The organism is Streptomyces jeddahensis (genome assembly GCF_001642995.1).
Taxonomy (GTDB): Bacteria; Actinomycetota; Actinomycetes; order Streptomycetales; family Streptomycetaceae; genus Streptomyces; species Streptomyces jeddahensis.
This window is the reverse complement of the sequence record NZ_LOHS01000113.1, coordinates 1-57,671: the sequence shown is the minus strand read 5'-3', so window position 1 is coordinate 57,671 and position 57,671 is coordinate 1. Positions and strand designations below refer to the sequence as shown.

At 69.8% G+C, this 57,671-nt stretch carries 44 protein-coding genes and 2 pseudogenes (1 of these 46 running past the window's edge); 15 read left to right on the top strand and 31 right to left on the bottom strand.

Features of this window, described 5'->3' with window-relative positions:
• Together STSP_RS26855 and STSP_RS26850 are read right to left on the bottom strand one after the other, a co-directional pair.
• Positions 1–1,588: the 5' portion of an ATP-binding protein gene (locus tag STSP_RS26855; protein WP_078067539.1), read on the bottom strand. 38 nt of this gene lie to the left of the window's left edge; the window shows 1,588 of its 1,626 coding nt (coding positions 1–1,588); its start codon is at positions 1,586–1,588; the stop codon falls past the left edge of the window.
• Positions 1,589–1,960: 372 nt separating this feature from the next.
• Positions 1,961–2,593 (bottom strand): TetR/AcrR family transcriptional regulator, encoded by a 633-nt coding sequence (locus STSP_RS26850; protein ID WP_067283216.1) that lies wholly within the window; start codon positions 2,591–2,593, stop codon positions 1,961–1,963.
• A gap of 162 nt (positions 2,594–2,755) precedes the next feature.
• Here STSP_RS26850 and STSP_RS26845 point away from each other — a divergent pair, with 162 nt between their 5' ends.
• The 4 genes from STSP_RS26845 (at position 2,756) to atzF (ending at position 9,569) form a co-directional block, all read left to right on the top strand.
• Positions 2,756–3,580 (top strand): urea amidolyase associated protein UAAP1, encoded by an 825-nt coding sequence (locus STSP_RS26845; RefSeq protein ID WP_067283214.1) that lies wholly within the window; start codon positions 2,756–2,758, stop codon positions 3,578–3,580.
• On the top strand, positions 3,577–4,233 hold the full coding sequence (locus STSP_RS26840; protein ID WP_067283212.1) for an urea amidolyase associated protein UAAP2: 657 nt from the start codon (positions 3,577–3,579) through the stop codon (positions 4,231–4,233). Before STSP_RS26845 ends, STSP_RS26840 begins: the two co-directional genes overlap by 4 nt.
• Positions 4,230–7,796: an urea carboxylase gene (uca, locus tag STSP_RS26835; RefSeq protein ID WP_067283211.1), complete on the top strand. Its 3,567-nt coding sequence runs from the start codon at positions 4,230–4,232 to the stop codon at positions 7,794–7,796. The genes STSP_RS26840 and uca overlap by 4 nt, the downstream gene beginning before the upstream one ends.
• A 102-nt stretch (positions 7,797–7,898) precedes the next feature.
• A complete protein-coding gene (gene atzF / locus STSP_RS26830; protein WP_067283209.1) occupies positions 7,899–9,569 on the top strand; it encodes an allophanate hydrolase in 1,671 nt (556 codons plus the stop codon).
• A 29-nt stretch (positions 9,570–9,598) separates the two neighbouring features.
• Here the strand turns inward: atzF and STSP_RS26825 are convergent, their stop codons facing one another.
• The 12 genes and pseudogenes from STSP_RS26825 to STSP_RS26770 form a co-directional block, all read right to left on the bottom strand.
• The gene (locus STSP_RS26825) at positions 9,599–12,412 is read right to left on the bottom strand and encodes a DEAD/DEAH box helicase (protein ID WP_067283207.1); all 2,814 of its coding nucleotides are present in this window, start codon (positions 12,410–12,412) and stop codon (positions 9,599–9,601) included.
• Positions 12,413–12,505: 93 nt separating this feature from the next.
• Positions 12,506–13,396 (bottom strand): diacylglycerol kinase, encoded by an 891-nt coding sequence (locus STSP_RS26820; RefSeq protein ID WP_067283206.1) that lies wholly within the window; start codon positions 13,394–13,396, stop codon positions 12,506–12,508.
• A 33-nt stretch (positions 13,397–13,429) separates the two neighbouring features.
• Entirely contained in the window at positions 13,430–14,386 is a 957-nt protein-coding gene (gene tatC, locus STSP_RS26815; RefSeq protein WP_067283205.1) for a twin-arginine translocase subunit TatC, read from the bottom strand.
• Positions 14,387–14,433: 47 nt separating this feature from the next.
• Entirely contained in the window at positions 14,434–14,715 is a 282-nt protein-coding gene (gene tatA / locus STSP_RS26810) for a Sec-independent protein translocase subunit TatA (RefSeq protein WP_067283203.1), read from the bottom strand.
• A gap of 236 nt (positions 14,716–14,951) precedes the next feature.
• On the bottom strand, positions 14,952–15,149 hold the full coding sequence (locus STSP_RS26805) for a hypothetical protein (protein ID WP_067283201.1): 198 nt from the start codon (positions 15,147–15,149) through the stop codon (positions 14,952–14,954).
• A gap of 10 nt (positions 15,150–15,159) precedes the next feature.
• Positions 15,160–15,444, bottom strand: coding sequence for a CpXC domain-containing protein (locus tag STSP_RS26800; RefSeq protein ID WP_067283199.1), 285 nt, complete (start codon positions 15,442–15,444; stop codon positions 15,160–15,162).
• Between the two features lie 602 nt (positions 15,445–16,046).
• Positions 16,047–17,024: pseudogene (locus STSP_RS26795) on the bottom strand (helix-turn-helix transcriptional regulator); the annotation flags it as partial.
• A gap of 15 nt (positions 17,025–17,039) precedes the next feature.
• A complete protein-coding gene (locus STSP_RS26790) occupies positions 17,040–17,993 on the bottom strand; it encodes a helix-turn-helix transcriptional regulator (RefSeq protein WP_067283198.1) in 954 nt (317 codons plus the stop codon).
• A gap of 231 nt (positions 17,994–18,224) precedes the next feature.
• Positions 18,225–18,599, bottom strand: a complete 375-nt coding sequence (locus STSP_RS26785) for an FKBP-type peptidyl-prolyl cis-trans isomerase (RefSeq protein ID WP_067283196.1) — start codon at positions 18,597–18,599, stop codon at positions 18,225–18,227.
• A gap of 43 nt (positions 18,600–18,642) precedes the next feature.
• Positions 18,643–19,629, bottom strand: coding sequence for an FKBP-type peptidyl-prolyl cis-trans isomerase (locus STSP_RS26780; protein ID WP_067283194.1), 987 nt, complete (start codon positions 19,627–19,629; stop codon positions 18,643–18,645).
• A gap of 154 nt (positions 19,630–19,783) precedes the next feature.
• The gene (gene pafA / locus STSP_RS26775; RefSeq protein WP_067283192.1) at positions 19,784–21,145 is read right to left on the bottom strand and encodes a Pup--protein ligase; all 1,362 of its coding nucleotides are present in this window, start codon (positions 21,143–21,145) and stop codon (positions 19,784–19,786) included.
• Positions 21,146–21,154: 9 nt separating this feature from the next.
• Positions 21,155–22,414 carry an MFS transporter gene (locus STSP_RS26770; RefSeq protein WP_067283190.1) on the bottom strand — a complete coding sequence of 420 codons (1,260 nt, stop codon included), beginning with the start codon at positions 22,412–22,414 and terminating at the stop codon, positions 21,155–21,157.
• Positions 22,415–22,601: 187 nt separating this feature from the next.
• Here STSP_RS26770 and STSP_RS26765 point away from each other — a divergent pair, with 187 nt between their 5' ends.
• Positions 22,602–23,609 (top strand): LacI family DNA-binding transcriptional regulator, encoded by a 1,008-nt coding sequence (locus tag STSP_RS26765; protein WP_067283189.1) that lies wholly within the window; start codon positions 22,602–22,604, stop codon positions 23,607–23,609.
• Between the two features lie 96 nt (positions 23,610–23,705).
• Here STSP_RS26765 and prcA read toward each other — a convergent pair whose 3' ends face one another.
• From prcA to arc, 6 genes are all read right to left on the bottom strand, one after another.
• On the bottom strand, positions 23,706–24,464 hold the full coding sequence (gene prcA, locus STSP_RS26760) for a proteasome subunit alpha (protein ID WP_067283187.1): 759 nt from the start codon (positions 24,462–24,464) through the stop codon (positions 23,706–23,708).
• A 75-nt stretch (positions 24,465–24,539) separates the two neighbouring features.
• Positions 24,540–25,385, bottom strand: a complete 846-nt coding sequence (gene prcB / locus STSP_RS26755; protein ID WP_067283185.1) for a proteasome subunit beta — start codon at positions 25,383–25,385, stop codon at positions 24,540–24,542.
• A complete protein-coding gene (locus STSP_RS37540; protein ID WP_332835394.1) occupies positions 25,337–25,849 on the bottom strand; it encodes an endonuclease VII domain-containing protein in 513 nt (170 codons plus the stop codon). The genes prcB and STSP_RS37540 overlap by 49 nt, the downstream gene beginning before the upstream one ends.
• A 128-nt stretch (positions 25,850–25,977) precedes the next feature.
• Positions 25,978–26,196 carry a ubiquitin-like protein Pup gene (locus STSP_RS26750; protein ID WP_016325855.1) on the bottom strand — a complete coding sequence of 73 codons (219 nt, stop codon included), beginning with the start codon at positions 26,194–26,196 and terminating at the stop codon, positions 25,978–25,980.
• A 182-nt stretch (positions 26,197–26,378) separates the two neighbouring features.
• Complete coding sequence (gene dop, locus STSP_RS26745; RefSeq protein WP_408646363.1) at positions 26,379–27,890, bottom strand: depupylase/deamidase Dop; 1,512 nt, start codon at positions 27,888–27,890, stop codon at positions 26,379–26,381.
• A 268-nt stretch (positions 27,891–28,158) separates the two neighbouring features.
• The gene (arc, locus tag STSP_RS26740; RefSeq protein WP_067283182.1) at positions 28,159–29,925 is read right to left on the bottom strand and encodes a proteasome ATPase; all 1,767 of its coding nucleotides are present in this window, start codon (positions 29,923–29,925) and stop codon (positions 28,159–28,161) included.
• A 257-nt stretch (positions 29,926–30,182) separates the two neighbouring features.
• Here arc and STSP_RS26735 point away from each other — a divergent pair, with 257 nt between their 5' ends.
• On the top strand, positions 30,183–30,488 hold the full coding sequence (locus STSP_RS26735; protein WP_067283180.1) for a ferredoxin: 306 nt from the start codon (positions 30,183–30,185) through the stop codon (positions 30,486–30,488).
• Between the two features lie 219 nt (positions 30,489–30,707).
• Here the strand turns inward: STSP_RS26735 and STSP_RS26730 are convergent, their stop codons facing one another.
• The 3 genes from STSP_RS26730 to STSP_RS26720 form a co-directional block, all read right to left on the bottom strand.
• Entirely contained in the window at positions 30,708–31,277 is a 570-nt protein-coding gene (locus STSP_RS26730; RefSeq protein ID WP_067283179.1) for a hypothetical protein, read from the bottom strand.
• A gap of 476 nt (positions 31,278–31,753) precedes the next feature.
• Entirely contained in the window at positions 31,754–32,656 is a 903-nt protein-coding gene (locus STSP_RS26725) for a tRNA (adenine-N1)-methyltransferase (protein ID WP_067283177.1), read from the bottom strand.
• Between the two features lie 185 nt (positions 32,657–32,841).
• On the bottom strand, positions 32,842–34,683 hold the full coding sequence (locus tag STSP_RS26720; protein ID WP_408646362.1) for a site-2 protease family protein: 1,842 nt from the start codon (positions 34,681–34,683) through the stop codon (positions 32,842–32,844).
• Positions 34,684–34,850: 167 nt separating this feature from the next.
• Between STSP_RS26720 and STSP_RS26715 the strand changes: the two are divergent.
• Positions 34,851–35,732, top strand: a pseudogene (locus tag STSP_RS26715) (RecB family exonuclease); the annotation flags it as partial.
• Positions 35,733–36,082: 350 nt separating this feature from the next.
• Positions 36,083–36,754, top strand: a complete 672-nt coding sequence (locus STSP_RS26710) for a response regulator (protein WP_067283174.1) — start codon at positions 36,083–36,085, stop codon at positions 36,752–36,754.
• A 128-nt stretch (positions 36,755–36,882) separates the two neighbouring features.
• Here STSP_RS26710 and STSP_RS26705 read toward each other — a convergent pair whose 3' ends face one another.
• The 4 genes from STSP_RS26705 to metH all read right to left on the bottom strand — a co-directional run bounded on the left by STSP_RS26705 (position 36,883) and on the right by metH (position 45,014).
• On the bottom strand, positions 36,883–38,472 hold the full coding sequence (locus STSP_RS26705) for an ABC transporter substrate-binding protein (RefSeq protein ID WP_067283172.1): 1,590 nt from the start codon (positions 38,470–38,472) through the stop codon (positions 36,883–36,885).
• Positions 38,473–38,530: 58 nt separating this feature from the next.
• Positions 38,531–40,138, bottom strand: coding sequence for an ABC transporter substrate-binding protein (locus tag STSP_RS26700; protein WP_067283171.1), 1,608 nt, complete (start codon positions 40,136–40,138; stop codon positions 38,531–38,533).
• 410 nt (positions 40,139–40,548) lie between these two features.
• Positions 40,549–41,247 (bottom strand): HAD family hydrolase, encoded by a 699-nt coding sequence (locus tag STSP_RS26695; protein ID WP_067283169.1) that lies wholly within the window; start codon positions 41,245–41,247, stop codon positions 40,549–40,551.
• A 248-nt stretch (positions 41,248–41,495) separates the two neighbouring features.
• A complete protein-coding gene (gene metH / locus STSP_RS26690) occupies positions 41,496–45,014 on the bottom strand; it encodes a methionine synthase (protein WP_067283167.1) in 3,519 nt (1,172 codons plus the stop codon).
• Positions 45,015–45,274: 260 nt separating this feature from the next.
• Here metH and STSP_RS26685 point away from each other — a divergent pair, with 260 nt between their 5' ends.
• The 6 genes from STSP_RS26685 to STSP_RS26660 all read left to right on the top strand — a co-directional run bounded on the left by STSP_RS26685 (position 45,275) and on the right by STSP_RS26660 (position 52,738).
• Entirely contained in the window at positions 45,275–46,039 is a 765-nt protein-coding gene (locus tag STSP_RS26685) for an IclR family transcriptional regulator (RefSeq protein ID WP_067283166.1), read from the top strand.
• A gap of 466 nt (positions 46,040–46,505) precedes the next feature.
• The gene (locus STSP_RS26680) at positions 46,506–47,294 is read left to right on the top strand and encodes an MIP/aquaporin family protein (RefSeq protein WP_067283165.1); all 789 of its coding nucleotides are present in this window, start codon (positions 46,506–46,508) and stop codon (positions 47,292–47,294) included.
• Positions 47,295–47,400: 106 nt separating this feature from the next.
• Complete coding sequence (glpK, locus tag STSP_RS26675; RefSeq protein ID WP_067283163.1) at positions 47,401–48,954, top strand: glycerol kinase GlpK; 1,554 nt, start codon at positions 47,401–47,403, stop codon at positions 48,952–48,954.
• A gap of 18 nt (positions 48,955–48,972) precedes the next feature.
• Positions 48,973–50,598: a glycerol-3-phosphate dehydrogenase/oxidase gene (locus STSP_RS26670; protein ID WP_067283161.1), complete on the top strand. Its 1,626-nt coding sequence runs from the start codon at positions 48,973–48,975 to the stop codon at positions 50,596–50,598.
• A 160-nt stretch (positions 50,599–50,758) separates the two neighbouring features.
• Positions 50,759–51,430 (top strand): FadR/GntR family transcriptional regulator, encoded by a 672-nt coding sequence (locus STSP_RS26665; protein ID WP_067283159.1) that lies wholly within the window; start codon positions 50,759–50,761, stop codon positions 51,428–51,430.
• A gap of 306 nt (positions 51,431–51,736) precedes the next feature.
• On the top strand, positions 51,737–52,738 hold the full coding sequence (locus STSP_RS26660) for a PAC2 family protein (RefSeq protein ID WP_067283157.1): 1,002 nt from the start codon (positions 51,737–51,739) through the stop codon (positions 52,736–52,738).
• Between the two features lie 92 nt (positions 52,739–52,830).
• Here the strand turns inward: STSP_RS26660 and mshC are convergent, their stop codons facing one another.
• The 4 genes from mshC to STSP_RS26640 all read right to left on the bottom strand — a co-directional run bounded on the left by mshC (position 52,831) and on the right by STSP_RS26640 (position 56,317).
• Positions 52,831–54,060: a cysteine--1-D-myo-inosityl 2-amino-2-deoxy-alpha-D-glucopyranoside ligase gene (gene mshC / locus STSP_RS26655; protein WP_067283154.1), complete on the bottom strand. Its 1,230-nt coding sequence runs from the start codon at positions 54,058–54,060 to the stop codon at positions 52,831–52,833.
• A gap of 120 nt (positions 54,061–54,180) precedes the next feature.
• Positions 54,181–55,008, bottom strand: a complete 828-nt coding sequence (locus tag STSP_RS26650) for an SCO1664 family protein (RefSeq protein ID WP_107441406.1) — start codon at positions 55,006–55,008, stop codon at positions 54,181–54,183.
• Positions 54,969–55,562: a DUF3090 domain-containing protein gene (locus tag STSP_RS26645; RefSeq protein WP_067283150.1), complete on the bottom strand. Its 594-nt coding sequence runs from the start codon at positions 55,560–55,562 to the stop codon at positions 54,969–54,971. The genes STSP_RS26650 and STSP_RS26645 overlap by 40 nt, the downstream gene beginning before the upstream one ends.
• 65 nt (positions 55,563–55,627) lie before the next feature.
• Positions 55,628–56,317, bottom strand: coding sequence for a histidine phosphatase family protein (locus STSP_RS26640; protein ID WP_067283147.1), 690 nt, complete (start codon positions 56,315–56,317; stop codon positions 55,628–55,630).
• A gap of 140 nt (positions 56,318–56,457) precedes the next feature.
• On the opposite strand from STSP_RS26640, the gene corA reads away from it, so the two are divergent.
• Positions 56,458–57,462, top strand: coding sequence for a magnesium/cobalt transporter CorA (gene corA, locus STSP_RS26635; protein WP_067283146.1), 1,005 nt, complete (start codon positions 56,458–56,460; stop codon positions 57,460–57,462).
• Positions 57,463–57,671 lie beyond the last annotated feature (209 nt).

Sequence of the window (57,671 nt, the reverse complement as noted above, 5' to 3'; positions counted from 1 at the left end):
CTGCCCGGGGCTTCGACTCGACTGCGCCGGGCGTGCCCTGCTGGTCTCCGCCGCCCTTGAGGCCGTTCATGAACGCCTCGACCCACAGACCGGGCGCGGGCTCCTCCTTCTCCGGCTCGCGCGGCGGCGGTGCCTGGCGCTGGCCGGGGATGGCGGCCCTGGCCTCGGCGGCCCGTGCTTCGGCTGCCTCCCGTTCCTTGGCGGCACGTGCCTCGGCGTACCGCTCGGCCAGCGGGGTCTTGTTCCGGCTGCGGCGCTGCGGCAGGCCGGTGGCCGTCCACTCGGTGACGACGGGGATGTCGTCCTCCAGGGCGGAGAGAGGAGTCGGCGGACCCGAGGTCGGGCGGCGCTTCTTCGGCGCGCGCTCAAGCTCCTGGATGGGATTGCCGTCGTTGTCCACGCGGGGCACGGCGGATGCGCCGATGCCGTGCGCGAGGGCCGGTGCGGGCGCGCCGGTCAGCATGTCGCGCGGGACGATCAGCACCGCACGGACGCCGCCGTACGCGGACTGCCGCAGGGAGACCTGCATGTTGTACATCGCCGAGAGGCGGCCGACGACGGCCAGGCCGAGCCTCGGGGTCTCGCTGAGGCTTTGGAGGTCCATGCCCTCCTGTGCCTCGGCGAGCATGGTCTCGGCCCGCTTCCTGCCCTCCTCGCTGAGACTGACGCCGCCGTCCTCGATCTCGATGGCGATGCCGGTCTGCACTTCGACGGCGGTGACGTGGACCCTGGTCTGCGGTGGCGAGTAACGCGTGGCGTTGTCGAGCAGCTCGGCGCAGGCGTGGATGACCGGTTCGACGGAGATGCCGTTGACGGCGACCTTGGCGATGGACTCGAGGTCGACGCGGTGGTAGTCGAGGATGCGGGACATGGCGCCCCGCAGCACGCTGTAGAGCGGGACGGGCTTGGGCCACTGGCGGCCGGGGCGGGAACCGCCGAGCACCGCGACGCTGTCGGCGAGCCGGCCGATCAGCGCGGTGCCGTGGTCGAGGCGCAGCAAGTCGTCGAAGACCTCGGGGGTGCGCCCGTGGTCCTCCTCCATCTCGCGGAGTTCTACGGACTGCTGGTGGACGATCGCCTGCACGCGGCGTGCGATGTGGACGAAGGCGCTCGCCGTCGCGTCACGCATGGCTTCGCCGCGCTCCAGGATGTCCAGCACGGTGCGCAGCAGCTTGCGCTGGGGGTCGGGGAGGTCGCGGTAGTCGGGGTTCTGGTCGATGACGACGCGCATGGCCTCCGCGGGGGACTCGCCCTGCTGCACCCGGTAGAGCGTGTCCGGCAGGAGCTGCTTGCCGATGTGTTCGGTCTGCGCGTCGTACAGGGCGACGCGCCGCTCGAGGTACGCGAGCCGGTCCGCGTACTGCCGGTGCAGCCGCTTGACGGTGCGGCCGCGGCGCACTGCCTCGACGGCGACACCGAGCACCATGAGGGCCCCGATACCGCCGCACAGGCCGACGGCCATCCGGGCCGGTTCCGGCACGGTGGCGACGGCGGCCCCGGTCGCGGCGGCCATGAGTATGGCCGGTAGCAACAGCACGCGCGCGTAGGGGACTTCTCGGCCACCGGGAGGCGATTGAACACTCACCATGTATGCCCTCTAAAAACGGTTGACTCGGGGTGATCTGGACGGACTTGCCATGAGTTGCGGCGGATGACGGAGACATGCAGGGGGAAATATTCGAACTACCGGGATTCTTTGGGAACAAGCGCACGATTTAGCCGCAACTCGGTGCGCTGTGGGCGAGCTTAGTCCGAGCGGATCATCGCGATGTCATATTCCGCAAGCACCTGAAATGCCCTGCGGCGCGGGAATACACTCGGGCCCATTTGCACGCTCGGCATTCAATCGAACACGTGCGGTAATCGTGGTCGGGTATGCGAAGTACGCACCGTCGCACGCTGAAGGCGGACCGTTTCTGCAGGCCACGGAGCAGATCGGGCGCTCCGGCCTGGCCGGCGGTCAGATTCCGGCGATGCGCAGCGCCGCGTCCGCAGTCGCCTCGGCGAAGGCCGACACAGGCCGTTCGGGATCGGAACGGTGGATCAGGATGACACCTTCGATCAACCCGAAGAGCAGATCGGTACGGAGTGCGAGCTCACTCTTTCCGAGGGTTTTCCCGACGTCCGTCGCGGCCAGCAACTGCCGGTAGGCGTCCTTGAGTTCGGCTCGTACGGCATGGAATCCGGCGAACCGTTCGGAGCGCACCTCGGGCAGGAGGTAGAGCCCGCCGAGATTGTGCGGACCGCCGCACAGCAGCTCCACGTCGGAGCGGCACAGCTGCCACAGCCGGCGCTCGGCGGGGGACACATCGTCCGCGAGCAGCCGGCGGGCGAGGGTCAGCGAGGGCGTGACGGTGGACTCCAGCAGCTCGGCGAGGAGATCCTCCTTGCCGGAGACGTAGTGGTACATGGTCGCCTGGCGCATGCCCGCACGCTCGGCAAGCGCGCGCGTGGTCGTGGCGGCGTATCCCCGGGTGGTGAACAACTCGGCCGCAGCGGCGAGGAGTTCGTCGCGCGGAGACAGCCCGCTGTCCGGCCGCTGAGCGGCGCGCGGCCTGCCGACCCGTCCCCGTGGTCCTCCCGTGGTGCCCATGGCGTCGATCGTCGCACACCGCTGCACAACCCAGGACGGGCTGTCCGGGTGAGGGATCGGTAACCGTGGCGCAACAGCCGGGCAATCGCCGTGACGCCTTCCGCCCCTAATTTCTGTCGAGCGACAGAAACACTCTTCGAACGCCGAGCCGGAGGTCCCGCGATGGCGACAGCGACCACGTACGGAGCCCGCGACCATGCCCGCGCCCAGGAGGGCACCCATGCCGACGCCATGCCGGTCGTGCCCGCGAGCTCCTGGCCCGCGCCGCCCTGCGAGGCGGGCCATCTGGTGTGGGCGGAGACGGTGGCGGGCGGCAACTACACCCACCGGGTACTGGCCCGCGGCACCGAGCTGCGCCTGACGGACCTGGCGGGCGACGCCTGCGCCCACCTGCTGCTGTTCGCGGCGGACCGGCCGTGGGAACGGCTGAACGTGGCCGACACGGTCAAGGTCCAGTGGAACGCCTACCTCGCCGAGGGCCAGCTGCTCCTGTCCGACCAGGGCCGTGTCCTCGCCTCGATCATCGCGGACACCTCCCGGCGGCACGACGCGCTGTGCGGCACCTCCACGCTCGTACGGAACACGGAGCGGTACGGCGACGGGACGCCGCAGTCGGCGTCGCCCGCGGGCCGCGAGCTGTTCAAGCTGGCAGCCGCGAAGAACGGCCTGTCCGCGCGGGACCTGCCGCCGTCGCTGTCCTTCTTCCAGGGCGTGGAGGTCCGCGAGGACGGCGCCCTCGACTTCACGGGGTCCGTCGGCCCCGGCGCGAGCGTCACACTGCGGGCCGAGCAGGGCGTCACCGTGCTGATCGCGAACGTGCCGCACCCGGCCGACCCGCGCGAGGCGTACACCAGCACCCCGCTGGAGGTGCTCGCCTGGCGAGCAGGCCCGACGGGGCCGGACGACCCGCTGTGGGACGCGACCCCCGAGGGCCGCCGCGCTTTTCTGAACACTGCCGAATTCCTCGCCGCGAGGGGGCTCGCATGACCCACAGCGCCGTCACCGCCAGCACCGTCACCCGCAGCACCGTCGTTCCGGCCCGGGCCGCCTGGTCGGCCGTGCTCGCCGCGGGCGAGACGCTCACCATCACCGATCTGCACGGCAACCAGGCCGTGGACTTCCTCGTCTACGACGCGAAGGACACGTCCGTCCGCTACAGCGCCCCCGACACCATCCACGCGCAGGGCAACATCTTCCTGACCACGGGCAGCGTGCTGATGTCGAACGAGCACACACCGCTGATGACGGTGGTGGAGGACGAGGTCGGCCGCCACGACACGGTCGGCGGCGCCTGCTCCAAGGAGTCCAACACCCTGCGGTACGGGCACCACACGTGGTCGCAGCACGCGTGCGTGGAGAACTTCCTGGCCGAGGGCCACAAGTACGGCCTCGGCAAACGCGATCTGGTCTCCAACGTGAACTGGTACATGAACGTGCCGGTGGAGAAGGACGGCACGCTCGGCATCGTCGACGGCATCTCCGCGCCGGGCCTGAAGCTGACGCTGCGCGCCGAGCGCGAGGTCATCGTGCTCGTCTCCAACTGCCCGCAGATCAACAACCCCTGCAACGGCTTCGAGCCGACCGCCATCGAGATGACCATCGGTGCCGCGGAGGCCACCGGCGGGACGGGCGCCGCATGAGCTTCGACACCCTGCTGGTCGCCAACCGCGGCGAGATCGCGGTCCGCATCATCCGCACGGCCAGGGAGCTGGGGCTGCGTACCGTCGCGGTGTACTCCGACCCGGACCGCGCCGCGCCCCACGTCCGGCTCGCCGACCGGGCCGTACGACTGGGTCCCGCGCCCGCCAAGGAGTCGTACCTCGACGCGGACCTCGTGCTGAAGGCGGCCAAGGACTCGGGCGCGGGCGCCATCCATCCCGGATACGGATTCCTCTCCGAGGACGCGGAGTTCGCTCGGCGCTGCGAGGATGCCGGGATCGCCTTCGTCGGGCCGACGCCCGCGCAGCTGGAGCTGTTCGGAGCCAAGCACACCGCGCGGGCGGCGGCCGAGGCGGCGGGCGTGCCGCTGGCGCCCGGCACGGGCCTGCTCGCCGATCTCGCGGAGGCTCTGGAGGCGGCCGAGCGCATCGGCTACCCGGTCATGCTGAAGGCGACCGGCGGCGGTGGCGGCATCGGCATGTCGGCCTGCCGCTCGGCCGCCGAGCTGACCGGCGCGTGGGAGCGGGTACAGCGGGTCGCAGCGGCCTCGTTCTCGTCCGCGGGAGTGTTCGTGGAGCGGCTCGTGGAGCACGCCCGCCATGTCGAGGTGCAGGTCTTCGGCGACGGCGAGGGCCGCGTGGTCACCTTCGGCGACCGGGACTGCTCGCTGCAGCGCCGCAACCAGAAGGTCCTGGAGGAGGCCCCGGCGCCGGGCCTGCCGGACCGGGTACGCGAACAACTGGCCGCATCCGCACGCGACTTGTGCGCGAGCGTCGGCTATCGCTCGGCCGGAACCGTGGAGTTCGTCTACGACGCGGCGCGTGAGGAGGCGTACTTCCTCGAGGTCAACACACGCCTCCAGGTCGAGCACCCGGTCACCGAGGAGATCTACGGCGTCGATCTGGTCGCCTGGATGCTGCGCCTCGCACAGGGCGAGACGGGCGTCGTCCAGGACCCGGGCCAGCCGCGCGGCCACGCTGTCGAGGCCCGCGTCTACGCCGAGGACCCCTCCCGCGACCACCGACCGAGCTCCGGCCTGCTCACGCGCGTGTCGTTCCCCGAGGACGTGCGCGTGGACGGCTGGGTCGAGACGGGCACGGAGGTCACGACCTCGTACGACCCGATGCTCGCCAAGGTCATCGCGTGCGGGGACGACCGCGCCGACGCGCTCGCGAAGCTGGACGCCGCGCTCGCCGCGACGCGAGTCGACGGCATCGAGACCAATCTCGGACTGGTAAGGGCGGCACTGGCCGACGACTCGTTCCGGTCGGCGACGCATTCGACGGCGACGCTTGCGGGGGTGAGCGACCCGACGCCGCGGATCGAGGTGGTGTCCGGCGGCACGCTGACCACGGTCCAGGACTGGCCGGGCCGGACGGGGTACTGGCAGGTCGGCGTGCCCCCGTGCGGCCCGATGGACGAGCTGTCCTTCCGGCTGGGCAACCGGGCGCTGGGCAACGAGGAGGGTGCACCGGGCCTGGAGTGCACGCTCCAGGGGCCAGCCCTGCGGTTCACGCACCCGACCACGGTGTGCGTCACGGGCGCGCCGGCACCGGTGACCGTGGACGGCGAGCCGGTCCCCCAGTGGGAGCCGGTGACCGTGCCGGGCGGGGCCCTGCTGGAGATCGGCGCGCCTGCGGAGCACGGCCTGCGGACGTATGTCCTCTTCGCGGGCGGCGGCCTGGACGTCCCGGCCTTCCTGGGCAGCGCCTCCACGTTCACACTGGGCCGCTTCGGCGGGCACGGCGGCCGGGCGCTGCGCACGGGCGATGTGCTGCACGGCGGTACGGTCACGGACTCGGGCGACCCAGTGGCGGTGGCCGACCGTCCGGTGTTCGGCTCGGAGTGGCACATCGGCGCCGTCGAGGGCCCGCACGCCGCGCCCGAGTTCTTCACCGAGGACGACATCCACGACTTCTACGCCGCCGACTGGAAGGTCCACTTCAACTCGGCCCGCACCGGCGTACGGCTGGTCGGCCCGAAGCCGCGCTGGGCGCGCACGGACGGCGGCGAGGCGGGCCTGCACCCGTCCAACATCCACGACACGCCCTACTCGGTCGGAGCCGTCGACTACACCGGCGACATGCCGGTCCTGCTCGGCCCCGACGGCCCCTCGCTCGGCGGATTCGTCTGCCCGGCGACCGTGGCGAAGGGCCAGCGCTGGAAGCTGGGCCAGCTCCGGCCGGGAGACGTGGTGCGCTTCGTCCCGGTGACGGTGAAGACGGCGGCGCGCCTCCGCCGGACGCCCGCACTCGCCCCGGTCGCGGACCGCGCGGGGATCACCGACGGTGGCATCCTGGCCCGGCACGGCGACGTGACGTACCGCCGCAGCGGCGACGACAACCTGCTCGTCGAGTTCGGCCCGATGCAGTTGGACCTGGCGCTGCGGATGCGGGTGCACGCGCTGATGGAGGCCGTGGCGGCGGCCGGTCTGCCCGGCATCACGGACATCACGCCGGGCATCCGCTCCCTCCAGATCCAGACGGACCCGGATGTGCTGCCGCAGCACGAACTCCTCGACGCTGTACGCGAGATCGAGTCCGGCCTCCCACCCGCCGACGAGCTGGTCGTCCCGTCCCGGACCGTCCACCTCCCGCTCTCCTGGGACGACCCGGCGACCCGGGAGGCCATCGCCCGCTACATGGCGGGCGTCCGCGACGACGCCCCGTGGTGCCCCTGGAACATCGAGTTCATCCGCCGCGTCAACGGCCTGGACTCGGTCGACGACGTCTACCGGACCGTCTTCGACGCCGAGTATCTGGTGCTGGGCCTGGGTGACGTGTACCTGGGCGCGCCGGTCGCGACCCCGCTCGACCCGCGCCACCGCCTGGTCACGACGAAGTACAACCCAGCCCGCACCTGGACGGCGGAGAACTCCGTCGGCATCGGCGGCGCGTACCTGTGCATCTACGGCATGGAGGGCCCCGGCGGCTACCAGTTCGTCGGCCGTACGACCCAGGTCTGGTCGGGCTGGCAGCAGCGCGGCGCCTTCGAGCCCGGCTCACCGTGGCTGCTGCGGTTCTTCGACCGCATCAAGTGGTATCCGGTCGAGGCGGACGAGCTGCTGGAGCTCCGCGCGGACATCGCCTCGGGCCGCTTCGTACCGAAGATCGAGGAAGGCGTCTTCTCCCTCGCGGAGTACGAGAGGTTCCTGGCCGACAACGCCGACTCCATCGCCGAGTTCCGCGCCCGCCAGGGCGCCGCCTTCGCCGCCGAGCGGGACGCGTGGGAGGCGGCGGGCGAGTTCACCCGCGCCGAGACGGCAGCGGCCCCGGCCGCGGCACCTGCGGAGGTGACAGTCCCGGAGGGCGGTCGCCTGGTGGAGGCCGAGTTCGCCGCGTCGGTGTGGCAGGTGAACGTACAGCCGGGCGACACGGTGACGTCGGGGCAGCCCTTGCTCGCTTTGGAGGCGATGAAGATGGAGTCCCGAGTGCACTCCCCCATGGACGGCGTGATCCTGGAAATCCTGGCGAGGCCTGGAGACCAGGTGGAGGCCGGAACGGCCTTGGTAGTCGTAGGCCCAGCGAGTTCAACGGGACGCTGAACGTTCCTCGGTTTGTGGGCAGGCGTTCCGCAGGGCGGAACGGGTGGGCACAAACCGCCCATGGCCCGCACCCGACAAACCACGCCCAGCCAAGGAGCACAGATGTCGTCCCCCACGGTGACCAGAGTCCGCGCAGCGTACGCCCGCATAGCGGCGGTGGACCGCCCGGAGGTCTGGATCGACCTACGCCCCCAGGCGGAGGTCGAACAGGAAGCCGCGGCACTGGACGCCCAAGCCGCCGCAGGCAACCCCCTCCCGCTCGCAGGAAAACTGCTCGCGGTGAAGGGCAACATAGACGTCGCGGGCCTCCCCACGACGGCAGGCTGCCCCTCATACGCGTACAACCCGACCGCCGACGCCCCGGCGGTCGCCCGCCTCCGCGCAGCAGGCGCGCTAGTTCTCGGCACAACCAACCTGGACCAGTTCGCCACCGGCCTGGTGGGCACCCGCTCCCCCTACGGAGCGGTACGGAACGCTCACGACCCGGCCAGGGTCAGCGGCGGCTCCAGCGCGGGCTCAGCCGTAGCCGTCGCGCTGGGCATCGCGGACTTCGCGCTGGGCACGGACACCGCCGGCTCCGGGAGAGTCCCCGCGGCCTTCAACGGCATCGTCGGCCTCAAGCCGACCCGCGGCCTGGTCCCGACGGACGGCGTCGTCCCGGCCTGCGCCTCGATCGACTGCGTCACCGTCTTCGCCCGTACGCTCCCGGAGGCCGAGCAGGCCCTGTCGTACATGGCGTCGCCGTCCGCCCGCGAGCTGCCTCCCCTCCCGCAACGTACGCCGGGCCCGTGGCGCATCGCCGTCCCCGACCGCGCCCAGCTCGGGGAGCTGGACCCGGGCTGGGCCGAGGCATACCAAGCCGCAGCCACCCAACTCGTCTCAGCCGGAGCCGAGCTACGGCCCGTCGACCTCGCCCCGTTCACCGACGCGGCCGCGATGCTCTACGAGGGCGCCTTCGTCTCCGAGCGCTACACGGCCGTGGGGAGCTTTATCGACAAGTCAATCGACGCGGGAGCGAGCGATCTGGACCCGACGGTCGCCGGGATCATCACCCGCGCCCGCGACATCCCCGCCCACCGCCTCTACGCGGACCAGGAGCGGCTGGCCGCGCTGCGTACGAAGGCCATGGCGTCCCTCGGTGACGCTGACGCCCTGCTTCTGCCCACGACTCCCGGCCACCCGACCATCGCCGAGGTGACCGCAGACCCCCTGGGGGCCAACGCCCGCCTCGGCCGGTTCACCAACTCCACAAACCTCTTCGACCTCACGGCCGTCGCGGTTCCGGCCGGCGAGGTGGACGGCCTGCCGTTCGGTGTCATGCTGATCGGTCCGGCGTTCACGGACGAACGCCTGGCACGGGTCGCTCGTCTCCTCACCCCGCCGGCGCGTGTCGCCGTGGTGGGCGCACACCTGTCGGGCCAGCCACTCAACCCCCAACTGCTCGCGCTCGGCGCCCAGTTGGAGCGTACGACCAAGACCGCGCCCGTCTACCGGCTGCACGCCCTGCGGACCACCCCGCCCAAGCCGGGCCTGGTCCACGTCGGCGAGGGCGGTGCCGCCATCGAGACGGAGGTGTGGCGCCTGCCCACCGAGGGCCTCGGACGACTGCTCGCCACCCTCCCCCGCCCGATGACCCTGGGCCGCGTCGAACTCGCCGACGGCACCTCCGTACCCGGGTTCCTCTGTGAACCGGGCGCGCTCGACGGGGCAGAGGACATCACGCGGTACGGAGGCTGGCGGAGCTACCTGGAGTCAGGCCCGGACGCTGGGTGAGCCGGGCGCTATCCAACCGAAAGGCCCGCTCACCCCACCGACGAGTACGCCACGACACCCCGCAGCAACGCGTCCACCGCCTTGCGGGCGTTCTTCGGCACCGTCGAGCCATCGACCGGTGCGGCGGCCGAGATCTGCCCCAGGACGTCGATGACCTGCTTGCACCAGCGCACGAAGTCGCCGGCGGGCATCTCCGCCTCGGTCAGCACCTCGTCGAGTCCCTTGCCGGAGGCCCACATGTACGCGGCCCAGGCGAAGCCGAGGTCGGGTTCGCGCTGGCCGACGCCCTCGGCCTGGTTGATCCGGAAGTCCTCCTCCAGGGCGTCGAGACGGCCCCAGATGCGGACCATCTCGCCGAGCGCCGCCTTGGCCTTCCCCGACGGCAGCTTGGGGGCGAGCGCGTCGTCCCCGACCCGTGCCTCGTACACCAACGCCGAGACACATGCGGCCAGTTCGGCGGGGTTCAGCCCCTCCCACACGCCTTCGCGCAGGCATTCGCTGGCCAGCAGGTCCAGCTCGCCGTAGAGCCTGGCGAGGCGCTTGCCGTGCTCGGTGACCTCGTTGCCCCGCAGGTAGTCGAGCTCGGTGAGCAGGGCGACGATGCGGTCGAAGGTCCGCGCGATCGTGTTCGTACGCCCCTCTATGCGCCGCTCGAGCTGCTTGGTGTCCCGCAGCAGCCGGTGATAGCGCTCGGCCCAGCGGGCGTGGTCCTCGCGCTCGTCGCAGCCGTGGCACGGGTGGGCGCGGAGTTCGGTGCGCAGACGGGCTATCTGCCGGTCGTCCGCGGCCGCCGACCGCTTCTTGCGGTGCCGGTCCGGCACGATGTGCCCGGCCTTGGTGCGCAGCGCGGACGCGAGGTCGCGGCGGGACTGGGGGCTGCGCGGGTTGAACGACTTGGGGATGCGCATCCGCTCCAGCGGCTCGACGGGCACCGGGAAGTCCATCGTGGCGAGCCGCTTGACCTGCCGCTCGGCCGTGAGCACGAGCGGGCGCGGCCCGTCGATGTGCTCCATGCCGCGGTGGCCGTTGGTGCGCCCGGCGGGCAGGCCGGGGTCCAGAACAAGCGCAAGGCCGGCGAACTTGCCGGTCGGGACGTGGATGACGTCGCCCGGCTTGAGCTTCTCCAGCGCGACCGCCGCCTCGGCCCGGCGCTGCGCGGCGCCCTGCCTGGCCAGCTCGGTCTCGCGGTCCTTCAGCTCCCGGCGCAGGCGCGCGTACTCCTCGAAGTCGCCCAGGTGGCAGGTCATCGAGGCCTTGTAGCCCTGCAGGCCCTCCTCGTTGCGCTGGACCTGCCGGGAGATGCCGACGACCGACTTGTCGGCCTGGAACTGCGCGAACGACGTCTCAAGCAGCTCGCGGGAGCGGTGCCTGCCGAACTGCTCGACGAGGTTGACCGCCATGTTGTACGACGGCTTGAAGCTGGACCGCAGCGGGTACGTGCGCGTGCCGGCGAGGCCCGCGACCTGCTCGGGGTTCATTCCGCGCTGCCACAGCACCACGGCGTGGCCCTCGACGTCGATGCCGCGGCGTCCCGCACGGCCCGTCAGCTGCGTGTACTCACCGGGCGTGATGTCGGCGTGCTGCTCGCCGTTCCACTTGACGAGCTTCTCCAACACGACCGAACGCGCTGGCATGTTGATGCCCAGGGCGAGGGTCTCGGTGGCGAACACGGCCTTCACGAGGCCGCGTACGAAGAGCTCCTCGACGACCTCCTTGAAGGTCGGCAGCATGCCCGCGTGGTGCGCCGCGATGCCGCGCTCGAGGCCCTCCAGCCACTCGTAGTAGCCCAGGACGTGCAGGTCCTCGCCCGGGATGGAGGCGGTGCGCTCCTCGACGATCTCGCGGACCTTCGCCCGCGCCTCCTCGTCGTTGAGCCGCAGGCCCGCGTACAGGCACTGCTGGACGGCCGCCTCGCACGCGGCGCGGCTGAAGATGAACGTGATGGCGGGCAGCAGCCCTTCGGCGTCGAGCCGCTCGATGACCTCGGGCCGGCCCGGCGTCCAGATCCGCGATCGCTGCCGCCGCTCCCGCTCGCGGTCGGCCTCGCGCAGGTTGTTCCTGCCGCGGCGCCGGTCGCGGCCGCCGAACGGGCGGCTGTCCTCCATGCGCGCCATGCGCGTCAGGTCGGGGTTGACGGCCTTCTTGTGGCCCTCGCCCTCCTCGAAGAGGTCGTACATCCGGCGCCCGGCCAGCACGTGCTGGAACAGCGGCACGGGCCGGTGCTCCGAGACGATCACCTCGGTGTCGCCGCGCACGGTGTCGAGCCAGTCGCCGAACTCCTCGGCGTTCGACACGGTGGCCGACAGGGACACCAGCGTCACCGACTCGGGGAGGTGGATGATCACTTCCTCCCAGACGGCGCCGCGGAAGCGGTCGGAGAGGTAGTGCACCTCATCCATCACGACATAGCCGAGGCCGAGGAGGGACTGCGAGCCCGAGTAGAGCATGTTGCGCAGCACCTCGGTGGTCATGACCACGATCGGCGCTTCGGAGTTGATGCTGTTGTCGCCGGTCAGCAGGCCGACCTTGCCGGGGCCGTAGCGCTTGGTCAGGTCGGTGTACTTCTGGTTGGAGAGCGCCTTGATCGGCGTCGTGTAGAAGCACTTCTTGCCCTGCCGGAGGGCGAGGTGGACGGCGAACTCGCCGACGACCGTCTTGCCGGAGCCGGTCGGCGCGGCCACCAGCACGCCCTTGCCCGCCTCCAGCGCCTGGCAGGCCTCGATCTGGTAGGGGTCGAGGCCGAAGTCGTACAGCTCACGGAAGGAGGCGAGCGCGGTGGCCTGCTCGGCAGCGCGCTTACGTGCTGCCGCGTACCGCTCGGCCGGAGAGAGGTCCTCTGTCATCGTGCTTTCGAGATTACCGGGACGCACTGACAACCGACGATCATTAACCGTATCGTCACGTAACCGCTGGTCAGCGCGTGGACCCGCGGACCTTCACGGTCCGAGGACGCGAACGCCCCCCGGCACGCACTCGGCGACGAGCGGCAGCGGTCCGAGCGGCTCCCCGTCCGCATACCCCGTGACCTCCTCGGCCACGAGCTCGACCCGGGCGGCGCGGTGCACGGTGACCTTGGGGTGCTCGAGGTGCGTGCCCTTGTACACGCGCGGGAAGACCCGCAGCAGTGTGCTGCGGCTGCAGTCCCCCACCACCGTGATGTCGAAGAGCCCGTCGGTCAGGTCGGCCCCGGCACAGATCTTCATGCCGCCGCCGTACGAGGTTCCGTTCCCGACCGCGACGAGGGTCGCCTCGACCTCGTGGACGGCCCCGCCGTCCAGCGTGATCCGGTACGGGAGGGGCCGGAAGGCGGCGAGTTCGGCGACCATCGCGAGGTCGTACTTGAAGCGCCCGGCCGGCAGCCGCATCCGGTTGCCCCGGTCGTTGACCCGGGAGTCGAAGCCGGAGGCGAGGACGGTGCCGAACCAGGTGCCGTCGACCCGCCCCAGGTCGATGTCGCGCAGTTGGTCTTCCTTCAGGGCCTGCGCGACGGTGCGGGCCGCCGCCGCGGGGTCGCGTACCGGCAGTCCCAGGGCCCGCGCGAAGTCGTTGCCCGTGCCCACGGCCACGATCCCGAGCGGTGTCCGCGTCCCCGCGACCGCCTGCAGGGCGAGGTTCGCCATGCCGTCGCCGCCGACGGCTATCAGCGCGCCGGTGCCGCTCTCGACGGCTTCCCGGGCCCTGCGCAGCCCGTCGGCCGCGTCGGCGCCGAGGATCGTACGCACGGAGAAGCCGGCCGTGCGCAAAGCCGAAGCGGCCGGCTGCGCCGCATGAGCGCCCCGGCCGCGTCCCGCGGTGGGGTTGACGAAGAGGGTGATCTCGCTGGTCACCGGGGGACCCTACAGCGAGCCACCCTCGTCACGTCAGGTCACGTCGTCGAATCCGTTGATCCGGTCGCGGTCGGAGCTCGCCTGCTCGGGCAGTGCCGGGGTGGCGGAGACGGTTTCGATCTCGCCGATGTCCTCGGGGGTGAGGTCCAGATCGGAGGCCTCGTCGTCGGCGGGGCCCTCTGCGTCGCGCCTTGCTCGACGCCGGTCGTTCAGCACCGCGACGCCGGTCGCAACGAAGTACAGCACCGAGATCGGCCCGGCCAGCGCGAGCATGGAGATCGGGTCGGTGCTGGGCGTGGCGATCGCTGCGAAGAGCGTGATCCCCATGACCATGCCGCGCCACCAGCCGAGCATCCGCTCACCGGAGATGACGCCTCCGAAGTTCAGCACGACCAGCAGCAGCGGCAGCTCGAAGGCAAGGCCGAAGATGATGATCATCCGCATGATGAGGCTGATCAGATCGTCCAGCGGCAGCAGGTTGTCGCTGCCGATGATGGAGAACTGGATCATCACCTCCGCCATCTTCGGCAGCGACCAGTACGCGAAATAGGCACCCAGGAGGAACAGCGGAAAACCAGCACCGACAATGCCGAGCGAGTACTTCTTCTCGTTCCTGTGCAGACCAGGAGCGATGAAGCCCCACAGCTGGTACAGCCAGACCGGTGAGGCGAGCACCAGGCCGGATGTGAAAGAGACACTGAGCGCCAGCGTGAAGGGGCTGAGCAGGCCGTTCTGAGTGATGCGCGCACAGGTCTTGGTCTGGGTCTCCTGCAGCTCCGCGAGGCTCATCTTGCATCCCACGGCCTCGAGAATCGGATTCGTGAAGAACTCGAGGATGTTCTTGTAGAACATGAACGAGATGACCGTGGTCACGACAACGGCCAGCAGGCTCTTCACCAGGCGGTTACGCAGCTCACGCAGGTGCTCCACGAGGGGCATCCGCCCCTCGGGGTCCTTCTCTTCCTTTTGCTTGCGGGCAGACTTGAGCAACCCACGTCCTCATCTCGTGCGGCGGGCCGGCCCTCACCGGCCCTGCGTCAGCGCTTGGTCGTGTCCGTCGGCTCGGTGACCGGCCGGGAGCTGGTCACATCGCCGGGCGCGGCCTGGATGGTGCGCTGAGCCGGGGGCTGCTCGTTGTTCGGCGGGTCGGCCGGGGCCGTCTGCTGCCCCTCCGCCTTCATCGCCTTGGCCTCGCTCTTGAGGATGCGCGCGGACTTGCCGAGCGAGCGCGCCATGTCGGGAAGCTTCTTCGCGCCGAAAAGCAGGATGATGACGACGAGGATGAGAATGATCTCGGGTGCGCCGAGCCTTCCGAACATATGCGTTTACCTTCTCACCGAGGCGGCAGGGGCGGGGTTGCTGCCCGACTGATCGGACTGCTGTCCGACCACCGTGCTGGCAGCGATCGTAACGCTCAGGGGTGAACGCGGGGCAATCCCTGTGCGTACTCCCAGTCTGCGGGCCCGCGCCTCGTTCTCCGGGCCGCGATTCAGCAGCGTACCTGCCGAACCTGGGAAGTAGACAGGGAGAAGCTGTCTGAGAAGCTTTCGAAAGCTCAAAGAACGTCCCTGGTCGAGCGCGCGGCGCCGGCTGCCGCGCGCTCGAGGTCCTCGGCCGCGCGATGTATGCGACGTGCGGAGTCGTCGACCTGACGCCCCAGCCGCTGGGCCTCCACGAAGACCCGGACGGCCAGTACTCCGAGGACGGCAAGCCCACAGAAACCCACAGCGATCGCCAGCATCGGCCAGAACATGCCGGTCAGCCTAGACGGTCGAGTGGAGGCGCAGCGTCCGCACTCCGCCGCCGGTGAGGAGTTCCACGATGCGTTCGCCCGCGGGCTTGCGCACCGCGGCTCCGCACTCGGGGCAGGTGAACGAGTAGAAGGTGGTGCGGCGGCTGGCGCCGATGGCGAGGCGCAGCGCACCGGCGGCGAGCTCGAAGCGGGCGCGGCAGTCGGGACAGGCGGCCCTGAAGACCACGGGTGCCTGCCGGGGCACCTCGGCTATGGCCGGTGCCTCCTGCGTCCCGGACGTCGCCGAACTGCTCACAGCGCATGCTCCTGCCTGTCGTATGGCTGGTCCCCGGAGGCTGCCGCGGCCTCAGCGGACCTGGAGGCCGGTGCCTCGGCCTGCTGCCCGGCGGGCGCCTGGGCCTGCCTGCAGACCCTGCGGTACGGCCCGTCGGTCGGAACGTCTGCGCGCGCCCCGGCCTGCGCACCGAGCCCGCCGTCCAGCCCGTCGACCGGTGCGCCTGCGGGCGTCCCGGTCATGCTTTTCGCACCGTCGGCCGATTGCCTGGCCGATGCGTCCACCGAACCACCCTGCCTGGCGACGAAGGCGTCGGCCGCCCGGCCGTACGGGGCATCTGCCGAAGCGTCGGCCACCTCGCCCACCGGAGTGGCTTCAGGTGCCCCTGGGGCGGCTTGGGGTGTCCCGGCCCGCGACCCCTGCACGCCGTTCCCGCCCCCGCCCAGGTGCCCGGCTGATGCGTCCGCCCGGCCATCCCGCCCTCCGGCCGAGGCGTCGGCCTCTCCGCACCGCTCGCCGGGCAGTTGACCGCCCCGCGTGTCGGCCGGCTCGCCGGTCGACGTGCCCGGGCGCCCGGCGCGCGGGGCTTCCGGCCGTCCGCCGGTGGGGTCCCCGGCAGGCGGACGCGGCTGGTGCGGGCCGGTGCCGACCGGCTCGTCATACGCCGCAAGCGCCTCGCGCGCCGCCCGCTGGGCGCTCTCCGCGAGGTCCTGCGGGGAGACGATCCGTCCGTCCCGGCCGAGCCGCAGCGCGAGCCTGCGCAGGCTGGCGGGGTCAGGCGTGCGCAGCGTGATGCGCAGGCCGCCCTCGGGCAGCTCCTCGGCGCTGTCGTGCGGGTAGTACTCGGCGACCCAGCGGCCGCCGGGCCCGACCTCGACGACCACCTCGGGGTCCTCGGCCGCGGGCTGGACCAGCCCCTCGGACAGGTCACGCAGCTCGACCTCGGGCGGCGCCGACGGCTCGTCGAGGATCCTGATCTCCGCGACGCGGTCGAGCCGGAAGGTGCGCCGCGCCTCGGAACGGCGGCACCACGCCTCCACATACGTGTGGCCGACGCTCACCAGCCGGATCGGGTCGATCTCGCGCTCGGTGAGCTCGTCGCGGGCGGGCGAGTAGTAGCGGATCCACAGCCTGCGCCGCTCGGAGATCGCCCGGTCGACGTCCGCGAAGACGCCGCCCTCGGACTCGAAGGTGACCGAGAGCCGGGCGCTGGCGCCGGCCGCCTCGCCCGCCGCGGCCTCCAGCTTCGCGGTGGCGCGCAGCAGCGCCTGCCGGTCGCTCTCGCGCAGGCCCGGCAGCGTCGCGACGGCCCGCGCGGCGACGAGCAACGCGGTGGCCTCGTCGGCGGCGATCCGCAGCGGCTCGGCGACATCGTCCGGGTTGTGCCACCAGATGCGCTCGCCGTCGGTGTCGATGTCGAGCAGGTCGCCACCGCGGAAGCTGGTCCCGCACAGCGGCAGTACGTCCAGGTCGGAGATCAGCTCGTCCTCGGTGATCCCGAAGGCGCGGGCCACGTCGGCGACGCGCGCGCCGGGCCGCTCCCGCAGATACGTCACCAGGGAGAGCATCCGCCGGGTCTGGTCGATGGCGTTGGCTGCCATGTCGGTTACGTCCCCTCAGCCCTTGGCCACGGCGCGCAGCCGGTCCACGACGTCCGCCCGCAGCTCGGCGGGCTCCAGGACCACCACGTCGGGCCCGAACTCCACCAGCCAGGCGTCCAGGCCGTGCCCGTACGGAATCTCCAACTCGTCCCAGCCGTCGCCGAGTTCCGTTACGGAGACGGCCTTGGCGCGCAGCGGGTACCCCGCGCCCGCGCGCAGCCTGATCTGGGCGCTGCGGTCGGCGATCTCGCCCGCCCAGCTCGCGACGGTCTCGCGGACGGTGACGACGTCGGGCACGGCGGTGGTGAACTTTCCGGGACGGTTGCGGACCTTCCCGGTGATACGGGAGAGGCGGAAGACGCGCTCGGCGGCGCGCTCGCGGTCCCAGCCGGCCAGGTACCAGTGGCCGCGCCAGCACTCCAGCGCCCAGGGCTCGACCTGGCGCAGCTCGGGGCGGGCCGCGGTGGCCTTGCGGTACTCGAAGGCGACCGGGCGGCGGTCGCGGCAGGCGAGCATCAGCGGTTCGAATGCCGCTTCGTGGACGGGGATGTGCGGCTCCAGTGCGCCATGCGCCCCGTAGGGATCGACGTCCTCGGGAAGGCCCGCGGCGCGCAGCTTCTGCAGGGCGCCGCTGGCGGCTCCGGCGAGCCTCGCCTGCTGCCAGACCTTGGCGGCGAGGCCGAGCGCGGCGGCCTCCTCGGCGTCGAGCGTGACCGGGGGAAGCCGGTTGCTGTCGCGGCGCGCCAGGTAGCCGACCTCGCCGTCGAGGTTCTCCACCGTCTCGATGACCAGGCCGAGCTCGCGCAGATCGTCCTTGTCCCGCTCGAACATGCGGTTGAAGGAGTCGTCCGAGCCGGCTTCCAGGTAGGCCTCGATGGAGCCGCGCAGCTCGCGCTTGCTGAGCGGCCGCCGCGTCCCGAGCAGACACAGCGCCAGATTCATCAGCCGCTCGGCCTTGGAGATGGCCATCGACGCCCTTCCCTATGATGCTTCGATCGTCGACCGTACCGCTCCGCGGTGTCGCGGCAAAAGCCGAGGGCCCATGCCAGAAGGCATGGGCCCACTCCTGACCGGTTGTGATCAGGGCTGCTGACCGGATGTGATCAGCACTCCCGACTCACCGGGTGTGACCGGATGTGATCACTCAGGGTGTCCGGCCGGTCGGCCCAGGCGTTCCGATCGGCCGGACAGGGTGTCGGTTCAGACCGCGACCAGGTCGCAGACGAAGATCAGGGTCTCGCCCGGCTTGATGCGGCCGCCGCCGGCGCCGCGGTCGCCGTACGCGAGGTGCGCAGGGATGGTCAGCTGGCGGCGCCCGCCGACCTTCATGCCCTGCACGCCCCGGTCCCATCCGGCGATGACCTGGCCGACGCCCAGCTGGAACTGCAGCGGCGTGCCGCGGTTCCAGGACGCGTCGAACTCCTCGCCGGTGGAGAAGGCCACGCCCACGTAGTGGACGGAGACGGTGTCGCCCGCCTTCGCCTCCGGGCCGTCGCCCTCCCAGATGTCCTTGATCTCGAGGTCCGCCGGGGGCTCGCCGCCCGGGAAGTCGATCTCAGGCTTCTCGATGCTCACGTGAAATGCTCCTGCTTGGTACGGATGGGCAACGCGGACAGTCTTACATCTTCGCCAGGATGTCGACGGAGAAGACCAGCGTGGAGTCCTTCTTGATGTCGCTGCCGCTCGGCGGGTTGTCGCCGTAGCCGAGGGCCGGCGGGACGACGACGAGGACACGGCTGCCGACCTTCTTGCCGGTCAGGCCCTGCGACCAGCCCTTGACGACCTGCTGCAGGGAGAACGAGGCGAGCTGGCCGCGCGAGTACGTGGAGTCGAACTCCTTGCCGCCGTCCCACAACACGCCCTTGTACTGCACGAGGAGGCTGTCGGTGGCCTTCACCTCCGCGCCGTCGCCCTCGATCACGTAGGTGGCTACGAGCTCCGTCGGGGCGTCCTTCTTGGGGACGTCGATGGAAGGCGCCTTGCCGTCCGTGTTCGTACCGACCTTGGGCAGGTCGATGTCGTCCTGAGCGACGACCCCGCCCTTCGCGGAGCTCTGGGGGCCGAAGGAGTCCACGAGGTCGACGACGAAGACGAGGGTGTCCGTCCCCTTGATGCCCGCCTGCTCGTTGCCCTCGGAGCCGTAGCCCATGGCCGGCGGAATGGCCAGTTCCACCCGGCTGCCGACCTTCTTGCCGACCAGCGCCTGGTCCCATCCGGGAATGACCTGGCCGACCCCGATCGGGAAGACCGAGGGCGCGCCGCGGTCGAAGGAGTTGTCGAAGACCTTGGCCGTGTTCCAGATCTGACCGAGGTAGTGGGCCTGCAGATAGTCGCCCTTGGCAACCTCCGCGCCCTTGCCCTCGATCAGGACCTTCACCGCGAGGTCCTTCGACGGATCACCCGAGCCCTTGGCGACGGTCGGCTTCTCGCCGAACCCCGTACCCGCCGTGACCTCGGGCACCGGCCCGGACACGATCTTCGCGGTGGGCTCCGCCGAGGCGGTGGGGGACGGGCTGGACTCGGCCTTGTCGGCCTTGTCGTCACCGCAGCCGGCAAGCGTGAGCAGGCCGGCCGGAACGGCAAGGAGCAGGGAGCGTCGGCGCACGGTGGGGCCTCGTATCGGTCGATCTTGTAGTTGACGTGCGCGCAACTCTACGGGCAGACGAGGGCGCCGTACGAGGAACGTACGGCGCCCCGCGTTGCGTACTGCTGTTCCCGGTCACACTCGTCTGTTCCCGGTCACACTCGCTGATTCCGCGTCACATCCCGGCGATCAGCTTTTCCACCCTGTCGTCGACCGAACGGAAGGGGTCCTTGCACAGCACGGTGCGCTGCGCCTGGTCGTTGAGCTTGAGGTGCACCCAGTCCACCGTGAAATCGCGGCGCTGCTCCTGGGCACGGCGGATGAAGTCGCCGCGCAGCCGGGCACGAGTGGTCTGCGGGGGCACCGACTTGCCCTCGAAAATCTTCAAGTCGTTGCAGATACGGGCGGCTTGTCCCTTCTTCTCGAGCAGGTAGTACAGCCCGCGACGGCGGTGGATGTCGTGGTAGGCGAGGTCTATCTGCGCGACCCGCGGATGCGACATCGTCATGTTGTGCTTGGTGCGGTACCGCTCGATGAGCTTGTACTTCATCACCCAGTCGATCTCGGTGCCGATCCGGTCGAGGTCCTCCTGCTCGATCGCGTCCAGCGTGCGGCCCCACAGCTCGAGGACCTGCTCGACCGTGCCCGTGCGGATTCCGCGGCGCTCGCAGAAGTCCAGCGCCTTCTCGTAGTACTCGCGCTGCACCTCGAGCGCGGAGGCCTCCCGGCCGCTGGCGAGGCGCACCTTGCGGCGGCCCGTGATGTCGTGGCTGACCTCGCGGATCGCCCGGATCGGGTTCTCCAGCGTGAGGTCCCGCATGACCGTGCCCGCCTCGATCATGCGCAGCACCAGGTCGGTCGCGCCGACCTTCAGCAGCATCGTCGTCTCCGACATGTTGGAGTCGCCGACGATGACGTGCAGCCTGCGGTAACGCTCGGCGTCCGCGTGCGGCTCGTCGCGGGTGTTGATGATGGGCCGGGAGCGGGTCGTGGCGGAGCTGACGCCCTCCCAGATGTGCTCGGCACGCTGACTCACGCAGTACACGGCGCCGCGCGGCGTCTGCAGCACCTTGCCCGCGCCGCACAGCAGCTGCCTGGTGACCAGGAACGGAATGAGGATGTCCGCGAGCCGCGAGAACTCCCCGTGCCGCGCCACCAGGTAGTTCTCATGGCAGCCGTAGGAGTTGCCCGCCGAATCGGTGTTGTTCTTGAAGAGGTAGACGTCGCCCGCGATTCCCTCCTCGTGCAGGCGGCGTTCGGCGTCCACGAGCAGGCCTTCCAGAATGCGCTCGCCCGCCTTGTCGTGCGTGACAAGTTCGATCACATTGTCACATTCGGGAGTTGCATATTCCGGATGTGACCCGACGTCGAGATAGAGGCGGGCGCCGTTGCGCAGAAACACATTGCTGCTACGGCCCCATGACACGACACGGCGGAAGAGGTACCGCGCCACCTCGTCAGGAGACAGGCGGCGCTGTCCCCTGAACGTGCACGTGACGCCGTACTCGTTCTCCAGCCCGAAAATGCGGCGGTCCATGACTGAACATTACGCCTGATGCCCAGCAGTGAAACCGGGTTCGACAGCACCGTTTCGATCATTTTCCGAAGCAGCCGCCAACTTCGTGCTGCCACCGGGAGCTGCAAGGACCCGCCCTCCGGCCAGCAGGACAAGCAGCGCGGCGCACGCCACCGCCCCCGGAACCGCGAACCCCCACGCGGCCCCGCCCCACTCCACGACCGGCCCCGCGGCGGCCGTACCCACCGACGCACCCACCGTGAACGTCGTCACCAGCCACGAGAACGCCTCCGTCACCGTGCCGCTCGGCGCATGCCGGTCCACGATGATGAACGCACACGCTATGCACGGCGCCAGGAACACGCCCGCAAGGGCCGTCAGCGCCGTCATCCCGACAGGCCCGGGCATCAGCATCAGCGGCAGATAGAACAGCGCGAGCAGCGCGACCAGACCGCGCAGCCGCCGCTCGGGCGCACCACTCCACTGCCGCGCACCGTACACGGCACCACCGAGGAGGGCACCCAGCCCGATCGCCGCCATCAGCCAGCCGTACACCGCATCGCCCCCGTGCCCGTCGGCGTACGACACGGCGGCCACCGTGATGGAGCCGAGCGCCATCCCCACGAAGAGCAGCGAGGCCAGCAGCACCAGAAGCCCCGGCGAGCGCAGCGCACCCAGCCAGTGCGCCTCCCGGGGCGCCGAGCGCCACGAACGCGACGGCTCGGACACCACCACGGACAGCGCACCCAGCAGACCGACCGCATTGACGATCAGCAGCGCGGCCTGCGCCGACCACAGCGAGACGCACAGCGTGATGAGCAGCGGCCCGACCGTGAACATGACCTCCTGCGCCACAGCATCCATCGCGTACGCCGTGTGCACCTGATCCTCACGCCGCAGGACCTTCGGCCACAGGGCACGCAGGCCACCCTCCAGAGGTGGCGCGAACAGACCGGCGACGATCACCGAGACATGCGCCACCCAGAGCCGGTCGGTGCCGGCGAAGGAGAAGACCGCCGCGCCCAGAGCCGACACGAACGCCGCCGGCAACTGCACACGCGGCTGCCCGTACAGGTCCACGAGCCGCCCCAGCACCGGCTGCCCCACCGCGTTCGCAACGCCGTACACCGCCGCCAGCGCCCCGGCAAGGCTGTACGAACCGCCCTCCGCCCGCACGAACAGCACGATCGCGATCGCCGCGGTGGCATTCGGCAGACGGCCCACCAAGGTGCCCGCGAGCAGCCGCGCCGCATGCCTCGTCCGGAGAATCTCCGCATATCCCGCGGCCATGGCCAGCCCCGCCCTCTCCCCCGCACCGTGGCGCCCGCCGCCCTGCCCGAGGTGATCGAAGTTTTACGTATAACGTCGTCCGCCATACGTACCATGAGCCCAGTTCCCCGGTCCACCTCATTGCGCCGGACACCGCCGGGCCGGCAAAGGAGCCGAGTGCACACGGCACAGCACGGAAGGAGCCCCCGTGGCGCGGACCACGAGCAAGGACGTGGCCCGGGCGGCCGGAGTCTCCCAGGCCGCCGTCTCCCTCGTCCTCGGCGACAAATGGCGCGGCCGCGTCTCCGAACCCACCGCCGAACGCGTCCGCGACGCCGCCCGCCAACTCGGCTACCGGCCCAACCTCGCCGCCCGCAACCTCCGCCTCGGCCGCACCCGAACCGCGCTCCTCGTCGTACCGGCCCTCACCAACGAGTTCTTCGCCCGCGTCTACACCGGCGCCGCCCGCATCGCCGCCGAACACGGCTTCGGCGTCGTCCTCTACCCCTCACCCGAGGGCATCGGCCCCGCCCGCGACCCCTTCGACTCCGCAGCAGCCGCCCTCGACGGCGTCATCGCCTCCTCCATGGCCGCCGACGCCCTCGCCGCCATCCGCGGCGACGAACTCCCCCTCGTCATGCTCGACAGCGACCCCGACGAGGGCCCCGGCGCCGCCACCGTCAACCTCGACCTCGCCGACGGCATGCGCCAGATCACCGACCACCTCCTCGCCCTCGGCCACCGGCGCTTCCTGCACATCGCCTCCGCCATCAGCTCCTGGACCTTCGAGGTACGCGCCCGGGCCCTGAGCAGCGCACTCAAGGACATCCCCGGCGCCGAGCTCCGCACCGTCACCACGCCCCTGAGCATCGACGCCTCACGGGACGCCACCGAAGCCGCCCTCACCGCACCAGGCCCCCGCCCCACCGCCCTGATCTGCGACGACGACATCCTCGCCGTCGGCGCCTGCAAAGCCGCACGACGACTCGGCCTACGCATCCCCGAAGACCTCTCCGTGACTGGCTTCGACGACCTCACCCTCGCCACCGCCGTCGACCCGGAACTCACCACCGTGCGGCTCCCCGCGGAACACGTGGGCGAGCGAGGCATGACCGCGCTCCTCGCCGTACTCGACGGCCGGCCCGCGAACGCCGACGACCTGCCCGTCCAGCTCGTCGTACGCAACTCGACAGCACCCCCACCCGCCCAGCCGTGACCGAACAACCCTGCCTGCACACGACCGCGTCCCCGTGACCGAAAGGCAACGGGGACGCGACGCAACAAACAAGGCGAGCGAGGACCACTCCTCCGGCTACTCCTCCTCGGAGTCCTCGACATCGTCCGACGGAGCCTTCGACAGCCCCGACGAACCATCCCCCTCCAGCAGACGCGACAGCTGACGCCCCACAATCCGCTTGAACTTCCGCTTCTGCGGACGCGTACGGTCCAGAACCGCCACCTCCAGCCGCTCCGCGGGGATCTCCCGCTCACTGCCATTGGTGTCCCGCGACAACGCCTGCACAGCCAGCTTCAGGGCCTCCGCAAGCGACATACCGTCCCGATGCCGCTGGTCCAGATAGCTGCTGATCTGCTCCGCATTGCCACCCACCGCGACCGAACCGTGCTCATCCACGATCGACCCGTCATGCGGCAGCCGATAGATCTGGTCACCCTCGGGGGTCTCCCCCACCTCCGCGACCACCAGCTCCACCTCGTACGGCTTCTCCGCCGCACTCGAGAAGATCGTGCCGAGCGTCTGGGCGTAGACGTTCGCCAGACCACGCGCCGTCACGTCATCACGGTCATAGGTGTAACCACGCAGATCCGCATAGCGCACACCGCCGATCCGCAGATTCTCGTACTCGTTGTACTTGCCGGCGGCCGCAAAACCGATCCGGTCATAGATCTCGCTGAACTTGTGCAGCGCACGGGACGGATTCTCACCGACGAACACGATGCCGTCGGCATACTGCAGCACGACCAGGCTGCGACCGCGGGCAATACCCTTCCGGGCATACTCGGCCCGATCGGCCATCGCCTGCTGAGGTGAGACATAGAACGGCGTCGACACCGGCAGTCCGTCCCTTTCTGTCAGAGGTTCTGTCAGTCACGCAAAGGACCCGCAAACGGATCCGACAGACACGGATCAAAGAAGAGCGGCCCGCGGACCGTCAGGCTGCTCCAGACGCCGATCCAGGATCGACCGCGCAATCTGAGAGGACTCATCGTCGGTCAGCTTCCGGAACCCCTCATCGGTGATCACGGTAACAATCGGATAAATACGGCGAGCAACATCCGGACCACCGGTCGCCGAGTCGTCATCAGCCGCGTCGTACAGAGCCTGCACCACAAGCGTCGTGGCCTGCTCCTCGGTCAGATCCTCGCGGTACAGCTTCTTCATCGCCCCACGCGCAAAGAGCGAACCCGAACCCGTCGCCGCAAAGCCATGCTCCTCGGAACGACCACCCGTCACGTCGTACGAGAAGATCCGCCCCTTCTCGCGGTCCACGTCATACCCCGCGAAGAGCGGCACCACCGCCAGCCCCTGCATGGCCATACCCAGGTTGGAACGGATCATCGTGGACAGCCGGTTCGCCTTGCCCTCCAGCGAGAGCTGCGTCCCCTCCACCTTCTCGAAGTGCTCCAGCTCCAGCTGGAACAGCTTCACCATCTCCACGGCCAGACCGGCCGTACCGGCGATACCCACCGCCGAGTACTCATCAGCCGGGAACACCTTCTCGATGTCCCGCTGCGCGATCACATTACCCATCGTCGCCCGCCGGTCACCGGCGAGCACCACACCACCGGGGAACGACACAGCGACGATCGTCGTGCCGTGCGGCGCCTCGATGACACCCTGCACGGGCGGCAGTGACCGCTTGCCCGGCAGCAGCTCCGGCTGGTGCTCTGCCAGGAAGTCCATGAAGGACGAGGACCCAGGCGTCAGGAAGGCAGCTGGTAGACGCCCGGTGCTACGAGTGTTGGCTTCCACGGGTTCCCTTCCACATAAGCAGCGGCCCGCCTCATGGCGTCCGGTTGATCCTTGAGCTGTCCAAGAGCCGCGTTGCAGCTGAAGCACAGTACGCCACGGACCCTACCCGTCTCATGGCAGTGATCCACATGTTCGGGCCGAGCCGACAAACAGATCACGCACACCCCGCCCTGCCCAGCGATCAAGCCCTCCAACTCGTCCGGCGTCAAGCCGTACTTACGCTTGAAGTAGCTCACGCGATTTCGCTGCGCGCGGCACTCGCGGCAGTAGCTTGCCCAGCCATCAGACGAAGACTTGTTGCGCTCCCACTGATCATGCGGCCTCACCTCACCACATTGCGGGCAGCGCTTGAACCCTTCAGGAACCGACACCTTAGGCCGGACCGTCTTGCCCTTGGCCTCTTGACGCTGCCGGTAATACTCCGCGGAGCACTCCCGGCAGTACACCTGGAGACCATCACCCATGGATTTGTTACTGGCGAACGCTGCCCGCGGCTTGCTCTCGCTACACCGCGAGCAGCGTTTCATCCCCGGTTCTTCGGACACTTCTTCGGCCGCCCCCACTCAACCTTTGATTCGAAGGTCAAAAGGCTCTACTGGCCGCCTTTTTGCACGAAGGACCTCACGAAATCCTCAGCATTCTCTTCGAGCACATCATCGATTTCGTCGAGAACTGAGTCCACGTCGTCGCTGAGCTTCTCCTGCCGCTCCTTGAGGTCCTCCGAAGCCTGCGCGTCCTGCGCCTGCTCCTCGACCTCTTCCGTGGAGCGCGTCGCCTTCTGCTGGCCGCCGCCGGTGTCCTTGGTCGCCATATCCCTCACCCCGCTCGATTCGCCCGACTCGGTTTCGATCGGTCAAGATCAGACCCTACAAGCAGGGTCTGACATCGGCCCCGCCGTTGTTACAACGTCCGGGGACCACCTCGATGATTCCCGGACGCAGTCCTTTTCAGCCCCGGTAGCCCGGACTGGGCTGCCGGCGCGTGGTCAGTCGGTCAGCCGCCGGAGAGGACCCTGACCAGATCCTCCGCCGTGCGGCACCGGTCGAGCAGCTCCTTGACGTGATTACGCGTTCCGCGAAGCGGCTCCAGGGTGGGTACGCGCTGGAGCGAGTCCCGGCCCGGGAGGTCGAAGATCACGGAGTCCCAGGAGGCGGCGGCGACGTCGTCGGCGTACTGCTCGAGGCAGCGGCCGCGGAAGTACGCGCGCGTGTCCTCCGGTGGCTTCGCCTCGGCCCGTTCGACGGCCTCCTCGTCGAGGAGCCGCTTCATCTTGCCGCGGGCGACGAGACGGTTGTAGAGGCCCTTCTCGGGGCGTACGTCGGCGTACTGGAGGTCGATGAGCTGCAGGCGTGCCGCGTCCCAGTCGAGGTTGTCGCGGCGTCGGTAGCCTTCCATGAGTTCTCGTTTGGCGACCCAGTCGAGTTCGCCGGAGAGGCTCATGGGGTCGTGTTCCAGGCGGTTGAGGACGTCTTCCCAGCGGGTGAGGACGTCTTTGGTCTGGTCGTCGGCGTCGGCGCCGAAGCGTTCTTCGACGTATTTGCGGGCGAGCTCGTAGTACTCCATCTGGAGCTGGACCGCGGTGAGTGTGCGGCCGCTGCGGAGGGTGACGAGGCGCTGGAGTGTGGGGTCGTGGGAGACCTGGTGGAGGGTGCGTACGGGCTGGTCGACGGCGAGGTCGACGGCGATGAAGCCGTCTTCGATCATGGAGAGGACCAGTGCGGTCGTGCCCAGTTTCAGGTAGGTGGAGATCTCGGAGAGGTTGGCGTCTCCGATGATGACGTGGAGCCTGCGGTATTTCTCCGCGTCGGCGTGGGGTTCGTCGCGGGTGTTGATGATGGGCCGTTTGAGGGTGGTTTCGAGGCCTACTTCGACTTCGAAGTAGTCGGCTCGCTGGCTGATCTGGAAGCCGTGTTCGTGGCCGTCCTGGCCGATGCCGACGCGGCCGGCGCCGGTGACGACCTGGCGGGAGACGAAGAACGGGGTGAGGTGGCGCACGATGTCCGAGAAGGGGGTTTCCCGCTTCATCAGGTAGTTCTCGTGCGTGCCGTAGGACGCGCCCTTGTTGTCGGTGTTGTTCTTGTAGAGGTGGATGGGCTGGGCGCCGGGGAGCTGTGCTGCGCGCTCGGCGGCCTCGGCCATGATGCGTTCGCCGGCCTTGTCCCAGAGGACGGCGTCGAGGGGGTTGGTGACTTCGGGGGCGCTGTATTCGGGGTGTGCGTGGTCGACGTAGAGGCGTGCCCCGTTGGTGAGGATGACGTTGGCGAGGCCGATGTCCTCGTCGGTGAGCTGGCTGGCGTCGGCGGCCTCGCGGGCGAGGTCGAAGCCTCGCGCGTCGCGCAGCGGGTTCTCCTCTTCGAAGTCCCAGCGGGCGCGGCGCGCCCGGTGCATCGCCGCGGCGTATGCGTTGACGATCTGGGACGAGGTGAGCATGGCATTGGCGTTGGGGTGGCCGGGGACGGAGATTCCGTACTCCGTCTCGATGCCCATTACTCGCCGTACGGTCATGCGGCCCTCCTTGCCCGGCGGCGCCCTCGGTCGGGGGCGGCGCTCAAGTACCGCTGGTGCTCCGGTGCGTGTGCGGTGCCCGTCCCCGCACTGCGCGACTCGGCGGTACCGACGAGCCTAGAACGCCTTTGCGCTGGTGGGGAGATCATTTTCGTCTTTGCTCTCGCTCGGGTGTCGACACGGGTGAGGAGCTGTGTGCGGTCTGTCAGTATCAAGAAAGCAGTCGGCTGCGGGTTCCTGTGGAGGACACCCGCAGCCGTCCTGTCTTTTACAGGTACTGACCGGTGTTTGCCACCGTGTCGATGGAGCGTCCGGTGTCTGCGCCCTGCTTTCCGGTGACGAGAGTGCGGATGTAGACGATCCGTTCGCCCTTCTTTCCGGAGATGCGTGCCCAGTCGTCCGGGTTTGTGGTGTTGGGCAGGTCTTCGTTCTCCTTGAACTCGTCCACGCAGGCCTGGAGGAGGTGGGAGACGCGAAGGCCCTTCTGGTTGGCTTCGAGGAAGGCCTTGATGGCCATCTTCTTGGCGCGTCCGACGATGTTTTCGATCATGGCGCCGGAGTTGAAGTCCTTGAAGTAGAGGACTTCCTTGTCGCCGTTGGCGTACGTGACCTCGAGGAAGCGGTTTTCCTCGGATTCGGCGTACATCTGCTCGACGACGGACTGGATCATGCCCTGCACGGTGGCGACCTTGTCATGACCGTGTTCGGCCAGGTCGTCGGCGTGCAGCGGGAGCCGTTCGGTCAGGTACTTGGCGAAGATGTCCTTCGCCGCCTCGGCGTCCGGCCGCTCGATCTTGATCTTCACGTCCAGGCGCCCGGGGCGCAGGATCGCGGGGTCGATCATGTCTTCGCGGTTGGAGGCGCCGATGACGATGACGTTCTCGAGGCCTTCCACGCCGTCGATCTCGGCGAGCAGCTGGGGGACGATGGTGTTCTCCACGTCCGAGCTGACGCCGGAGCCTCGGGTGCGGAAGAGGGACTCCATCTCGTCGAAGAAGACGATGACGGGGGTGCCCTCGCTGGCCTTCTCACGTGCTCGCTGGAAGACCAGGCGGATGTGGCGCTCGGTCTCGCCGACGTACTTGTTGAGGAGCTCGGGGCCCTTGATGTTCAGGAAGTACGACTTCCCGGCGGGCTGGCCGGTCACCTCGGCGACCTTCTTGGCAAGGGAGTTGGCGACGGCCTTCGCGATCAGGGTTTTGCCGCAGCCGGGCGGGCCGTAGAGCAGGACGCCCTTGGGCGGGCGCAGCTCGTGCTCCTTGAAGAGGTCGGGGTAGAGGTAGGGCAGCTCGACGGCGTCGCGGATCATCTCGATCTGGTTGCCGAGGCCACCGATCTTGTCGTAGCTGATGTCGGGGACTTCTTCGAGGACGAGCTCTTCGACCTCGCTCTTGGGCACGACCTCGAAGACGTAGCCGGAGCGGGGTTCGAGCAGCAGGGCGTCGCCGGGGCGGATGGTCACGTCCAGCAGTGGCTCGGCGAGCCGGACCACCCGTTCCTCGTCGGTGTGCCCGAGCACGAGGGCGCGCTCGCCGTCCTCGAGGATCTCCTTGAGGGTGACGATTTCCCCGATCCGCTCGAACTCCATGGCCTCGACCACGTTGAGCGCTTCGTTGAGCATTACTTCCTGGCCGCGCCGGAGCTCGTCGAGCTCGACGCTGGGGCTGACGTTCACCCGGAGCTTGCGGCCCCCGGTGAAGATGTCAGCGGTGCCGTCCTCGTTCGCCGTGAGGAAGACACCGAAGCCGGCCGGCGGCTGTGCGAGCCGGTCGACCTCCTCCTTGAGGGCCACGATCTGGTCTCGGGCCTCACGGAGCGTGTTCGCGAGCCGCTCGTTCTGTGCGGACACGCCGGCCAGGTTGGTCTGCAGCTCGACGATCCGCTCTTCGAGAATCCTCGTATGGCGCGGAGAGTCGGCGAGCTTGCGGCGCAGGACGGCGATTTCCTGCTCGAGATAGGCAATCTGACCGGCAGGGTCGTCGGACCCTCGACCCGGGCGGATGCCGCGGTTGATGTCGTCGTCGTGGGCTGCCACGGTCCTCACCTCCTCCGAAAGGGAGCTGGACGCTTCCAGACCCTACCTGGGTGGGTGTCGATTGAAACCCCTAGATCACAAAGACGGTCGGGGTGTGTCCGATCTTCACCCTTGCGCTGCCCTTCACGCCAGGGGGATACCCACCCACAAACATGGGGAAGCGGGCGGTTGTATCGTCGGAGCGTTCAACACCCGTCAGACCTGGGCCGACTTGCTCGCAGGGCCGGTGATCTCGACGAAGGGAAATGGCAGGAGATATGACCGTGCAGCACGAGGCCGACGCCGGCAGTGACGCTCTGGAGGTCTGGATCGACCAGGACCTCTGCACCGGCGACGGGATCTGCGCGCAGTATGCGCCGGAGGTCTTCGAGCTGGACATCGACGGTCTGGCCTATGTGAAGAGCCCTGCCGACGAGCTTCTGCAGGCTCCGGGGGCCACAACGCCCGTTCCGCTGACGCTTCTGCGGGATGTGACCGACTCGGCCAAGGAGTGCCCGGGCGAGTGCATTCATGTACGTCGCATTTCGGACAAGGTCGAGGTGTACGGCCCGAACGTTGAGTGACGGCGCTGCTGCGCAGCGCCATGAAAGCAGGGGCCCGGGCGGGGTGTCGCCGCCCGGGCCCCTTTGCTGTGTCTGATGCGTCACATTTTCTTTGCTGGTGCTGGTGCTGGTACCGGTGCTGCTGCGCTGCTGGTGCTGTGTGCGGCCGGCCGGACCACTGTGTGTGTCGACGGCGGGGCCGCTGTGGGGCCGTGGTGCTCTGCTGTGCGCCGCAGCGTGTCAGACGCCGAGTGCCCCGGCGGGTGTGGAGCGGACGAACGTGCCGTTCTTCCACTGCCACTTGGCCCGCTCCTGCAGGTCGGGGCAGCAACTGGGGACGTCGGGCGACGAGTAGCCGAGCAGGGTTGCGGTGACGGATCCGTGCTCGACGGCGAGGTCGGAGACGGTGAGGCCGTCCTTGGGGGCGACGAGTGTGGCCACGACGCGGGGATCGGCGTCCGCGTCGGTGGGCTGCGTGATCACGTAGACGCCGTTGGGCGGGGTGCCCGAACCGGCGTCGCAGCGCACCACGGCGACGGTCTCGGGTCTGCCGTCGCCGTCGAGGTCCCCGGAGGCCTTCTTCTGCACCACGGTCTTGGCGGAGCCGCAGTTGAGGCCGAAGTCGACGGCGGCCAGGTCCGGGGCACCGGCGACTGCGCGGTGACGGGTTTCCGGCTGGGCCGCGGTGGCGGCTTCGGACTGGAAGAAGGACGAGCACGCGACGACGGCGGCGAGGGCGGTGGCGGTGGCCACCCAGTGGATCGGGCTGGTTTGGGTGTGTGCCAGTTCCGGGACGGCGGATTGCTGCACTAGGAGCGTCTCCTGTGAGGGCTGTGCCGGTGGGGGGTGGCCAGCATGGTGCCATACCTCACACTGAGGCGGAACGGCGGGGTCCTGTGGAGCTGCCGGTACGTCAAGGAAGGGGCGCCGCGGACGAGTTCCCGGTGCTGTGCGGAACCGGAGGGAGCGGCCGGGTCGTTGAGGTGCCGTGGGCGGGCCGACGTGTGGGCTCTTCTTCGCGGCTCGTCCTCACAGCTCTTCTTGGCGGCTTTTCCTCACGGCCGTTCTTGGCGGCTCTTCTTCATGAGCGCGCCGCGCTTCATGCGGCGCGCGTCGCCGTGTTGGGCATGGTTCGGTGCGGGAGAGTGCCTCGCGCCCCGTCGTGAAGCGGGCGGGCGGGGTCACTCGGTGCAGGCGCTCGCGGGCGAGGAGGAGGGGACCGGCGAAGGGCCGCCGGCGGTGTCGATGCGGCGGCCCTTTCCTCGTGCGGTTCGACGGCCCGCGCGTCAGCGGGACGTGCCTCCGTCGGCGTTCGGTCCGGCGTAGTCCTCGCCGTAGGCGCCCTTGGCGGGGCGGCGGCGGCGCATGGGCGGCTCGACGCCGTCGGCGAGGCGGCGGGCGGTGAGCAGGAAACCGGTGTGGCCGATCATCCGGTGGTCGGGGCGGACGGCGAGGCCCTCGATGTGCCAGTTGCGGATCATCGTCTCCCAGGCGGTCGGCTCGTTGAAGCAGCCGATCTCGCGGATGGACTCGACGGTCCGGGCGAGCTGGGTGGTGGTCGCCACGTAGCAGCAGAGGATGCCGCCGGGGACGAGTGCCTTGGAGACGGCCTCGAGGCACTCCCAGGGGGCGAGCATGTCGAGGATGACGCGGTCGACGTCGGTGTCCGACAGGTTGTCCTGGAGGTCGCCGACGGTGAGCTGCCAGGCGGGGTGCGGTCCGCCGAAGTAGCGCTCCACGTTCTGCTTGGCGATCTCGGCGAAGTCCTCGCGGCGCTCGTAGCTGTGCAGCATGCCGTGGTCGCCGACGGCGCGCAGCAGGAAGCTGCTGAGCGAGCCGGAGCCGACGCCCGCCTCGACGACGCGTGCGCCGGGGAAGATGTCGGCGAAGGCCAGGATCTGCCCCGCGTCCTTGGGGTAGACCACGGCGGCGCCGCGGGGCATGGACAGGACGTAGTCGGGGAGCAGGGGGCGCAGCGCGAGATAGGCGACGTTCCCCGTGGTGCGGACAACGCTGCCCTCGGGAGCACCGATCAGCTCGTCATGCGGGAAGGAACCCTTGTGGGTGTGGAAGTTCTTCCCCGCCTCGAGCGTGAACGTGTAGTGGCGGCCCTTGGGGTCGGTCAGCTGTACCTGGTCCCCGACCTTGAAGGGCCCGCGCCTGCGGGCGGCACCGGTCGGTTCGGACATGTGACCAGCCTACCGGTCCTGGCGGAGGCCGCTGACCATGTGGGGGCGCGGCCCGGGCTGCGCCAGGCGAGTGAGCCGAAGGGGCCGCGCCGGTGTCGAGGGGCCGAGCGCAGTCGGCCTCTCGACACAGGCCACGCCCCGGTAGGGGCATATCGATACAGCGCGCCCCGGAGGCGAACCGAGCCCTAAGAAGAGGGGCGTGCCATTGCCTTGACGAAGGCGCGCTCGACGTCGGCCGCGGAGAGGACTCCGTAGATTTCGCCGGTCTCCTCGACCACCAGGTACTCGGTGGCGGGCGTCGCGCGCAGCGCGTCGAGGAGTTCCTCGCCGGCGAGCTCGGCGGAGACGCGCATGCCGTCGGTCAGCTCCTGCGCGAGGCCGCTGACCGCGACCCAGGGCCTGCGGTGCTCGGGCACGCCGACGATGGCGGCCTCGCGGACCACGGAGAGCGGGTCGCCGTGCGCGTCGACGACGACGAGGGCGCGGGCCCCGGCCTCGTTCGCGCGGCGCAGTGCCTCGGAGAGCGGGGTGTCGGTGGCGACCGGGACGGCCCGCCGGGTGAGGGTGCGGGCGCGTAGCTCGGGCAGGTGTTCGCGGAGGCGGGCCATACGGAGGCTGTTGCCGGCGCCGGTCCAGATGATCGCGGCGAGGATCGCGGCGAGCAGGGCGTCCGTGACGGTGTCCATGCCGCTGATCTCGTCGGCGCCGGAGCCGAGCGCTCCGGATTGGGTGAGCATCGGCAGTCCGACGAGTACGGAGATCGCCAGGGCGCGGCCGACCCAGGCCGCGGCGATCGTGCCGCTCATGGGCTTGCCGGTGATTTTCCAGACGACGGCGCGCAGCATGCGGCCGCCGTCCAGCGGCAGGCCGGGGAGGAGGTTGAAGGCGGCCACGATCAGGTTGGAGATCATCAGGCCCGCGAGGAGCACGCCGGGCACGGTGCCGGGCTCGACGGCCTGCAGGCCGGCGTAGAAGACCCCGGCGAGTACGAGTGAGAGCAGCGGCCCGACGAAGGCCAGGACGAACTCGCGCCCGGGTGTCTCCGACTCCTTCTCGATCTCGGACACGCCGCCGAAGAACTGCAGCTGGATGCGGCGTACGGGCAGCTTGAAGCGGAGCGCCGCGACCGTGTGGGCGAGCTCGTGGACGAGTACGGACGCGTAGAAGGCGACCGCGAAGAAGAGGGAGACGAGATAGCGGGCGGCGCCGAGCTCCGGCAGCACCCGCTCGAGCTGTCCGCCGAAGACCCAGGTGATGAGCGCCGCGACGAGGAACCAGCTGGGCGCGACGTAGACGGGCACACCGAAGGGCCGTCCCATGAGCAGCCCGCCGCCGGGCCCCCGCGGTGGCTTGCCCGGCCCGCCCGGGCCGCGCCCGGTTTGCGGCCCTTGGCCTCCTCCCGGCCGGCCCGCGGACCCGCCGGCCAGCGGTCCGGCCCCACCGGACTGACTCCGCCCGCCGTCACCGTCACCGCCCCGGCGCTCCCCAGCCGTGCCACCCGAAGACCCTGCAGGTCCGGCGCCCGAGGGGTCTCCGGGTCCGCCGCCCGCGGGTCCTGTCGGGCCGTCGCCTGGCGCTGTGGGGTCACAAGGGGAGGGCGAGCCCGAGGTCGCCTCCGAATCCGAAGGGGTCAGCTGAGTCGGAGGTGGATCCGAAGGGGCCTGGTGCGCCGAAAGTGCGGACGGGCCCGCAGACGCGGGGTCTGCGGGTGTGCCGGACGGTCGGGCCGGTTGGGCCGGCTGGGCGTGGGCGGCGGGTTCGGCGGCGTCCGGCGGGTTCGGGACGGGGCCCTCCCCGGTTGGGAGCGCGTCGCGGTCCCCGTCCGCGAGCGCCGCGTCGTCTCCGGTGCCCGCAGGCGGTACGGGCCGTTCGGACGGGGCGTCGGCGCCGTCCGGGCGTGACGGAGCGATGCGGTGCTCGTCCGCTTCGCTGTTGCCCGACCGCGGCTGTCCGCGCCCGCCGCTCTCGTCCACGGTGTCCCCTCGTTCGAAGCGTCCCTCGTCCCTGCTGCCACCGGTGGCGGTCATGCAGGGCGAGTGGGTCTGCTCGTCGATGGTATGCGGCCGCTCTCTCGCGTTCCGCCTCGACTCCCCTCTCTCCGCCCGGGTTGCCTGCCCGTACGGATGCGGGTACGGAGCCGGGTACAGAGCTGTGCGTACGGCATTGTCAGTGGCGGGCCGTAAGGTCTGACGTCATGGAAACCAGCTCCGACGGTGCCGCGGCGGCCGCGCCCTCTGCCGTGGCTGCCGCGCCCCCGGCGTCGCTGTCGCCCTCGCGTGCCGGCGACTTCATGCAGTGCCCGCTGCTCTACCGGTTCCGGGTGATCGACAGGCTGCCCGAGAAGCCGAGTGAGGCGGCCACTCGCGGCACCCTGGTGCACGCCGTGCTTGAAAGGCTGTTCGACGCCCCTGCAGCCGAGCGTACGGCGCCGCGCGCGAAGTCGCTGATCCCCGGGCAGTGGGAGAGGCTGCGCCAGGCGAAACCGGAGCTGGCGGACCTCTTCGCCGAGGCCGACGAGGAGGCGGCGGGCGAGCGGCTGGCCCGGTGGCTGACGGAGGCCGAGGCGCTCGTCGAGCGCTGGTTCTCGCTCGAGGACCCGACCCGGCTGGAGCCCGCGGAGCGGGAGCTGTTCGTGGAGGCCTCCCTGGACTCGGGGCTGAAGCTGCGCGGCATCATCGACCGCGTCGACGTGGCGCCCACGGGCGAGGTGCGGATCGTCGACTACAAGACGGGCAAGGCCCCGCGCCCCGAGTACGCGGAGGGCGCACTGTTCCAAATGAAGTTCTACGCCCTGGTGGTGTGGCGTCTCAAAGGCATCGTGCCGCGCCGTCTGCAGCTGGTCTATCTGGGCAGCGGTGACGTCCTGACGTACGACCCGGTCATGGCGGACCTGGAGCGCGTGGAGCGCAAGCTGCTGGCGCTGTGGGACGCGATCAGGCTGGCCACGGAGACGGGCGACTGGCGGCCGCGTCCGACGAAGCTGTGCGGCTGGTGCGACCATCAGGCGCATTGCCCGGAATTCGGCGGGACTCCCCCGCCGTATCCACTTCCGATCGGAACGCGCGCGTCCGGCGGCGATCGCCTCCCGGTCGATCCCGTCGGCCCCGTCGGCGATGAGGTCCCTGTCGCCACGGCTGGATCCGCCGGCGCCGCGGCGGCCGGCGACCCGCCCCCGGCCCGTACGACCCCTGCCGCCGGCGACCCGCTCCCCGCCCGTACGGCCGCTGCCACCGGCCACCCGCCCGCAGCCCGTACGCCCCAAGTCGCTGGCCCCCCGCCTCAGGCTGGCGCCGCCCAGGCCGCCCCCAGCCATCACCCCCCGTCCGCGGCGCCGGGTGCCGACAGCAATCAGCCACCCTCCAGGGCGCCCGAGGAAGGCGGTGCCGCGCAGGGCAGAATGGGGCCGGACTAGCGAAGGAGACTTACGTGGCGATCCGCGTCCTACTGGTCGACGACCAGCCGCTGTTGCGCACCGGGTTCCGGATGATTCTGGAGGCCGAGCAGGACATCGCGGTCGTCGGCGAGGCCGGGGACGGACTGCAGGCGCTCGACCAGGTCCGTGCTCTCCAGCCCGATGTCGTCCTGATGGACATCCGTATGCCGCGCATGGACGGGGTGGAGGCGACCCGGCAGATCACCGGGCCCGGCCGGGACGGACCGGCGAAGGTCCTGGTGCTCACCACCTTCGACCTCGACGAGTACGTGGTGGAGGCGCTGCGGGCAGGCGCGAGCGGCTTCCTGCTCAAGGACGCCCCGGCGAACGAGCTGGTGCAGGCGATCCGGGTGGTCGCGGCGGGCGAGGCGATGCTCGCGCCGAGCATCACGCGCCGGCTGCTCGACAAGTACGCCGGACATCTGCCGTCAGGCGAGGAGCCGGTGCCGGACACGCTGCACACGCTGACCGAGCGTGAGGTCGAGGTGCTGAAGCTGGTGGCCCGCGGCCTGTCCAACGCCGAGATCGCCGCGGAGCTGTTCGTGAGCGAGACCACCGTCAAGACGCATGTGGGCCACGTGCTGACCAAGCTGGGCCTGCGCGACCGGGTGCAGGCCGCGGTGTACGCGTACGAGAGCGGTCTGGTCCGGCCGGGCGCCCAGTAGTTTCCCGGACTAACCGAGGTCCGAGTCCAGCCACCCGGAACGCCGAGGGCCGCCCTCGGCCACCCGAAACGCCGAGGGCCGCCCTCTCGAGAGCGGCCCTCGCTGTACAGCACCTACTGCGTTCCGGGTCAGCCCTTGCTGATCTCCCAGAACCGGAACACCGTCGACGCGTCGAGGCAGTTCTCCACGCCGTACACGCGGTCGTGGACGACCGCGTACTGCTTGGCCTGCCACACGGGGATGACCGGCAGCTGGTTGGCCACGATGTCCTGGAGCTGTCCGTAATGCTTGTCGGTCGCGGTGCGGTTGCTCTGGGCGGCCGTGCGCGGAATGATCTTCCCGGTGATCGTGCTGTTCTCGTAGCGGTTGTCGAGGACGTTGCCGTCGCCGAAGAAGGGCTGCGTGAAGTTGTCGGGGTCGGGGTAGTCCGGCACCCAGCCCTTCACGTAGATGCCGTACTTGCCGGCCTTGATGTCCTTCTCGTACTCGTCGAACTCGACCGACTTGACGTCGGCGTCGAACAGTCCGCTGGCGTTGAGCTGCTTGGCGATCGCCTTGAACTCCTGCACGGTGGCGGGGCCGTAGCGCGAGGGGGTCGCCCACAGCGTCAGCTTCACCTTGTCCGTGATGCCCTCGGCGCGCAGCGCCTCCTCGGCCTTGCGGGGCTGAGGCCTGGCGCCGTAGGTGTCGAAGAAGGCGGTGTTGTGGCCGCCGATGCCCGCCGGGATGATCGAGTAGAGCGGCTCGGCGGTGTCCTCGTACACCTCGTTGACGAGCGCTTCCCGGTCGAGGAGGTACGCGATGGCCTTGCGGACGCCGAGCTTGCCGACGACCGGGTCCTCCATGTTGAAGACGAGGTGCTGCACTTCGGCGCTGGAGCCCTCGACGACGTCGATGCCGCCGCTCTTGCCGGACGTGTTCTGCTGGATGTCGGCGATGTCCTGCGCGGCGAGTCCGCGGTAGGCGAGGTCGATCTTGTTGTTCAGCAGCGCGTTCTTCAGGGCGGTCTGGTCGCCGTGGAAGAACTTGAGGGTCATCCCGGTGTTCTTGATCTCGGCGGTGCCCTCGTACTGCGGATTGACGGAGAAGACCGCCTCGGTCTTGCTGAAGGAGTCGAGCTTGTAGGGGCCCGAGCCGACCGCCTCGCCGTCAGTGCGCAGGCTGTCCCCGCTGTACGCGCGGTGGTCCACGATCGAGCCGGCGCCGGAGGCGATCTTGCTCGGGAAGGTGGCGTCGGCGTACTTCAGCTTGAAGACGACGGTCTTGGCGTCGGGTGTCTCGACCTTGTCGAGCATGGGGAACATGATCGCCGGACCGGCGTCGTCGTCGATCTTCATCATGCGGTCGAAGGAGAACTTGACGTCCTTCGAGGTGAGCGCATTGCCGTTGCTGAACTTCAGGCCGTCGCGCAGGGTGCACTCGTAGACCGTGGTGGCCGCGTCGGCGAAGCCGCACTCCTCGGCGGCCTCCGGAGCAGGCTCCGTTGCGCCCTTGGGGAAGCTCAGCAGCGACTGGAAGACGTTGTTGAACAACAGCCATGAGCCGGGGTCGTAGCCGGACGCCGGATCGGTGGCGAGGACGTCGTCCGACATCCCCATCACGACGGCCTCTCCTTCGCCGGCCGAGGCGCCTTCCTGGGAGCTGCCGCAGCCGGTCAACAGGGCGGCGGCCAGCCCCGCGCTGAGGGGCGGGACCAGCCACTGGTTGCGCATTTTCACCTACGTGTGCCTTGTCGTCGTTCTCCGAAGGGAGCTCTGGCCCGCGATAAGGGCCAGGTCAGCCGCTCATGCCGCGGCTGAGCTCCCACAGCTGAAGGGTCGAGGAGGAGTTGAGGGCCCACTCCGCGCCCGTGATGTCGTCGCGGGCCGCGATGTACTGCTTGCCCTGCCACAGCGGCAGCACCGGCACGTCGTCGGCGACGATGTTCTGGATCTCCTCGAGGCTCTCGGACGCGGCGAGGCGGTCGGCCTCCCGGCGCGAGTCCGGGATCAGCTTCTTGCGGATCGTGGAGTTGGCGTACGGAGAGCCGAGGAAGTTGTCCTTGTCGAGGAACGGCGCGACGAAGTTGTCGGCGTCGGGGAAGTCCGGGAACCAGCCCATGCCGTAGACCGCGTACTTGCCCTTGGACTCGTTCGGGCGGAAGGTCGCCCACTTCTCGCCCTTGATGGTGACGTCGAACAGGCCGCTGTCGTTCAGCTGCTTCTGCAGCAGCTCGAACTCCTTCTTGGTGGCGGGGCCGTAGTGGTCGGTCGTGTAGTTCAGCGTCAGCTTCACCGGCGTGGTGATGTTCGCCTTGGCCAGAATGGAGCGGGCCTTGGCGGTGCTCGGGTCGCCGTACTTGTTGAAGAACGAGTTGGCGTGGCCGGTGATGGTGGCCGGTACGAGCGAGTACAGCGGCTCGGCGGACGTGCCGTAGACCTCCGACGCGATCTCACCGCGGTCGACGATCTGTGCCATCGCCTGCCGGACGGCCTTGCTCCTGACCTGCGGGGCGTCGGTGTTGAAGCCCAGGTAGCGGATCTCCAGGCCCGGCATCTCGATGAGCTTGATGTCGCTGTCCGCACCGGCGTCGGAGTACTTCTTGATCTGCTCGGGCGACATGGTGCGGGTCATGAGGTCGATGTCGCCCTTCTCGAGCGCCGCGCCCATGGCGTCGGCACTGTCGAACGACCGCATCTCGACCTTCTGGTTCTGCGGCGTCAACTCGCCCTTGTACTCGGGGTTCTTGGTGAAGACCGCCTTGACGAGCTCGTTGTTCCTGGTCTCGACCTGGACGGTGTAGGGCCCGGAACCGTCGACGCGGAATCCGTCGCGCAGCTTGTTCTTGGCGTAGTCCTTCGGGTTGACGATGCCCGCGGCCGGCGTGGCCAGTTTGTACGGGAAGGTGGCGTCCGCGGTGTTGAGGTGGAAGATGACCTCGCGGTCGCCCTTGGTCTCGACGGTGTCGATGCTGGACAGCAGACCGGCCACGCCGCTGTCGCTCTTGATGCCGCGCACGCGGTCGATGGAGTACTTCACATCCGCGGCCGTCACGGGGCTGCCGTCTGCGAACTTCAGGCCCTTGCGCAGGGTGCAGGCGTAGCGCTCGTTGCCGTTGTCGCTGAATCCGCACTGCTCCGCGGCCTCCGGCTCCGGCTCCCCGTCGCCGCGCGGCAGGGCCATCAGGGTCTGCAGCGTCTGCCGCAGGATGTTCCAGGTGCCGACGTCGTAGGCGTAGGCCGGGTCGAGGGGCGCGGGGGCATCGGCCGATGCACTGAACCGGTCGGTGGTGCCGACGACGATCGCCTTGCCGTCGTCGCCTCCGCTGTCGGATCCGCCGCAGGCGGCGAGGGCGGGGGCGAGCAGGCCGGTGACGGCCGCCAGAACCAGGATCTTGCGGTTCATGCTCGAAGTTCTCCAGAGCTTTCGATGCCCATGTCACCCGGCAAGGGGGGTGGGTGCTGACGGGTGCACAGGCCGGTACGGCGATGTTCTCGCGTCGAGATTAGTGCGCAGGGCAGAGCGGCCCGACGGGGCTGGAGTTGAGGGTTCATCACGCAGGGGCACCGGGCGTGGACGCACCGAAAACCCGCTAGAGGGAGCTTTCATCCGGTGCTGAACAAATAGGACACAACGCTTCCCGTGTCCGCACGGCAATCCGGGGTTCGGCACACCAGCGGAGGCCTGTCGACCCCTGTACGTGTGGCAAACGTCACAGCCTCAAGAGTGCTGGTGGGAGTCTGTTTTCGGCCAGCCGGCATCACGGTTCGGCTTCATCGACCGCGGGTGTTCTCCCGGGCCGTTCTCCCGGGTGGTCAGTTGAGCGTCATCAGGCCCTGGAGAAACGGCAGGTCGACCTCCTCGAGCGAGGTGACCACGGTGCGTCCCGCCACCGGTGCGATCGGGGCCACGGAGGGGACGGCCACCACCCGGCAGCCCGCGGCCTCGGCGGCGGCGACTCCGGTCGCGGTGTCCTCGACGACGGCGCATCGGGCCGGGTCCGCTCCGAGACCGGCCGCGGCGAGCAGATACGGGTCCGGATACGGCTTGGTGCGTTCCACCTCGTCCCCGGCGATGGTCAGTGCGAAGTACTCCGGCCCGAGTGACTTCAGGACGTGGTCGATGATGCGCCGGTGGGACGCGGAGACCAGGGCGGTCGGCATCTCGTGCGCGGCCAGCTCGGCCAGCAGCCGGGCGGCGCCCGGCATGAGCGGGAGTGTGCCGTTGAGGCGCTCCTCGAACGCGTCGTTCAGCAGCTCTGTGAGCTCGGGAAGCGTGATGTCGGCGCCGGTGGCCTCGATCAGGAATCCGGCGCTGCGCGTCATGGGGCCGCCGACCACCACATGACGCCAGGTGTCGTCGAGCGCGTGGCCGAGTCCTGCGAAGACCTCGACCTCGGCGTCCCACCAGATGCCCTCGGTATCCACCAGGGTGCCGTCCATGTCCAGGAGTACGGCCTGCAGGGCGGAGCCATCGGCCGAACGGGTACCGACAACGGGGACCGTACTCGTCATCCGGGCACACCTCCGTGAGGGACGAGAAGGCCGGTTCCCAGGGGGGAACCGGCCTGCACTGGATCGACCAGTGTACGACTCGTCCGCGGTGCGCGCTCTGCGAGCTTCGTCGCGCGTGTCACGGCAGGTCCTGCGGGTGGCCGCGGACGGCAGGTCCTGCGGGTGGCCGCGGACGGCAGGTCCTGCGGGTGGCCGCGGGCGGCAGGTGCGCGGGTGCCCGCAGGACGCGATCACCGCAGCTGCCCGCTCTACCGCGCGTTGAAGTACTTCGCCTCCGGGTGGTGGATGACGATCGCGTCGGTGGACTGCTCGGGGTGCAGCTGGAACTCCTCCGACAGCTGCACGCCGATGCGCTCGGGTTCGAGGAGCTGGGCGATCTTGGCGCGGTCCTCGAGATCGGGGCAGGCCCCGTAGCCGAGCGAGAAGCGGGCACCGCGGTACTTCAGGGCGAACATGTCCTCGATGTCGGCCGGGTCCTCGCCGGCGAAGCCCAGCTCCGAGCGCACGCGCGCGTGCCAGTACTCCGCCAGCGCCTCCGCCAGCTGGACGGAGAGGCCGTGGAGTTCGAGGTAGTCGCGGTAGGAGTCCGACGCGAACAGCTTCGCCGTCTCCTCCCCGATCCGCGAACCCACGGTGACGACCTGCAGGCCGACCACGTCGGTCTCGCCGGACTCCTCCGGACGGAAGAAGTCCGCCAGGCACAGCCGCCGTCCGCGGCGCTGGCGGGGGAAGGTGAAGCGGGTGCGCTCGTTGCCCTGCTCGTCGAGGATGATCAGGTCTTCGCCCTTGGACACGCACGGGAAGTAGCCGTAGACCACGGCCGCCTCGAGGAGGTTCTTGGTCTGCAGCTCGTCGAGCCAGCCCCGCAGCCGCGGCCGGCCCTCGCTCTCCACCAGTTCGCCGTAGGTGGGCCCGTCACCGGTGCGGGCCTGCTTCAGGCCCCACTGGCCCTTGAACAGCGCGCCTTCATCCAGCCAGGAGGCGTACTCCTTGAGCTGGATGCCCTTGACGACCCGGGTGCCCCAGAACGGCGGCGTCGGCACCGGGTTGTCGACAGCCACGTCCGAGCGGACGGCGCCCTCTTCGGGACGCTCCTCGACCTGGACGCTGGCCGCCCGCACCCGGCGCTGCTTCAGCTCCGGCAGAGCGGCTCCGGGAACGCCCCGCTTGACCGCGATCAGGGCGTCCATCAGCCGCAGGCCTTCGAAGGCGTCGCGTGCGTAGCGGACCTCGCCCTCGTAGATCTCGTGGAGGTCCTGCTCGACGTACGCGCGGGTGAGCGCGGCGCCGCCGAGGATGACCGGGTACCGGGCGGCCAGCCTGCGCTGGTTGAGCTCCTCCAGGTTCTCCTTCATGATCACCGTGGACTTCACCAGGAGCCCGGACATGCCGATGACGTCCGCCTGGTGCTCCTCGGCGGCCTCCAGGATCGCGGAGACGGGCTGCTTGATGCCCAGGTTCACGACGTTGTAGCCGTTGTTGGACAGGATGATGTCGACCAGGTTCTTGCCGATGTCGTGGACGTCGCCGCGCACGGTGGCCAGGACGATGGTGCCCTTGCCTTCGGCGTCCGACTTCTCCATGTGCGGTTCGAGGTAGGCCACCGCGGCCTTCATGACCTCGGCGGACTGTAGTACGAACGGCAGCTGCATCTGGCCGGAACCGAACAGCTCACCGACCACCTTCATGCCGTCGAGCAGGGTCTCGTTGACGATGTCGAGGGCCGGGCGCTCCTGGAGCGCCTCGTCGAGGTCGGCCTCCAGGCCGTTGCGCTCGCCGTCGATGATGCGGCGCTTCAGGCGCTCCTCCAGCGGCAGCGCCGCCAGCTCTTCGGCCTTGCCGGCCTTCAGCGACTTCGCCGTCGCTCCCTCGAACAGCTGCATGAGCTTCTGCAGCGGGTCGTAGCCCTCGGAGCGGCGGTCGTAGATCAGGTCGAGGGCGGTGGTGACCTGCTCCTCGTCGAACCGGGCGATCGGCAGGATCTTGCTCGCGTGCACGATGGCCGAGTCGAGGCCGGCCTTGACGCACTCGTCCAGGAAGACGGAGTTCAGCAGGATCCGGGCCGCCGGGTTCAGACCGAAGGAGATGTTCGACAGACCCAGCGTGGTCTGTACGTTCGGGTGGCGGCGCTTGAGCTCGCGGATCGCCTCGATCGTGGCGATGCCGTCCTTGCGGGACTCCTCCTGACCCGTGCAGATGGTGAAGGTCAGGGTGTCGATGAGGATGTCCTCCTCGTGGATGCCCCAGTTGCCGGTCAGATCCGCGATCAGCCGCTCGGCGATCTCGACCTTCTTCTCCGGCGTGCGGGCCTGGCCCTCCTCGTCGATGGTCAGCGCGATCAGCGCGGCGCCGTGCTCCTTCGCCAGCGCCGTGACCTTGGCGAACCGCGACTCGGGGCCGTCACCGTCCTCGTAATTGACGGAGTTGATGACCGCGCGGCCGCCCAGCTTCTCCAGACCCGCCCGGATCACGTCGACCTCGGTGGAGTCCAGCACGATGGGCAGCGTGGAGGCGGTGGCGAAACGTCCGGCCAGCTCCTCCATGTCGGCGACGCCGTCGCGGCCCACGTAGTCGACGCACAGGTCGAGCATGTGCGCGCCCTCGCGGATCTGGTCGCGTGCCATCTCCACGCAGTCGTCCCAGCGGCCGTCCAGCATGGCCTCGCGGAACTTCTTCGACCCGTTGGCGTTCGTGCGCTCGCCGATGGCCAGGTACGAGGTGTCCTGGCGGAACGGCACCGTCTGGTACAGCGAGGCCGCGCCCGGCTCCGGCTGTGGCTGCCGCTCGGGCGGGGTGAGGTCGCGGACCCGCTCGACGACCTGGCGTAGGTGCTCGGGCGTCGTACCGCAGCAGCCGCCGACCAGGGAGAGGCCGTACTCGCGGACGAAGGTCTCCTGGGCCTCGGCGAGCTCCGTGGCCGTCAGCGGGTAGTGGGCACCGTCCTTGGTGAGGACCGGGAGACCGGCGTTCGGCATGCAGGACAGCGGGATGCGGGAGTTGCGGGACAGGTAGCGCAGGTGCTCGCTCATCTCGGCCGGCCCTGTGGCGCAGTTCATGCCGATCATGTCGATGCCGAGCGGCTCCAGGGCGGTCAGCGCCGCACCGATCTCGGAACCCAAGAGCATGGTGCCGGTGGTCTCGACGGTCACCGAGACGATGACCGGCAGCTCGAGACCGGCGACCTCCAACGCGCGGCGGGCGCCGAGGACGGCGGCCTTGGTCTGGAGGAGGTCCTGGGTGGTCTCGACGAGCAGGGCGTCGGCGCCGCCCGCGATCAGGCCCTCTGCATTCTGCTGATAGGCGTCACGGATAGTGGTGTAGCCGACGTGGCCCAGGGTCGGCAGCTTCGTGCCCGGGCCCATCGAGCCGAGCACCCAGCGCTGCTGCCCGGTCTTCTGCGTGTACTCATCGGCCACCTCGCGGGCGATCCGCGCACCACGCTCGGACAGTTCGTGGATGCGGTGGGCGATGTCGTACTCGCCGAGGGCCGCGAAGTTGCAGTTGAAGGTGTTGGTGCCGACGCAGTCCGTACCCACGGCGAAATACGCGTCGTGGACGGAGCGGACGATGTCGGGCCTGGAGACGTTCAGGATCTCGTTGCAACCCTCGAGGTTCTGGAAGTCGTCGAGGGTCGGGTCCTGTGCCTGGAGCATCGTGCCCATCGCACCGTCGGCCACCACGACACGGGTGGCGAGGGCTTCGCACAGGGCCTCGGCCCGGGCGCGGCTGTCGGAGGGGACGGTGGAAGGGGTCGGCGACGAGGCCATGTAGTGCTCCCTGGAGTGCGACGGCTGTCGGCTTTGCGCCCTTCTCATGGCAGGCGCACTCCGCCAGGGTATCCGGGAGGCCGTCCACCCGTACGAACGGTCCACGGTCCGGACGGCCCACCCGATCAGGCAGGTTTCAGGATTACGCTCCCGGCCCGGCAGGGCGCCCGGCGCAGGGCTGCTCGCGGAGTTCGGCAACGACCGATAATGTTCAGCATTGTCGAACGCTGTTGGTCGAGGGGTTGGGAGGGAGCGCTGCGATGGCGAAGAACATCCAGTCGCTGGAGAGGGCGGCCGCGATGCTGCGTCTGCTCGCGGGTGGCGAGCGCCGGCTGGGCCTCTCCGACATCGCCTCCTCCCTGGGCCTCGCCAAGGGTACGGCGCACGGCATCCTGCGCACCCTCCAGCTGGAGGGCTTCGTCGAACAGGACGCCGCGTCGGGCCGCTACCAGCTGGGCGCCGAACTGCTCCGGCTCGGCACGACGTATCTGGACGTCCACGAGCTGCGGGCGCGTGCCCTGGTATGGACGGACGACCTGGCCCGGTCCAGCGGAGAGAGCGTCTACCTGGGCGTTCTGCACCAGCAGGGCGTGCTGATCGTGCACCACGTCTTCCGCCCGGACGACAGCCGGCAGGTGCTGGAGATCGGCGCCATGCAGCCGCTGCACTCCACGGCCCTGGGCAAGGTCCTGGCCGCATACGACCCGGTGGCGCACAGCGAGGCCCTGGAGGTCGAGCGCAAGGAGTTCACCGCGCGCACGATCAGCGACCCGGACGGCTTCGAGAACGTGCTCGACCTGACCCGCGCGCGCGGGTACGCCGCCGATGTCGAGGAGACCTGGGAGGGCGTGGCGTCCATCGCCGCTCCGATCCACGACCGGCGGCGCATGCCCGTCGGCGCGGTGGGCATCACCGGCGCCGTGGAGCGCCTCTGCCTGGACGGGCAACTGCGTCAGGAGCTCATCGCGGCGGTGCGGGACTGCGCACGCGCCGTCTCCCGGGATCTGGGCGCGAGCCGGTTCTGAGGGCTCGCCGCCGCTCCGTACGGACGGCGCCAGGCCCGTCCCGCACGACGCCGCTAAGCAGGCGCCCGGCGGAGCGTGCATCCGCGATGTGCCTTCGATCGTCTGCGGCGCCATCGTGGCTGGTCGCGCCCGCGCGGCGGAGCCGCATGTCGATACAGCCCCGCGCCCCTTCGGGGCGCTGCCGAACCGCAGCGGACTTCACCGGACCTGTGGAACCCCCTCTGCGCCCGCCACCCCGCGATCATGCCCGGATAACGATCGGATTTTTCGCGGACCGAACCCCTTGACGTTCCTGCAGGCCCGGGCAAGACTCCCGTCCATCGGTCGGCATTGTCGAACACCTTCCGGCAAAAGCGTTAGAGTGTGACGACGCCAGGGCCGCCCCCAAGGCCCTCACCTGAGGGCGCGAACCACCGGACGGACCCGGGGTTCGCCTTCCCCTGGACGAAGGACAAAGGAGTCGCGGGTGTCCAGCTCCGACATCTTCATCGGCGAGACGATAGGTACCGCCGTACTCATCCTGCTCGGCGGTGGCGTGTGCGCCGCCGTCACGCTGAAGGCCTCCAAGGCGCGCAACGCCGGGTGGCTCGCCATCACCTTCGGGTGGGGCTTCGCGGTCCTCACCGCGGTGTACATCTCGGCCCCGCTCTCCGGCGCCCACCTCAACCCGGCCGTCACGCTCGCCCTCGCGATCAAGGACAACGACTGGAGCAACGTCCCCACCTACTGGGCGGGACAGCTGCTCGGCGCCATGATCGGTGCCGCTCTGGTCTGGGTCGCGTACTACGGACAGTTCCTCGCCCACCTCACCGACCACGAGATCGTCGGCGGCCCAGGCGCGCAGGACACCAAGGCCGTCGAGGCACAGGAGGCCCAGGCCGGCCCCGTGCTCGGCATCTTCTCCACCGGTCCCGAGATCCGGAACGCCGTGCAGAACCTGGCCACCGAGATCGTCGGCACCGTCGTGCTGGTCCTCGCCGTGCTCACCCAAGGCCTCAACGACGGCGGCAAGGGCCTCGGCACCCTGGGCGCGCTGATCACCGCGCTCGTGGTCGTCAGCATCGGCCTCTCGCTGGGCGGCCCGACCGGTTACGCGATCAACCCGGCCCGCGACCTCGGCCCGCGTATCGTCCACGCCCTTCTGCCCCTGCCCAACAAGGGCGGCTCCGACTGGGGCTACGCCTGGATCCCGGTCGTCGGCCCCCTGGTCGGCGGCGCGATCGCCGCAGGTATTTACAACGTCGCTTTTGCCTGATCAACCGCCGGGCTTCAGCTGAACACCACTTAGCACGAAGCTTCCAGAGCCGCGAGCCATACGCCGTAAGCCAGCCCCACAGATACGGACTTTCCAGGAGCACACCGTGACCGACGCACAAAGCGCCCTCTCCCACGGCGCAGGCCCGTTCATTGCCGCCATCGACCAGGGCACCACGTCCAGCCGCTGCATCGTCTTCGACCGGGACGGCCGCATCGTCTCCGTCGACCAGAAGGAGCACGAGCAGATCTTCCCCAAGCCGGGCTGGGTCGAGCACGACGCCGCCGAGATCTGGACGAACGTCCAGGACGTCGTCGCCGGAGCCATCGCCAAGGCCGGCATCACCCGGGACGACATCAAGGCGATCGGCATCACCAACCAGCGCGAGACGACGCTGCTGTGGGACAAGAACACCGGCGAGCCGGTGTACAACGCCATCGTCTGGCAGGACACCCGCACCGACGCCCTGTGCAAGGAGCTCGGCCGCAACGTCGGCCAGGACCGCTTCCGCCGCGAGACCGGCCTTCCGCTCGCCTCCTACTTCGCAGGCCCGAAGGCCCGCTGGCTGCTCGACAACGTCGACGGCCTCGCGGAGCGCGCCGAGCGGGGCGACATCCTCTTCGGCACGATGGACTCATGGGTCATCTGGAACCTGACCGGTGGTGTCAACGGCGGCGTGCACGTCACTGACGTCACCAACGCATCGCGCACCCTGCTGATGAACCTCCACGAGATGCAGTGGGACGAGCGCATCTGCGCCTCCATCGGCGTACCGATGCAGATGCTGCCCGAGATCCGCTCGTCCGCCGAGGTGTACGGCGAGGTCAAGGGCGGCAAGCTCGGTGACCTGCTGGGCGGCATCCCCGTCGCGTCGGCGCTCGGCGACCAGCAGGCGGCCCTGTTCGGCCAGACCTGCTTCGGCGAGGGCGAGGCCAAGTCGACGTACGGCACCGGCACCTTCATGCTGATGAACACCGGCGACAAGATCATCAACTCGTACAGCGGGCTGCTGACGACCGTCGGCTACCAGATCGGCGACCAGGACCCGGTGTACGCGCTCGAGGGTTCGATCGCCGTCACGGGCTCCCTGGTGCAGTGGATGCGCGACCAGATGGGCCTGATCAGCACCGCCGCCGAGATCGAGACGCTGGCCCTGACGGTCGAGGACAACGGCGGCGCCTACTTCGTGCCGGCCTTCTCCGGCCTCTTCGCCCCGTACTGGCGCTCGGACGCCCGCGGTGTGCTGGCCGGTCTGACCCGGTACGTCACCAAGGCGCACCTCGCGCGCGCCGTCCTCGAGGCCACCGCCTGGCAGACCCGTGAGATCACCGACGCCATGACCAAGGACTCCGGCGTCGAGCTCGCGGCCCTCAAGGTCGACGGCGGCATGACCTCCAACAACCTGCTGATGCAGACGCTCTCGGACTTCCTGGACGCACCGGTCGTGCGCCCGATGGTCGCCGAGACCACCTGCCTCGGCGCCGCCTACGCCGCCGGCCTGGCCGTCGGCTTCTGGCCCGACACCGACGCGCTGCGCGCCAACTGGCGCCGGGCCGCCGAGTGGACCCCCCGTATGGACGCGGACAAGCGGGACCGCGAGTACAAGAACTGGCTCAAGGCCGTCGAGCGGACCATGGGCTGGCTCGAAGACGAGAACTGACGAGGAGCACGACATCCCATGAGCAGCCAGCCCACCCTGCAGACCGCGCCTGCCCTCGGTACGCACCCGGTCTCCGGCTCCCTCCCCAGCCGTGCCGAGACCCGGGAGCAGCTTTCCCAGGCGACGTACGACCTCCTCGTCATCGGTGGCGGAATCCTGGGCATCTCCACCGCCTGGCACGCCGCGCAGTCGGGTCTGCGGGTGGCGCTGGTGGACGCCGGCGACTTCGCCGGCGCCACCTCCTCCGCCTCCTCCAAACTGCTCCACGGCGGTCTGCGCTATCTGCAGACCGGCGCGGTCAAGCTGGTGGCGGAGAACCACTTCGAGCGCCGTGCGGTGTCCCGCCAGGTCGCGCCGCACCTGTCCAACCCCCTCACCTTCTACCTGCCGGTGTACAAGGGCGGCCCGCACGGCGCCGCCAAGCTGGGCGCGGGCGTCTTCGCGTACTCGGCACTGTCCGCGTTCGGCGACGGCGTCGGCCATGTGATCAGCCCGGCGAAGGCGCAGCGCGACGTGCCGGAGCTGCGCACCGAGAACCTCAGGGCCGTGGCCGTGTACGGCGACGACCAGATGAACGACGCGCGCATGGCGCTGATGACGGTGCGCGCGGCGGTCGAGGCGGGTGCGGCCGTCCTCAACCACGCCGAGGTCACCGGCCTGCGCTTCACCAAGGGCCGGGTCACCGGAGCGGAGCTCAGGGATCGCCTGGACGGGACCGAGTTCGGCGTCACCGCGCGTCTCGTACTGAACGCGACCGGCCCGTGGGTCGACCACCTGCGCAGGATGGAGGACCCGAACGCGGCCCCGTCCATCCGCCTGTCGAAGGGCGCGCACCTGGTCCTCAAGCGCACCTCGCCGTGGAAGGCGGCGCTGGCCACCCCCATCGACAAGTACCGCATCACCTTCGCCCTCCCCTGGGAGGACATGCTGCTGCTTGGTACGACCGACGAGCAGTACGAAGGCGACCCGGCGGACGTCGCGGTCAACGAGAAGGACATCGCCCAGATACTCGACGAGGCGGCCTTCTCCGTCCGTGACCAGCAGCTGAAGCGCGAACTGATCACGTACGCCTTCGCCGGTCTGCGCGTGCTGCCGGGCGGTCCTGGCGACACCTCCAAGGCCAAGCGCGAGACCGTGGTGACCGAGGGCAAGGGCGGCATGCTGTCCGTCGCGGGCGGCAAGTGGACCACTTTCCGCCACATCGGCCGTACGGTCATGAACAAGCTGGCCGCCCTGCCCGGGCACCCGCTCGCCGACGACATGGAACCCATGTCCCAGCTGCCGAAGAAGCTCCCGCTGCCCGGCATCTCCAACCCGCAGGCGGTGGCGCACCGGCTGCTCGTCGACGGCGGCACCCCGGGCCCGCGCATGGCCACGGACACGGCGAAGCACCTCGCAACGCACTACGGCTCGCTGTCCTTCGACATCGCGCGCATGGCGAACGAGAACCCGGAGCTGGGCGAGCGCATCCACCCCGACGCCCCGGAGATCTGGGCCCAGGTCGTCTACGCCCGCGACCACGAGTGGGCCGAGACGGCGGACGACGTGCTGCGCCGGCGTACGACACTGACGATCCGCGGCCTGGACACGGAGGACGTACGGGCCAGGGTGAAGGAGCTGCTGAAGGACAGGACCGGCGAGTAGGGACAGGTGAGTAGGGACAATAGGCAGCGCGGACCGAGGGGCGGCTTCCACGGGGAAGCCGCCCCTCGGGCTGTCCGTTCCCGGACCCGTGGCATTCCCTCGCACTCCGGACCCGCATAATGGGACACAGACATCGGATGTCTGAACGGGAGGCGGGGCCATGGCAGTCACGGACGAGGCGATCGAGAAGATCAAGGGCATGATCGTCTCCGGCGCGCTGCGCCCCGGCGACCGGCTTCCCAAGGAGAGCGAGCTGGCGGCCGAGCTGGGCCTGTCCAGGAACTCGCTGCGCGAGGCGGTGCGCGCGCTGTCGCTGATCCGCATCCTCGATGTCCGGCAGGGCGACGGGACGTACGTCACGAGCCTGGATCCCCAACTCCTGCTGGAGGCGCTGAGCTTCGTCGTGGACTTCCACCGCGACGACACCGTGCTGGAGTTCCTGGCCGTCCGCCGCATCCTGGAACCGGCCGCGACGGCGATGGCGAGCACCCGTATCAGTGAGGCGGAACTGGACGCACTGACGGCGCAGTTGGACGCGCTCGGGAACTCCCCCTCGGTGGAGGAGCTCGTCGCGTGCGATCTGGAGTTCCACCGAGGCATCGTGCAGGGCTCCGGGAACTCGGTGCTGTGCTCGCTTCTCGACGGCCTGTCGGGGCCCACGACCCGGGCGCGGATCTGGCGCGGTCTGACCCAGGAGGACGCGGTCAGCCGCACGCTCCACGAGCACCGCGCCATCCTCGCCGCCCTGCGCGACCGCGACGCGGAGGCCGCCAGATCCTGGGCGACGGTGCACATCGCGAGCGTGGAGCAGTGGCTGCGGTCGACGCTGTAGAGCTCGACCCTGCGGGCGCCGACGCTGCGGAGATCGACCGTACAGAGGTCGACCACGGTGGCCGGCAGTGGACATCGGACCTCTCATGGTCCTCCGACGTATGGCGCAGCTATGGCGCGGCACAGGAGGAACTACCGGGTCAGCGGCCGAAGTTGGCGCGAAACAGCTCGGATGACTGTGGAGTGTTCAAAGGTCCTTACCGGGGCAGTGATCCGTTCACTCCCCCGTGCAAGGGGGCTGCGGAGGGCCCCGGCGGACGCCGTAAGGTTGGTCCGTAAGCGAGGGCACGTCGGAAGGAGGCGCTGGGTGATCGAGCTCGAGGGGGTTCCCGAGCTGGTCGACCCGGTCATGGTGGCCGCGTTCGAGGGCTGGAACGACGCCGGCGACGCCGCCTCCACCGCGGTCGCCCATCTCGACAAGGTGTGGAAGGGCGAGGTCTTCGCCGCGCTCGACGCGGAGGACTACTACGACTTCCAGGTGAACCGCCCCACCGTGTGGCTGGACGGCGGCGTCCGCAAGATCACATGGCCGACGACCAGGCTCTCGGTGATCCGCGTCGGCGGCGAGAAGCCGCGTGACCTGGTGCTGGTCCGCGGCATCGAGCCGTCCATGCGCTGGCGGTCGTTCTGCAACGAGCTGCTGGGCTTCGCGCACGAGCTCGGTGTGGAGCTCGTGGTCATCCTGGGCGCGCTGCTCGGCGACACCCCGCACACGCGTCCCGTCCCGATCAGCGGGACCACGTCCGACCCGGACCTGGCCCGCAGGATGGACCTGGAGGAGACCAAGTACGAGGGCCCGACGGGCATCGTCGGCATCCTCCAGGAGGCCTGCACGCACGCGGGTGTACCGGCCGTGTCGCTGTGGGCGGCGGTCCCGCACTACGTGTCGCAGCCGCCCAACCCGAAGGCCACGCTCGCCCTGCTGAACCGGCTGGAGGACCTCATCGACCTGCGCATCCCACTGGGCGAGCTGCCCGAGGACGCGCGCGCGTGGCAGCTGGGCGTGGACCAGCTGGCGGCCGAGGACAGCGAGGTCGCCGAGTACGTGCAGACGCTGGAGGAGGCGCGTGACACCGCCGAGCTCCCGGAGGCGTCGGGCGAGGCCATCGCCCGCGAGTTCGAGCGGTATCTGCGCAGGCGGGACGGTGGCGGCCAGGCCGGCGGTCATGCAGGAGACGGCGGCGACGGTGCCCCGTATCTGCGCGAGGGACCGGCGGACCGCACGCGGCCGCCCAAGCCGCAGCGGCCGGGGACCGACGACGAGGGCGGGACCGCAGGCGGAGGCTCCGAGGACTCGCCGGAGGAGTGAGCCGGCCGGTACCGGGGTTGAGCACGGGAGAGGGGCGGTGCGCCACTGGGCGCACCGCCCCTCTCCCGTCGGTGGACCGGTCGGTGTCCGGGCTAGAGAGCGACGCCGAGCAGCGCGTCGACGGCGCGCGACACCACGCCGGGCGCCCCCTCGTCCGTACCGCCCTGCTCCTGCTGCAGCGTCGCCCATCGGTCGACCGCGGCGAGCGCGGCCGGCGCGTCAAGGTCGTTCGCGAGGGCGTCGCGGATCTCCTCGACCAGGGCCTCGGCGGGCGGGCCGTCGGGACGCGATACGGCGGACCGCCAGCGTCCGAGCCTTGCGACGGCCTCATCGAGGGCGTCGTCGGTCCACTCCCAGTCGGCCCGGTAGTGGTGGGCGAGCAGTGCGAGCCGTATGGCGGCGGGGTCGACGCCGTCGCGCCGCAGCTTCGACACGAAGACGAGGTTGCCCTTGGACTTCGACATCTTCTCGCCGTCCAGCGCCACCATGCCCGCGTGGACGTACGCCTTGGCGAACGGGTACTCGCCGGTCAGCGCCTGCGCGTGCGACGCGCCCATCTCGTGGTGCGGGAAGGCGAGGTCGGAGCCGCCGCCCTGCACGTCGAAGCCCATCCCGAGGTGGTCCAGGGCGATGGCCACGCACTCGATGTGCCAGCCGGGCCGGCCGCGGCCGAGCGAACCGCCGTCCCAGCTCGGCTCGCCCTCCCGGGCGGCCATCCAGAGCATCGGGTCGAGCGGGTTCTTCTTGCCCGGCCGGTCGGGGTCGCCGCCGCGCTCGGCGGAGAGCAGCCGCATGGCGGCGGCGTCGAGGTTCGAGACCTCGCCGAAGTGCGGATCTGCCTCGACGGAGAAGTAGACGTCTCCTTCGAGCTCGTACGCGGCACCGGCGTCCCGCAGCCGCTCGACCAGCGGGACGATGCCCGGTATGGCCTCGACGGCGCCGATGTAGTGCTGCGGCGGGAGCATCCGCAGCGCGGTCATGTCCTCGCGGAAGAGGGCGGTCTCCCGCTCGGCGAGCCCGACCCAGTCGACACCGTCGCGCTCGGCGCGCTCGAGCAGCGGGTCGTCGACGTCGGTCACGTTCTGGACGTAGTGAACCTGCCGCTTCGTGTCGAGCCACACGCGCTGCACGAGGTCGAACGCGTTGTAGGTCGCCGCGTGACCGATGTGGGTCGCGTCGTACGGGGTGATCCCGCAGACGTAGATACGGGCGACGGGACCGGCGTCGAGGGTGACGAGGCCGCCGGTCGCGGTGTCGTGGATCCGAAGGTCGCGGCCCTTGCCAGGCAGGGCGGGGACCTCAGAAGCGGGCCAGGCATGCATGACCTGAGCCTAACCGGACGGATGTTCCCCCTACGAACCGGACCGGCCGGGACGACCGGAAAGGCCCTCTTGCACAAGGGCGCCGCCTGTGCGACGGGCAAGGCGACGCAAAGGCGCTGACTAGACCGGCGGCCACGGAATGGCCGGCCACTCCCCCGACGGCTCCGGATGCCGCCCGGACGTCAGCAACGCCTCGACACGCGCGCGTAGCGCCTCGACTTCGTCGGAGGTGATCAGCTCACGAAGCCGCACCGCGAGCCCACCGCCGTCCACGAGCGCATCCCGCAGGGACCCGAGCACGGCCAGCGCCTCGGCGGTCAGCGCCTCCCCGGCCCAGCCCCACAGGAGCGTCCGCAGCTTGTCCTCGGCATGGAACGTGACCCCGTGGTCGATCCCGTACAGCCGCCCCTCGGCGGTCGGCAGCAGATGGCTCCCCTTGCGGTCGGCGTTGTTGATCACCGCGTCGAGCACCGCGAGCCGCCGCAGCCGCTCGTCGTCCGCGTGCACGAGGAGCGCCGTCCGCCCGCCGCCGACCTCCGCGAAACCGATGGCCTTCCAGCCGTCCTCCGGCTCGTCGCCCTCCACGAGCGCCAGGAGCTGCGCGCCGTCCTCGACCGACGCCTCGATCCACAGCTGGCACATGCCCTCGCCGTACGGGCCGTCCCGCAGCACGGTGGGCGGCACAAGACCCCATCCAGTGGCCTCGGACACCTCGTACGCGGCGACCTCGCGCGCCGCCAGCGTGCCCTCCGGGAAGTCCCACAGGGGCCGCTCCCCGGCCACGGGCTTGTAGATGCAGGTGGCCTCCTGCCCGTCGTGCGAAACGGTGCAGAACAGCGCCGCGTTGGAGGCGTCGCGGATGCGGCCGCGCACCGTCAGCTCGCCCTTGGCGAGCAGCTCGGCAGGCGTCACGCCGCTCCGCGGCGGTATCCGTTCTGGCGCGGACATACATGTCCTTCCGGGTCGAGCGGGAGGCTGCACAGCGGGCACGGCGGGCGGCCCGCGTTGACGACGTCCAGGGCCCGTTTGGCGAAGGCCCTGGCCTGGGCGCCGGTCAGGAGGACGCGGAGCATCGGGGGGCCGTTCTCCTCGTCCTGCAGCAGCCGCTCCTCGGCGGCGGCAAGGTCCTCTTCGGACTCGACGTCGATTTCCACGAGCGCCTGGGCTTCGACGATCATGCGCTGCTCTTCACCGTCCCAGGCCAGCGCCATGGTGCCGACCCGGAACTCCTCCTCGATGGGGGTCTCGAGCGGCTCGGTGTCCGAGACCTCCGCGGGAGCGACGGCCGGTACGGCGGCGCTACCCCCGCTGCGCCGTACGACCTCGTCGAGAAGCTCGTCCATGCGCTCGGCGAGTGCGGCCACCTGGGTCTTCTCCAGGGCGACGCTGGTCACGCGGGTTCCGGAGGAGGCCTGGAGGAAGAAGGTGCGGCGCCCTGGCAGCCCGACCGTACCGGCCACGAAGCGGTCCGGCGGGTCGTAGAGGAACACCTGACGGGACACGTCCTGTCTCCATTGGATCGACTCGGGGCGTTACTTCGATCGCTTCACCCTACTGCGGGCGACGATCACGGTGCTCCCGCACCGCCTCCCACCGTGGCGTCGCCGCCGTTCTCCGGCTCCGGGCGAGGAGCCAGCGAGGCGAAGTCCCCGGTGTCGCCCAGGCGCAGCAGGAAGGGGCGCAGTCGTGTGTAGCGGATCGCGGTGACGGAACAGGGTTCCACACTGATGCGCTGGAAGAGGTCCAGGTGAAGACCGAGTGCGTCCGCGACGAGCGACTTGATGACGTCGCCGTGCGAGCACATGACGTAGACCGCGTCGGCGCCGTGTTCGCGCTCCACGCGCGCGTTCCACTCGCGTACGGCCTCGGCGGCCCGGGTGGCCATCTCGCGCATGGACTCGCCGCCGGGGAAGGCGGCCGCCGTCGGGTGCTGCTGGACCACCTCCATCAGCGGCTCGTCCTTGAGCTCGGCGAGCTTGCGGCCGGACCAGTCTCCGTAGCGGCACTCACCGATGCGCTCGTCGGTGTGCAGCGTGAGCTCGGGGCGGGCGGCGAGCAGCGGCTCCAGTGTTTCCCGGCAGCGCTGCAGGGGGCTCGTGACAGCCGTGGCGAGCGGCAGACCGGCCAGCCGGGCGGGCAGGGCGGCCGCCTGGGCCGCGCCCCGCTCATCGAGGGCGACTCCGGGAGTCCACCCGGCGAGCAGGCCTGCGGTGTTGGCGGTGGAGCGTCCGTGCCGGACGAGGATCAGCGTGGGCATGCCGCAAGCCTAGGCGGACTGAGGTGGGTGCCTTGGGTCGCCTCAGAGGATGTGCCGATGTGCTTTCGGTCGCCTCAGGGGTGTGCCCGAGGCTGCCTCAGGGGGTGTGCCTCAGGCTGTCTCCGGGAAGGAGACGCCACGTGATCGTGGACTGCGCCATCTACCGCGAAGGGCGCCGGACCGAGGGGCCCGCGGACTTGTCCGACGCCCTGGACGAGGCGCGGGCCACCGGCGACGCCTTCGTCTGGATCGGACTGCACGAGCCCACTGCACGCGAATTCGAGCACGTCACGAAGGAGTTCGGACTGCATCCGCTGGCGGTCGAGGACGCCCTGAAGGCGCATCAACGCCCGAAGCTCGAGGTGTACGACGACTCGCTGTTCCTGGTCCTCAAGCCGGTGGTGTACGAGCCGCAGGGTGACACCGTGTCCTCGGGCGAGGTGATGCTGTTCCTCGGCGACTCGTTCGTGGTGAGCGTCCGGCACAGCGAAGGGGCCCCTCTGGGCGCGGTGCGGCAGCGGCTGGAGGCGGAGCCGGACCTGCTCAAACAGGGCCCGACGGCGGTGCTGTACGCGGTCGCCGACGCGATCGTGGACCACTATCTGGAAGTCGCGGCGGAGCTCCAGACCGACCTCGAGGAGCTGGAGACGGAGGTGTTCTCGCCGGAGCGGAGCGCGTCCCGCCACACGGCGTCCCGGATCTACGCGTTCAAGCGGCAGGTGCTGGAGTTCCGCAGGTCCACGGGCCCGCTGGCCCTGCCGATGGCCCGGCTCGCCGGTGCGGGCGCGGGCCCCTACTCGGCGGCCGTGCCGTTCGTCAGCGACGCCGCGCAGCCGTTCTTCCGTGACGTCAGCGACCATCTGACACGCGTGAACGAATCCGTGGAGGGCCTCGACCGGCTGGTCTCGGACATCCTCTCGGCACATCTGGCCCAGATGAGCGTCCGGCAGAACGACGACATGCGGAAGATCTCGTCGTGGGCTGCCATGGCCGCGGTACCCACGATGATCGCGGGGATCTACGGCATGAACTTCGAGCACATGCCCGAGCTGACGTGGACCTGGTCGTATCCGGCGGTGATCCTGCTGATGGCCGCACTGGAGATCGGCCTGTACCGGCTCTTCAAGAACCGCGGCTGGCTATAGGGCCTGGTGCGTCACACGGCAGAGCCTGTCGCGTCACACGGCTGATGGAGATCACCCAGCTGATGGCGCTCGCCGCGACCGCCGCGGCCGCAGTGAGCCGCGCAGCCGCGCCCGACCGTCCCCATGCCGATCGCCCCACGCGCGCGTGCGGAAACGCGGCGCTCGGGAACCGGTCGGCACCCGCGCGTTGCCGCAGGGCACGCGCGTGC

Bases quoted from the DNA above. Each gene is read 5' to 3' on its own strand.
- STSP_RS26850 (WP_067283216.1), bottom strand. From the start codon at position 2,593: ATGGGCACCACGGGAGGACCACGGGGACGGGTCGGCAGGCCGCGCGCC.
- STSP_RS26845 (WP_067283214.1), top strand. From the start codon at position 2,756: ATGGCGACAGCGACCACGTACGGAGCCCGCGACCATGCCCGCGCCCAG.
- STSP_RS26840 (WP_067283212.1), top strand. From the start codon at position 3,577: ATGACCCACAGCGCCGTCACCGCCAGCACCGTCACCCGCAGCACCGTC.
- uca (WP_067283211.1), top strand. From the start codon at position 4,230: ATGAGCTTCGACACCCTGCTGGTCGCCAACCGCGGCGAGATCGCGGTC.
- atzF (WP_067283209.1), top strand. From the start codon at position 7,899: ATGTCGTCCCCCACGGTGACCAGAGTCCGCGCAGCGTACGCCCGCATA.
- STSP_RS26825 (WP_067283207.1), bottom strand. From the start codon at position 12,412: ATGACAGAGGACCTCTCTCCGGCCGAGCGGTACGCGGCAGCACGTAAG.
- tatA (WP_067283203.1), bottom strand. From the start codon at position 14,715: ATGTTCGGAAGGCTCGGCGCACCCGAGATCATTCTCATCCTCGTCGTC.
- STSP_RS26805 (WP_067283201.1), bottom strand. From the start codon at position 15,149: ATGTTCTGGCCGATGCTGGCGATCGCTGTGGGTTTCTGTGGGCTTGCC.
- STSP_RS26790 (WP_067283198.1), bottom strand. From the start codon at position 17,993: ATGGCCATCTCCAAGGCCGAGCGGCTGATGAATCTGGCGCTGTGTCTG.
- pafA (WP_067283192.1), bottom strand. From the start codon at position 21,145: ATGGACCGCCGCATTTTCGGGCTGGAGAACGAGTACGGCGTCACGTGC.
- STSP_RS26770 (WP_067283190.1), bottom strand. From the start codon at position 22,414: ATGGCCGCGGGATATGCGGAGATTCTCCGGACGAGGCATGCGGCGCGG.
- STSP_RS37540 (WP_332835394.1), bottom strand. From the start codon at position 25,849: ATGGGTGATGGTCTCCAGGTGTACTGCCGGGAGTGCTCCGCGGAGTAT.
- STSP_RS26750 (WP_016325855.1), bottom strand. From the start codon at position 26,196: ATGGCGACCAAGGACACCGGCGGCGGCCAGCAGAAGGCGACGCGCTCC.
- dop (WP_408646363.1), bottom strand. From the start codon at position 27,890: ATGACCGTACGGCGAGTAATGGGCATCGAGACGGAGTACGGAATCTCC.
- STSP_RS26735 (WP_067283180.1), top strand. From the start codon at position 30,183: ATGACCGTGCAGCACGAGGCCGACGCCGGCAGTGACGCTCTGGAGGTC.
- STSP_RS26725 (WP_067283177.1), bottom strand. From the start codon at position 32,656: ATGTCCGAACCGACCGGTGCCGCCCGCAGGCGCGGGCCCTTCAAGGTC.
- STSP_RS26720 (WP_408646362.1), bottom strand. From the start codon at position 34,683: ATGACCGCCACCGGTGGCAGCAGGGACGAGGGACGCTTCGAACGAGGG.
- STSP_RS26700 (WP_067283171.1), bottom strand. From the start codon at position 40,138: ATGAACCGCAAGATCCTGGTTCTGGCGGCCGTCACCGGCCTGCTCGCC.
- STSP_RS26695 (WP_067283169.1), bottom strand. From the start codon at position 41,247: ATGACGAGTACGGTCCCCGTTGTCGGTACCCGTTCGGCCGATGGCTCC.
- metH (WP_067283167.1), bottom strand. From the start codon at position 45,014: ATGGCCTCGTCGCCGACCCCTTCCACCGTCCCCTCCGACAGCCGCGCC.
- STSP_RS26685 (WP_067283166.1), top strand. From the start codon at position 45,275: ATGGCGAAGAACATCCAGTCGCTGGAGAGGGCGGCCGCGATGCTGCGT.
- STSP_RS26670 (WP_067283161.1), top strand. From the start codon at position 48,973: ATGAGCAGCCAGCCCACCCTGCAGACCGCGCCTGCCCTCGGTACGCAC.
- STSP_RS26665 (WP_067283159.1), top strand. From the start codon at position 50,759: ATGGCAGTCACGGACGAGGCGATCGAGAAGATCAAGGGCATGATCGTC.
- mshC (WP_067283154.1), bottom strand. From the start codon at position 54,060: ATGCATGCCTGGCCCGCTTCTGAGGTCCCCGCCCTGCCTGGCAAGGGC.
- STSP_RS26650 (WP_107441406.1), bottom strand. From the start codon at position 55,008: ATGTCCGCGCCAGAACGGATACCGCCGCGGAGCGGCGTGACGCCTGCC.
- STSP_RS26640 (WP_067283147.1), bottom strand. From the start codon at position 56,317: ATGCCCACGCTGATCCTCGTCCGGCACGGACGCTCCACCGCCAACACC.